Genomic DNA, 57246 nt, shown 5'->3' on the forward strand with positions numbered 1-57246 from the left:
CGCTGTGTCGTCGCTCGCTGTGTCGTCGCTCGCTGTGTCGTCGCTCGCTGTGTCGTCGCTCGCTGTGTCGTCGCTCGCTGTGTCGTCGCTCGAAGGCTCGCGCGGGTCCACGATTCTCAGCTGGTCGAGCGTTTCAGGCTGTTCGAGCATTTCAGGCTGCGGTGTCACGCTCAGAACCGGCTCCCCCGGCCAGAGGCCGACGGGAGCCGCACGATTGCGGCCACGAGACATTTCTGAGGACGAGTCGTCGCGGTTCTCGCGAGCCGATGTTCCGTCGACGGACTCTGCGCCGGTGCTCTCCGCGTCCTCGGTGTCCTGGTCGCGTTCCTGAGAATCCTCGGGCCGGGGCGCTTCGGGAGAGGGCGCATCAGACGGCGGAGCCTCGAGTCGATCGGTGTCCGGCTGACCCGGCTCCGACTCATCAGCCTCGGAACTCTCGCCCTCCGACGCTTCGCCAGCGTTCGGTTGCCCGGCCGGAGTGGTCGAACGAGGTGCGTCGAAGATGCTCTTGAGTCGTCCGCCGCTGAGCTGTTGCAGCAGCCACTCGCTGCCTCCGACTGGACGCTCCGGCTCCGGACGCTCCCCATCGTGGGAGCGGTCGCGCTCGTCATCCATCAGCTGAGGCCGAGATCGGCCAGACCGATCGCGGAGTAGTAGGGGTATCCGGCGTCCTCGATGATTTCCCGCGCGCCCGTCGCCCGGTCGACCACGACCGCGACTCCGGCGATCTCGGCGCCCACCTTCCGCAGCGCCTCAATGGCTTTCAGCGGGGAGCCTCCGGTGGTGGAGGTGTCCTCGACGACGACCACGCGCTTGCCCCCGAGGTCCGGGCCTTCGACCTGTCGGCCGCGACCGTGGTCTTTCGGCTCCTTGCGAACGACGAAAGCGTCGTAGGCGACCCCGCGCACGGCTCCTCGGTGCAGGATTGCCGCGGCGATCGGGTCGGCGCCCATCGTCAGCCCGCCGACGGCGGAGACCCCCTCGATCGGCGCGATGAGATCGAGCATGACCTCTCCAATCAGCGGAGCGACGCGATGGTCGAGGCTCAGTCGGCGCAGGTCGACGTAGTAGGAGGCCTTCTTGCCGCTCGTGAGGGTGAAGTCTCCGTGGAAGACGGCGTCGGAGCCGATGTACTCGATGAGCTGCTGGCGTGCGTCGGTCACGCGCCTACTCTACGGGGCGGTCTCTCCCCCGCCGGGTAGCGAGGCCGCCGCGACGCGCTCGCCCGCGTCCTCGCCGCCTCCGCGGAACTGGGTCATGTAGAGGTCGTAGTAGGCACCGCGCCGAGTCAGCAGCGCGTCGTGCGCGCCCTGCTCGACGATCCGACCTGATTCCATCACCAGGATGGTGTCGGCGTCGCGGATGGTCGAAAGGCGGTGAGCAATGACGAACGACGTGCGATCGGTCCGCAAAGCGTTCATCGCGTGCTGGACCAGCAGCTCGGTGCGGGTGTCGACCGAGGAGGTGGCCTCGTCGAGGATAAGCAGCGACGGGTTGGCGAGGAACGCCCGAGCGATCGTGATGAGCTGACGCTCGCCGGCCGACACGCTCCCGCCGTCGGCGTCGAGCACCGTGTCGTAACCGTCGGGCAACTGGTGCACGAATCGGTCGACCATCGTGGCCCTCGCCGCCGCGATGATGTCGTCGTCGGAGGCGTCGAGTCGGCCGTAGCGGATGTTCTCGCGGATGGTGCCCTGGAAGAGCCAGGCGTCTTGCAGGACCATTCCGACTCGAGAGCGCAGGTCGCCGCGGGCGAGGCTCGTGATGTCGACGCCGTCGAGGAGGATGCGCCCGCCGGTCAGCTCGTAGAAGCGCATCACGAGGTTCACGAGCGTGGTCTTGCCGGCTCCTGTGGGCCCGACGATGGCGACCGTCTGCCCCGGCTGGGCCGAGAAGGTGAGGCCGTCGATCAGTGGCTGCTCCGGGTCGTACGAGAACGAGACGTTGTCGAACTCGACGCGGCCGTCGGTGCGGTCAGGGAGGGATTCGCTCGCGGTCTCCGGCTCCTGCTCATCGGCATCGAGCAGCTCGAACGTGCGCTCGGCCGAGGCTACCCCCGACTGCAGCATGTTAGCCATGCTGGCCAGTTGCGTCACGGGCTGAGTGAACTCGCGCGAGTACTGGATGAACGCCGTCGCGTCACCCAGGGTCAGCTGGCCGGAGGCGACCCGGAGGCCGCCGACCACCGCGATCAGCACGTAGGAGAGGTAGGACACGAAGGTCATTGCCGGCATGATCATGCCCGACACGAACTGCGCGCCGAACGAGGCGGAGTAGAGGCTGTCGTTGCGGCGGTCGAACTCCTCGAGCATCTCGCGGTCGCGGCCGAACGCGCGCACGATCTCGAGTCCAGAGAAGGTCTCTTCGATGTGGCCGTTCAGCGCTCCCGTGTTTTTCCACTGAGCGGCGAAGAGCTTCTGCGAGCGGGCACCGATGACTCCGGCGATCACACCCGAGAGCGGGATCGAGATCAGCGCGATCAGCGCGAGTTGCCACGAGACGATGAACATCATCGCCGCGATGCCAATGATCGTGAGGACCGACTGCACGAGCTGCGAGAACGCCTGCTGAAGCGCCGTCTGGATGTTGTCGACATCGTTCGTGACTCGCGACATCACGTCTCCGCGCTGGCGGGTGTCGAAGAAGCGCAGCGGGAGACGGTTGAGCTTGGTCTCGATGTCCTGGCGGAGGCCGAAGACCACGCGCATCACCAGCCCGTTGAGGATGTAGCCCTGGGCCCACATCAGCACCGATGCAACCACGTACATCAGCAGCACGACAATGATGAGACGGCCGAGCACCATGAAATCGATGCCGGCGCCGGGCACGATGGTCGTCTTCGAGAGCATGTCTGCGAAGGTGCCGTTGCCGGAGGCTCGCTCCTGCTCGATGATCTGCTCGAGCGGGACCCCCGGGGTCAGCTGCGAGCCGATCACTCCGTTGAAGATCGTGTCCATCGCCTGCCCGAGAATCTTGGGAGCGATGACGGTGAGGACGACCGAGAGCGAGACCAGGACGACCACGAGGATCATCCGTGCGCGCTCGGGACCTAGCAGCGCGAAGAGGCGCTTGGCCGAGGGCCAGAAGTTCTGCGCCTTGCGAGCGGGTGGTCCGTCGCCGAACATTCCGCCGTCGGCCTCTCCGGGCTCGAACTCGGGCTCGACGGATTCAGGCTCCGTGGCCGCAGGCGTGGCTGTGCCGGTGCCGGCGGTATCGCGCGTGCGCGCCATCTCAGGACACTCCTTCGACGCTGAGTTGGGATTCGACGATCTCGCGGTAGGTCGCGTTCGACTCGAGGAGTTCGTCGTGCGTGCCGCGCCCGACGACCTGGCCCGCATCGAGGACGATGATCTGATCAGCGTGCCGGATGGTCGACACGCGCTGGGCGACGATGATCACCGTCGCATCGGTCGTGGCGTCGGCGAGCGACTCCCTCAGCCGAGCATCCGTCGCGACGTCAAGAGCCGAGAACGAGTCGTCGAAGAGGTAGACCCGCGGCCGGGCGACGAGGGCACGGGCAATGCAGAGCCGCTGGCGCTGGCCGCCCGAGACGTTGGTGCCACCCTGCGAGACGGGCTCGTCGAGGCCGCGCTCCTTACCGCGTACGAAGTCTTCGCCCTGAGCAATCCGCAGCGCCTCCCACAGCTCGGCGTCGGTCGCATCGGGACGCCCGAAGCGGAGGTTGGAGGCGATCGTGCCCGAGAACAGGTACGGCCGCTGCGGCACGAACCCGATGATCTGCGCGAGCTGCGCCCGGTCGAGAGAGGAGACGGGGACGCCGTCGATGGCCACCGACCCCTCCTGCGGGTCGAACAGGCGAGGCACGAGGCCGAGCAGGGTGGTCTTGCCGGCTCCGGTCGAGCCAACGACGGCGGTCGTGCGTCCGGGCTCGGCGACGAGATCGATGCCCGAGAGCACGGGACGCTCGGCACCCGGGTAGCCAAAGACGACACCGGTGAACTCGACCCGGCCGCGGGTCGGTGCGGCAACTCCTCCCGGCGGAGTGGTGAGACTGGTCCGCGCGTCGAGTACCTGCTGGATCCGCTCGGCGCAGACAACCGCGCGCGGGATCATCATCACCATGAACACGCCCATCATGACGGCGGTGAGGATCTGCAGAAGGTACTGCAGGAACGCGGTGAGCGAGCCGACCTGCATCTGAGCCGCCTCGACCCGCTGCCCGCCAAACCAGAGGACGGCGGCCGTGGCGAGGTGCAGGATCATCATGATCGCCGGGAACATCAGCACGAAGATGTTGCCGACCTTGATCGAGACCTCGGTGATCGCGGCGTTGGCCTGGCGATACCGCTCGGACTCGAACGGCTCGCGCACGAAGGCGCGCACCACGCGGATGCCCGTGATCTGCTCGCGGAGCACACTGTTGATCCCGTCGATCCGGTCCTGCATCAGGCGAAACAGCGGCAGTAGCAGGAAGACGAGGAAGCCGACCACGAGGAACAGCAGCGGCACCGACACCCACACGAGCCACGACAGGCCCGCGTCTTCTCGCAGGGCGAAGACGATGCCGCCGACGCACATGATCGGCGCGGACACCATGAAGTTGAGGGTCATCAGCACGAGCATTTGCACCTGCTGCACGTCATTGGTGCCTCGGGTAATCAGGGTGGCCGTGCCGAAGCCGCCGACCTCGAGCCCGCTCAGCGAGTCGACCCGGCGGTAGACGTCGCGGCGCAGGTCGCGGCCGACCGACATCGCGGTGCGAGCACCGAAGTAGACGCCGCCGATTGCGGCGGCGACCTGCACGAGACAGACGCCGAGCATCGTCATGCCGGTGCCCCAGATGAAATCGGTGTCGCCCCGGCCGATCCCCTGGTCGATGATCTCGGCGTTCAGGCTCGGCAGGTAGAGGGCAGCGAGCGTCGCGACGAGCTGTAGCACGACGACGGCGCTCACCCAGCGCAGGTAGGGCTTCGCATAGGTCGACGCGAGACGCATCAGGATCATGGGTCCTCCGGGAGGAAAGCGGAGCAGGAGCAAGGAAGGAGACGAAGGGCTCGGTCGGCGGCGGCCGTGCGGTGAACCACCGCTTGGGGACGAGGCAAGACAACCATCGACCACCGACAGCGGATCCGCAATCGCGGGCAGAGGCGCAGCACGCAGGAGGGGTTGTCTGCCGACCCACCACGTCCCACGCCGAGCCACTGTGGCGCACGCGGCGTCTCGATGCGGAAGGGACGTCTCGAGGCGCGCCAACAGCGCGCCACGCCCGGCGCAGGCGCGACTCCTACACTTTCAGGATGCGTATTGCCACCTGGAACGTGAACTCCATCCGGGCCCGCACCGGCCGCGTTGTCGACTGGCTTGTGCGCGAGGACGTCGACGTGTTGGCCATGCAGGAGCTGAAATGCAAGCCCGAGCAGTTCCCGCACGAGGCTTTCGCCGCCGCCGGCTATCACGTCGAGATGGTTGGCCTGAGCCAGTGGAACGGCGTGGGCATCGCCTCCCGCTTGCCGCTGGAGGACGTCGAGGTCGGCTTCCCCGGCATGCCCGGTTTCGCGAAGGAGGCGTCGGTCGACGGCACGTTCCCGCTCGAGGCGCGCGCGATCGGCGCCACGGTCGACGGCGTCCGCGTCTGGAGCCTGTACGTGCCGAACGGCCGCGCCATCGGCGATCCGCACTACGACTACAAGCTCGAGTGGCTCGCTGCCCTCGAGGCGAGCACGCGGACGTGGCTGGCCGCCGAGCCCAACCTGCCGCTCGCGCTGGTGGGCGACTGGAACGTCGCGCCGCTGGATAGTGACGTGGGCGACCCGAGCCTGGGCCCCGGATCCACGCACGTCTCTCTCCCGGAGCGCGCTGCCTTCTCAGCGTTCGAGGCGGCGGGCCTTAAGGACGTCGTTCGGCCACTGGTGCCGGAGGGCTACACCTACTGGGACTACAAGCAACTGCGGTTCCCGCGCAATGAGGGACTCCGGATCGACTTCATCCTCGGCTCCCGCGCATTCGGCGAGCTGGTCACGGGCGCTGCCATCCACCGGAATGAACGCAAGGGCGACGCCCCGAGCGACCACGTCCCGGTGCTGGTCGATCTCGACCTCGAGACGACGCTCGACGACGACCGCCCGATGATCTTCTGACGATGGTGACCTCGAAGAAGAAGCGCGCGCGGACACCGGCCGCCCCTGCCCGGCTCACGACGCCCGCCCGTCCCGCCGCCATGCGCTCCACCTCTGCCCACGACGAGTTGCGGACGCAGGCCTACCGCTCGGTCCACGAGACCATCGCGGCCGGCAGGTCCCTCCGCCGGCGGTGGGACCTCGTCCTCTCGATCCTCGGCTGCCTGGCCCTCGGCCTGCTCTCGATCGCGTTCGGCTACCTCGCCGCGGTCCTGGCCGTCTTCCCGGCGCAGTGCGAGGGCCAGAACTTCGCCTGCGATTTCGACCGGATCGACTGGGGGGTGTCGATCGCGCTTCTCGGGCCACCGATCCTGGCGTTGATCGCCGTGGGCGTGACGATCGTGCGCTACCTCGTCGGCCGTCGCGCGTTCTGGATCCCGATCGTCGGCGCCGCGATGTGCACCGGCGCGGCGTTCCTCGCCTCCTGGCTCGTCACGAGTTCGATCCCCGGCTCGGCAGTGGCTTAGCAGCCGTGCGCCGAGCCGGGCACGCGGCGTCAGCCGCAGCTGGGCTCATCGCTCAGAGTCACCGTCGTCGGGTTGATCATCGGAGTGACGCGCACAGCCTGGTCGCCGAAGCCCGAGCCCTCGGCGGTGAACTGCACGTCGAACGTCTCGGACTGCCCAGGCGAGAGCTGCACCGCAACCTTCGAGACGGGGCGCCCGAGGTCGTCGAGAGTCTGCGAGTCGTAGCCTGTGCCGTCCGCCCAGGAGGATCCCGCCACGGTCGTTCCAGGAGGGCCGTAGACGTAGATGTTAGTGACGAAGTCACCCCGTGGATACAGGCCGCTCCCACCATTCGCTGCGACATACGACGGCAGGGTCTGCGCAACGGCCCTGCTGATCTTGTTGGTAACCGTCACCGAAGTGGTGAAGACGGCTCCGGACGCGGCGCACCGACCGGTACTCGACTGCTTCACGGCGGAGTCGAGGTAGTAGTCCATCTTCGAGCCTCTCGACGCGTCCTGGAAGAACACGCCCGTCGTCGTGTGGTCCGTGGTGGTGGCCGGCAGGACCCCCGCGATAGGGGTCGGTGAGAGAAGCCCCTGCTCGTCGGAGTCGGAGCTGTACGCCAGGATCCGGCTCTCGTTGACCGCCTTCACGACGGCGGGGAGCATTTTGGTCGGCTCCATCTCGCCGCCGAGGATCTTCCCGAGGATGGTGGCGCTCGCCTCGGAGAAAAACTCGTCGGTCGCCGCGCCGACGGTGGAGTCGGTGTAGCGGAAGTAAACCTGGTTGAGCAGCGTCGACACCGCGTTGTCGCTCGTGAGCACGGTGCCATCGGTCAGGCTCACCGGGCCGGTCGAGCCGAGCAGGTAGGACAGCGCCACTGGATCGATAGCCAGGACCCCGTCGATCTTCTGCTCGGGGAACTTTTGCGCCCAGAACTGCGACGTGATCGACGCAGCGGTGGGGAAGTCGGGGCGGCTGGTCGAGACGTTGAACGTGGTCGCGAGGTTGGGGCCGATCGCTTTCAACGCGCTCTTATCGACGGTGACCGGATCGAGCCCGCTGAAGTCGCTGCTCGCCTGCTGCTTGCCGATTGAGATCGCGCCGCCGTCGACGTCGAGCTGCATCACCGAGGAGGCACCGCCGCCGAGGGCCTGCGCCTCGGCCAGGTTCTGGAATAGCACGAGGTAGTGGCGCGGGCCACTCGCGCCGAGCGAGTCGGGGAGGATCCTCGTGAGCGGTTCAACCTGATCCATTGCGGTGGTGGCGGTGACGAGCTGCGGGCTGAAGGAGTCGAGCGCCGAGGAGACCTGCGGCACGAGAGCCTCGCGGTCGATCCCGGCGACGCGGGTCTGCGCCTCATCGACGACGCCCTTGGCGACCGTGATCTTGTGCGAGAGCTCGGTGATGGCGGCGAGGTCGACGCGACCGGCAACCGGCTTGAGGATGTCGAGCGATGTCGTCGAGAGCGGAGTGACGATCTTGCCGGAGATGTCATCGGCGATCTCGGTCGCGGCGCGGACGGCTGAGAGGTTCGGGCCCAGCGTCGGCACGATCTCCATCACGCGCCACACCGGGTCGTCCGTCTCGTCGCGGGCCTCGCCGGTGAGGGTCGCGATCTGGGCGGCTGTCTGCTCCGCTCCGTCGGTGTCGAACGAGGTCAACTTGCCCGATACCTGCGACACCAGCGGGATCGCCTCGGTGAGCTTGTCGCGGACAGACATCGCCTTCTCGTAGGTGCGCACGCCGAGCAGCACGGCCACCACGGCCAGGATCACCAGGATCAGGAGGACGATCAGAGTGATCCACAGGCCGCGTCGGCGGCGCGGTCTTCCCGAGGCGCGGCGGGAGGCGGACGTCGTGGTGCTCATTGGACAGAGCCTAAGCGACGGCTGCCAGCGCGCGACGGCGCGCGCGCCACCCGCGCCAACGAGAGCCGGCAGTCATGCACCCTCCGCTCAGCCCAGGAGCAGCGAGACGGTGATGAGGACGGGCACCGCCGCGACCGTCGTGATCAGAGCGGTATCCCTGGCCACCGCGGTGCCTCGGTCGTAGCGGGACGCGAACGTGAAGATGTTCTGCGCGGTGGGGAGAGCGGCGGTCACGGTCACGACGAAGAGGTGCTCGGAGTCGAGGTGGAAGACGAACCGACCGAACAGCAGTGCGACCGCCGGCATCACCAGCGACTTGAGCACGGAGGCGACGATGATCTCGATCCGCGCCGGCCCCGCCTCCAGTGGCCGCTGCCCGCGCAGGGACATGCCGAAGGCCATCAGCACCAGCGGGACGGAGGCGTTGCCGATGATCGAGAACGGCTCGAGGACCGGGCGGGGCACATCCACGCCGGTGATGGCGACCGCGAGTCCGAGGGCGGAGGCGATGATCATCGGGTTGCGCAGCGGCTGCGTCAGGATCGCGCTGACCGAGGCGCGCCCGCTCGTCGAGACATCGAGCAGCGTGAGGATCGTCGGCGCGAGCAGGACCAGCTGTAGGAGGAGAGTCGGCGCCACCCACTGCGGATCGCCGAGGACGTAGATGGCAACCGGCAGCCCGATGTTGTTGGAATTGACGTAGGAGGACGCTGCGGCCCCGATCACCGTCTCCGGCAGCGGCCGACGGAAGAACAGGCGCGAGGCCAGCACGTAGAGCGCAGCGGCGACCACGACGGTGAGCAGAGACACCAGTAGAAAAGAGGAGAACAGCACCGAGACGTCTGCCCGCGAGAGCACGGTAAACAGCAGTGCCGGAGTGGTGACGAAGAAGGCGATCCGCGAGAGGACCAGCCGACTCTCCAGCGGCACGATCCCCGACCGCGCCATCAGGTAGCCGACAGCGATCACCACGCCGATGATCGAGAAGCCGGTGAGCACTCCCTCCACTGCGTCCTCCTCGGCTCGACGCCCCGAGCCGGTCGCCGACTCCACCCTAGGCAGTCACCGCACGGTGCAGCACCGCGTGGTGGCGGCGGCGCTCAGCCGAGTTCTGCGAGGTCGAACGCCCAGTCGGCGAACAGGCCAGGTGGGTCCCCCTGCTCGACAACATCGATGCGGTCAAAGCCCACCTCGACGCAGACGGCACTGCGGTCGAGGTCGCCCTCGGGCACGGAGACGTGCAGGAAGCGCGGCACCGGGAACGCCGCCGCCTCCTGAAGCAGCAGCCGAACAGACTGCGCCGTGATCCCCCGCGCGTGCGGAGCGATGCTCCAGGTCGCTTCGTAGGCGACGAGGCCGCGCGAGCAGCCGTACCAATAGCCGATGGAGCCGACGGAGACACCGTTCAGCTCGATCACGTAGAAGAACGCGTCACCCTCCGACCAACCGCTGAGGTAGCGGTTGTGACGGACGAGGAGGTCACCCTCGAGGCCGCCGTCGGCGTCCGTGGACGTCTCGCGGAGGACGGAGGAATCCGCGTGCGGCCAGGGGAGCAGGCGGAGGTTCTCGGTGTCGTGATCGATGCTGGCTGTTCTCTGGTCGCTTCCGGGTTCGGGTCCCGTCACGCGCTCCGATCCTCTCTCTCGGGGATGGCTCGTGTGAAGCCGGCGCACCATCGTTGGTCGCTCCGGTTCACTCACTGTGTCGGCACTCGGGATGCGGACGCACTGTCGCCCCATCATCGGCCCTGATTGCAGGACGACGGCGGGGCAAGCCTAAAACTAGCCCCGAATGGGGGGGGTAACCAGCAAGCGTTCTGCCCAGCGCCTGGTCACCCGCTCCCGCGGTGTGGGGAAGACGTGCGCGGCGGCAGCCGTCGGCGCCGTGTCGGACCGTCCGAACGCAAGAAAAGCGCGCGACGAAGCCCATACGCTCGGAGTCGGGCCGTCTCGGACCTGTTTCACCCAGGATCATCAGCGTGAGGAGGATCACCATGTCGCACATCGTGCAGAGCACCGTCGTCGGAGAACCCGAGGTCGTCGAGGACCGCGTGGAGGCCTCCGCGGCGTGGCTCGAGATCAAGGCCGCAGCCTCGGCGCTCCAGCCGCTGCAGGAGCAGGACGGCTCGCTCGCCGATCCGGAGCACCTCGAGCAGGCCCGTGCCGAGATCACCCGGCTGGTGGCCGGCATCCGCGCCCTCGCTCCCTCCTTCTCCTACGACGCCGCCTACCTCGACGCACTCGTGCATGACCTGGAGCGCTGGAGCGACGAGGGGCTCGGGGTCCCGGACTTCCTCGACTCGCTCAGCGCGTTCCAGCCGCAACTCGACCGCGTCGACGGCCGGCGCCACCTCGTGGTGTTCCCGATGTACACGCAGAACGGCAGCCGTGACCGGCACGTCGAGGCCGTGCTGATCGAGGTGGTCTGGCCCCGCTTCATCGCCGAGCTAGAGGCGGGCGACTACTCGAACGCGCTCTTCGTCCCCGTGCGCTTCATCGACTTCACGGCCGGCTACGACTCCGACAGCGCGGTGCTGTTCCCCGAGACGGTCGCGATGCGCTCCATCCCCTCCTTCACCTGGGGCGCGATCTTCGCCGACCGGGAGGCAGCGCGCTTCCGCCGCGTCGTCACCGCGGCCGCGGAGATCACGCGGCTTGAGCTCCCCGAGGACGCCCAGCGGCTGCTGACCGACCAGCACCTCGCGGAAGAGTCCTTCGTGATGTGGGACCTCATCCACGACCGCACCCACATGCGCGGTGACCTGCCATTCGACCCGTTCATGATCAAGCAGCGGATGCCGTTCTTCCTCTACTCCCTGGAGGAGCTGCGCTGCGACCTCACTGCGTTCCGGGAAGCGGTAGCGATCGAGCGCAGGCTCGCCTCCCTTGAGCAGCGCGACGCAGACGAGGAGGCGCTTCTCGAGCGCTCCCGCTTCGTCCAGTACGCGATCGTCTTCGATCGGCTCTTCCGCTTCCCGCTGACCGGGTCGCGGGTGCGCAACTACGACGGCCTCGGCGGACAGCTGCTCTTCGCCTGGCTGCACCAGCACGGGGTGCTGCACTGGACGGATACCCGTCTGGCGTTCGAGTGGGAGGGGGTCGCCGACGTGGTGGTCGCGCTCTCGGACGCCATCGACGAGCTCTACTGGCGCTCGATCGACCGGCCCAAGACGGCGCACTGGCTGGCCGCGCACGCCCTGATCGCGGCGACGCTCACTCCCCACCCTGCGTCTGCCTGGGCCCGCGGTCTGCCGGACGACGTGCTTCTCGGCGCTCCGCGCGGTCTGACGGATGCGGTGCTGGACGACGAGTTCCCGCTCTCGATGTTCTATGAAGCCCTCGGACGGAAGATGGGCGATGTCATCGCGTCCACGCGGGGCATCACCGGGGGCTCCTGAGCGGAGGCGCCCACGGCGTCGATTACCGTGGACTACATGTCCCAAGGTTCCGACGCCACAGATCCGTTCGATGCGGGCTGGGCGCGGAGACCACCGACCCGGGCCAGTTACGTGCACGACACGATTAGTGCTGGGGTCCTCCTCGTGGCGACTTTCACATCCGTGGTGCTGAACACGTCGGCGGGGTTCCCGGACGCGCCGCACCCGATCCTCAGCGCGCACTGGGCCGTTGCGCTGACCCTGCCACTCGCTCTGCGCCGCCGCTTCCCCGCGACTGTCGCCGTAATCCTCTCCATCGTCTACGTCCTGGGGTACGTGCTTCACGTGCCGGAGACGATGTTCAGCCAGATCTGCCTCTTCCTGGCCCTCTACACGGTCGGAGCGTGGGAACGCGACCGGCGGGTGGCGCTCGCCGCGCGGGTCGTCATCGTCGTCGGCATGCTCGGCTGGCTGACCGTCTCCTTGATCACCGATCACTGGGTCAGCAGCGAGGTACCCCGCAACGACTCCTCCGGAATGCTCTCGCCCGACATCGCCGCGTCGGCGCTCGCGGTGATGTCCAACCTCCTCTTCTTTGGCGGCGCGTATGTCTTTGGCGAGGCGTCCTGGCAGTCAGCGCGGCGGCTGGGGGCGCTGGAGGCGCGCACCGCCGAACTTTACGACGAGCGCGAGCGCTCCGCGAAGCGAGCGGTGTCGTCCGAGCGGCTGCGCATCGCGCGAGAGCTGCACGACGTGGTCGCGCATCACGTCAGCGTGATGGGGGTGCAGGCGGGGGCCGCCAGACGGGTGCTGGCGCGCGAACCCGAGAAAGCCGCCGCCTCGCTCAGTGCGATCGAGAGCGACGCCCGCTCCGCGATCGAGGAACTGCACCGGATCCTGGTCGCGCTGCGAGCCGATGACGCTGCGCCGAACGCACTCTCGGACTCCGCCTCCACGCGCGGAGCCGCACAGCTGGAGGAGCTCGTGGCCGCCTCGAACGGCTCTGGACTGCCCACCACGTTCCGGGCACTCGGCACGCCCCGTGACATCCCCGCCACCGTGGGACTCAGCCTGTACCGCATCGCTCAGGAGTCCTTGACGAACGTCCGCAAACACGCGGGACCGGGTGCGCAGGCGGAGGTACTTCTGCGCTACGCACCCGACTCCGTGGAGCTCGAGATCACCGACGACGGCGGCACCGGTCCGCATCTGGGCGCGCCCGCCTCCTGCGGCCTTGGGCACACCGGCATGAGCGAGCGCGCGGCTGCCGTCGGCGGCCGGATCGAGATAGGTCCGCACGGTGCGGGCTACCTCGTCCACGTGCAGGTGCCCCTGTCCCCTGTTCACATGGGTGGTGGGGCGCCGAACGCCGAGCCGGTAGCGTCATCGGGGGCGTCGCGGGGGCGTCAGGAGCGAGCGACCTGGGGGCGCAGATGACCGAGCATGTGCGCGTGCTGCTCGTCGATGATCAGGAGCTCGTCCGCGTCGGCTTCCGCATCATCCTCGAGTCGGAGCCCGGCATCGATGTCGTCGGTGAGGCCCGGACTGGCCTCGAGGCGATTCAGCGCGCCGCGGAACTGTGCCCGGACGTGGTCTGCATGGACGTGCAGATGCCCGGTCTTGACGGCCTCGCCGCCACCCGCGAGATCGTTGCGGATGCCGGGCTCTGCTCGCGCGTCCTCATCCTGACCACCTTCGACCGCGACGACTACCTCTTCGACGCGCTCTCGGCCGGCGCGAGCGGCTTCCTGCTCAAGAACGCGTCGCCGGAGGAGCTCGTCGATGCTGTGCAGGTGGTCGCCCGTGGCGACGCGATGCTGTCGCCGGACGTGACCCGCCGCGTGATCGAGCGCTTTGCTTCCGGCCCCGCGCGGCCACAGCCTGCGGATCACCCGGGCGTCGGCGACCTCACCGATCGTGAGCGCGAGGTGCTCGTGCTCCTGGCCCGCGGATGGTCGAACGCCGAGATCGCGGCCGAGCTGTTCGTGGGGGAGGCCACCGTGAAGACCCACGTGTCGAAGATCCTGATGAAGCTCGGGGTCCGCGACCGGATCCAGGCGGTCGTCTTCGCCTACGAGCACGGGATCGCGATCCCCGGGCGCCTGTGAAGCTGGCGGCGTGGCGGGTTCAGCGCCGGAGAGCCTGAACGGAGCGCGGCGGTGAGCGACGGACGAACTCCATTCGGATCTCCGGGGCGATTGTGCGATCGAGCACGACGGTCATGTAGCGGCCGTCGACCCGCGCGCCGATCGCGATCACGTCGGGATCGGTATCGACGCGATAGCCGCGCAGCGCCTCGCCGTCCACGATCACCGGCACGCCGCGCACCACGTCCTCATCGCGCAGTGCGGCGGCGACCACCGGCATGCCGCCGCGGCGGGTGCGCACGCGGCCGGGGAAGGTGTTGCGCAGCACATCCCCCATGTGCGCGGCGAGGCGGGACTCCAGAGGGCGGCTGCGCTCAGCGGGGATCGGCACGGAGGTGCGCACCGCCTCCCAGAGGACGGGGTAGCGCATGCGCGTCACCTGATCCACCATCCACGGCGGGAGGTGGTCGTTCTCGGCGCGCTCGATCGCGCGCTTCTGTTCGGGAGTCAGGGGAACGGCGTTGACGGGATCGGCCCGATTGCGCGGGTTCTTGAAGAACGAGTAGGAGAGCGAGATCTCGACGAAGCGGCCGAGGGCCATCGTCTGCGCGGCGGTGAACTCCTCGAGACGAGGCTGCGGGGCGAACGCGAGCACAGGCTCGCCAAAGCGGGCCGCGATCTCGTCAACCCCTGGAGGGGCGGGCATGTCGCGAACATCTCCCGTCGTGTCCATGCGCATAGGTACAAGAGTGGCCTGCCGCACAGCCGATACCAACTTCTTGACGGCAATCAGTCACCTAGGCGTCGCTCCGATCACCTTCACGAAACACGACGACAGCATTGCGGGTGCCTCGGGGGCGCCGCAGCGACCGCTCCAAGCGGGGGGCTGCGAAGATGGGGGGATGAGCGCTCTGCACGACCCTGATGTCCGCGGCTTCGCCTCCGACAACTACTCCGGAGTGCACGACGAAGTGCTCGCAGCGATCGCCGCAGCCAACGGAGCGCACCAGACCGCCTACGGCGAGGACGTCTACACCCGGCAGGTGCAGCAGGCGTTCCGACGCGAGTTCGGCGAGCAGGCGCAGACTTTCCCGGTCTTCAACGGCACGGGAGCCAACGTGACCGGGCTGCAGTCGATGCTCCCGCGCTGGGGGGCGGTCGTGGCTGCCGGCACCGCGCACATCAACGCGGACGAGGGCGGGGCACCCGAGAAGGTCGGCGGCATCAAGATCCTCACCGTCACCTCGCCCGACGGCAAACTCACCCCCGCCCTGGTCGACGAGGAGGCGTGGGGCTTCGGCGACGAGCACCGCGCGCAGCCGCTGGTGGTCTCGATCACTCAGTCGTCCGAACTCGGAACCGTCTACACGCCCGAGGAGGTGCGGGCGTTGGCCGATCACGCGCACGCCCGGGGCATGCGGCTGCACATGGACGGCGCCCGGATCGCCAATGCCGCTGCCTCCCTCGGCCTGCCCCTGCGATCGTTCACCACCGACGCGGGGGTCGACGTGCTCTCGTTCGGCGGCACCAAGAACGGCATCCTGCTCGGCGAGGCGATCGTGGTGCTCGACCCGGAGGCCTCCAGCGGGCTGACCTTCCTGCGCAAGACGAACATGCAGCTCTCGTCGAAGATGCGCTTCGTCTCGGCGCAGCTGCTCGCGCTGCTCGGCGACGGCGGCGCGGAGGACCCGCTGTGGCTGCGCTCGGCGCGCCACGCGAACGCGATGGCCTCACGCCTCCGCTCGCGCCTCGACGAGTCGATCGGGGCGGGCCGGATCAGCGGGCTCGCCTTCACGCAGCTGACACAGGCCAACGCGGTCTTCGCCACCCTGCCCGCCGGCGTGGCGGACCGGCTCCGCGAGGCCTACCGTTTCTACGACTGGAACCCCACCACCGGGGAGGTGCGCTGGGTCTGCTCCTTCGACACCACGGAGGACGATGTGGACGCCTTCGCCGCCGCCATTGAGCGCGAGCTGGGCGCGTGAGGGCCCGTATCCTCGCCGCGGGAGTCGCGGTGCTTGTCGCCCTGAGCGGATGCACTGCGGCGGAGCCGGACGGGGACGACGCCCCGGGTACGGAATCCCCCACGGCCTCGGCACAGGCCCTACCGGCCCCCTCTCCCACTGCATCCACGAGACTCGGGTGCGACTCCCTCCTCCCCGCTTCCCGTGCTGCGACTGCCCTGGGAGTGGACACGACCGCCCTCGAGGGCAGCCGCACGGTGTCCGTGCGCTCCTCCGGCGAACTGATCCGGGAGGCCGCGGAGGAGAACGGCGGCCTGCTGCGCTGCTCCTGGTACGACGGCGATGCGTCGATCACAGCGGCCGCCGCCGAGGACGCCGGAGCGGCCTTCGCGGGCAGACCGGGCGCGCGACTCGCGACCGAGGTCGAGGCGTACGGCTCGTGCACGAACGGCAACTGCGACGTCGATCTGCTGGCCGGAACCACCTGGGTGACTCTGCAACTGCGCGAGGCACCCGTCGATGTCGACCTCGCGGCGCTCGCCACGGGAACCGCCTCCGGATCTCTCGGCACCCTCGACGAGCCCGTCGCGGCGACGGCTCCGATCTGCGCCGACCTGCTCACCGCCGAGCAGCTGACCGCGACCGCCGGACTCGCGCAACCCACGCCGGGCGCGGGCAGTGAGGCAGGAGCGCCCTCGACGGCGAACGCAGCCGCCGCGACGCGCGCGGGCTACGCCTCCTGCAGCTGGAGCGACGCGGCGAGCGGCGCCTACTCAGGAGTGACTGTGGACGCCCTGCCCAACGGCGACGAGGGCTGGCGCAACCTCTCGCTGACCTTGGGGTTGGCGATCGCGCTCGAGCCGCTCGACGGCTTCGGCGAGAAGGCGCTGACGGGCTGCGCCGCGGGCGTGTGCGAGATCGATGCCCTCGCCAACGACGTGTGGTGGCGCGTGACGGTCACGGGTGACGCGACGAAGGCCGAGGCGGTCGCCCGCGCGCTCCTCGCGAACGTTTAGCAGGCATCTCGCGGGAGGGGTGAGGGGCGCCAGTACTCGTACCAGGAAGACTCGCGGCAGCCGAGGGCGGCGTAGAGGCGGCGGGCTCCGGCGTTCTCGGCGAGCACCTGCAGCCAGAAGCGTTCAATGCCTCGCCGCGACGCCTCCTCCAGGAGTTCACGGATCACTGCGGAGGCGTGGCCGCGGCGACGGGAGTCGGGGCGGGTAGCCAGGCCGAAGAGCCCGCACCACGGCTCACCGTCCAGCGCCCGGACGAAGGCGAGACGGCCGGTCGCGGCGGGACCGGCCTCCACGGCGAGAGCGTAGACCGCTGGGCAGCCGGTGAGGATGCGCTCGGCGACTGCGCGCTCGGCAGCGCCTCCGCGACCATCCACCGACCACCAGAGGGCAAGCCAGTCCTCGTCGGGAGTCGGCGCGAGGCGGACGGGCGCCGCCTCGGGGAGTGCGGCGAGCGCCTCCGACACCGATCCGGTGAGCACGAGGGTGCGGTCCGTCGGCGCGTAGCCGCGGGCGGATAGCAGCTCGGGCAGCCCCGCCGGGCTCGGCGGGCCGACCTGCAGCAGCGGCGGGATGCGGTGCTCGCGGGCGAAGGCCTCCGCCTCGTCAACGGCGGCGGCCTGGTCGGCGACGTCACCGGAGGCGAGCACCGAGTTCGCACGCTTCGTCACACCCGCGGAGGCGCGCAACTCCCACTCGCCGAGGGTGCGATGCACGAGCGGGGGCCAGGCGTCAGCGGCGAGACGGTCGAGGAGGCGCGGGTCCATCGGGTCACCGTAGCGGAGCCGGGGGTAAGCCCTACATGTTGATCATGTGCCCCTTAAGGCCGTGGAAGCCCTCCTGCAGCGCCTCCGACAGCGTCGGGTGCGTGTGCACGTTGCGGGCCAGCTCGGTCGCGGTGAGGTCCCACTTCTGCGCGAGTGTGAGCTCGGGGAGCAGCTCGGAGACGTCCGGTCCGATCATGTGCGCGCCGAGGAGCTCGCCGTACTTCTTGCTCGCGATCAGCTTGACGAAACCGGTGGGCTCGCCGAGACCGTGTGCCTTGCCGTTGGCCATGAAGGGGAAGGTCGAGACGGTGATCTCGTGGCCCTCGTCGGTCGCCTGCTTCTCGGTGAGGCCGAAGGAGGCGATCTGCGGCTGGCAGAAGGTCGCGCGAGGCATCATCCGGTAGTCGCCCAGGGTCTGTGTCTCGGCGCCGGCGAGGGTCTCGGCGGCAACGACACCCTGCGCCTCCGCAACGTGCGCAAGCTGAAGCTTCGCGGTGACGTCGCCGATGGCGTAGATGTGCGGGACATTGGTGCGCATGTGATCGTCGATCGCGATCGCTCCGCGCTCGGTGAGTTCGACGCCCGTGTTCTCGAGGCCGAAGCCCTCGGTGCGCGGGACCCAGCCGATCGACATGAGCACCTTGTCGACCTCGAGGGTCGACTGCGTGCCGTCCTTCGCGGTGTAGGTGACCGTGACGTAGCCGTCTTTGTCGACAACCGACTCGACTTTGGTCGAGGTCAGGATCTCGACCCCGAGCTTCTTGTACTGCTTCTGAATCTCCTTTGAGACGTCCGGGTCCTCGTTGGGGAGGGCGCGATCCATGAACTCGATGATCGTCACGTCGACGCCGTAGTTCTTGAGGACATAGGCGAACTCCATGCCGATCGCTCCGGCGCCCACGATGGCCATCGTGTCGGGGAGGTCGCGGGTCATGATCTGGGTCTCGTAGGTGACAACGTTCTCAGAGAGCTCGACGCCGGGGAGGAGGCGGACACTCGCGCCGGTCGCGATGATGGCATCGTCGAAGGTCAGCGACTCCGTACCGCCCTTGGTGAGCTGGACGTCGAGACCCTGGGGGCCGGTGAAGGAGCCGACGCCGTCGAACTCGGCGATCTTGTTCTTCTTCATCAGGAAATGGACACCCTTGGTGCGGCCGTCCGCGACCGTGCGGCTGCGGTCGAACGCCGCGCCGAAGTCGAAGGAGACGTCGCCCGAGATGCCGAACTGCTTGGCCTGCGTGTGGAAGAGGTGGGCGAGTTCCGCATTGCGCAGCAGCGCCTTCGACGGGATGCAGCCGACGTTGAGGCAGACACCGCCCCAGTACTGCTTCTCGACGACGGCCACGGACTTGCCAAGCTGGGCGGCGCGGATCGCGGCCACGTATCCGCCGGGGCCTGCCCCCAGGACGACGACGTCGAAGTGCTGGGCCATGGATGATCCTCCATCAGAGTCATGATCGGTGTGCGCGGGGTGACCACGCCGTCTCCCACCGTACCGTTCCGGGGCTCGGAGGCGGCCCGGTCCTCCGTGGGCGAACGTGTGCGATCTGGGGCGGTGTGGGGTGCGGGACGCGCCGACTGGACAGCGCGGCGCGCTCCATCAGTAGGGTTCCAAACCTGGCCGGGAACGATCTGTCCGCGGTCAGGGCTGCATGAAATTGATCGCCACTAGTCGGATCGGCTGCGGCGAGCGCGGCCAGTAATGTAAACCGCCCAGCTCGTCGTCGAGACGCAGCCCGGCCTACGATCTCCGCGCTAAGCCCCACGCCTGGCGCCGGACCTTCCAAAAGATCCTGACAAGCAACCCGCGCTGCGACTGCCTCAGTTCACACGCGCCACCACTGCCTGCGATTCGCGCAAAGCCTCCTACTCGCGCCCTACACTCGGACCGTCGAGCAAACCGAGGTTTCCGCACCACCGCCAATTGTGAAACGTCGACGGCCTCGAAGATCGACCATTCAGGCTTATGTAAAATCCGATTAGTTAAGTAAATTTTGTGCGTGTCGATCACGAATAACACCGACTGATCCGCTGTGATTGAAGAGCAGTTTTTGACAGACACTCTTCGCAAAAGAACCAGCCGGTGCGCGCACAGACTACTACAGGAATGACGGCCGAGCACTACGCGATCCTCGCCGAACGGATCGAGAACGAATTCACATGGCGTCGGCGTCGAGGACGGCCACGCAAGCTCTCGCTCGCTAGAGCGTTGCATGTCACCCTTCTCCATTATCGCCACAATGAGGCTCATGCAGAACTCGCCCGAGCGTCACAAAACCCCAGGTCAGGATCACCTTCATTGAGCGCGTGAAGCACGAGGCTTATGCAAAATTGGTTCCTTCTGGATGAAGAAGATGAGTCCGCGGACGGCGTTGAAGACGTCTCGGAAGGTGCGCAGTGGCCGCCTGTAGTCGGTGTGGAATATCCGCCAGGTCTTGATGTTAGCGATTGTTCTCTCGATCACGTATCGGTGAGTGTTCACGAAGCGATTGTGTTGTTTCGCGTGATCTGGCAAATGTTCTTCGCCTAGTTACATTTTTATCGGTGTGACCATTCCGGTGCCTTGGTAGCCTTTGTCGGCCAGCGTGTTCGAGAGGTTGAGGATGTCGGCTAACCCGGTTTCTCGAAAGGCGTGGGCACCGTGGTGCTTGCCCGCGATGGGATCCGAGATGTGGATCAACCTTCGGCCGTCATTGCCGTAGTAGTCTGTGTGCGCACCGGCTGGTTCCTTTGCGAAGAGTTTATGTAAGATGTTGCCCGTCAATCAAAGCAGATCAGCCGGTGTTATCCGTGATCGACACGCACAAATTTTACTTAACTAATCGGATTTTGCATAAGCCTCTATGTCCTCCACGCAGGTGATCATTCTGGTCGGCCTCATCGTCCTCATCGTCGCCGGGCTGGCCTTCGCGGGATGGGTACTCTCGCGACGACGCCGGTAGACGACGTGGACGGCTCCTGAGATAAAATTCGGCAGGACAGGTTTGTGAGACGGATCAGCGCCCACGTTTGCGGCCGTGCGCAGCGTTGGGCGAGCCCGCGGCCGTGTGTCTCGGAACGCTAAAGGTTTCCAAGACGCCTACTAGTCGCTTCGACGAGGTCGCCCGTACGAGCATGATGGTAGTTCAAGGATCAGGGGGCACCGATGGTGTGGAAACGACGTCAGCACGAAGAGACACACGCAGTGCTCCCGCCGAATGTTTGGGTCGTGCAGCACGACGAATCGCCGAACAACACGATCCTTGGCGTCTTCGCATCGGAAGCTGAAGCGGCCACCTTCGCTGAGGAGGTTCAGCACCGCTTCCCTGACGGGGTCATCTACGCGAAATTCCCGCTCGGCTACCGATACGACAGCGGGCCTGGTTACGTCACATTCGGACCCGACGACACGGGAAAATAAGCGGCGCGGGGGCTGGAACAGTCCCCGCGCCGCTTGGGTGCTAATTAGTACCGCACGCGAGGTTCGCTTCCTCGTACGCCGATGCAGTCCCCGTCGCGCCCGTAGGGAACGTGCCGGTGCTCCTGACGATCATCCGGAAAGTCGTCTGACGAAGATCATCGCACTTACGAATCGGGGATGTCTGCTCGAGACGCCCCTGGCCCACATTCACCGAGGTGAAAGGGCCCGCCACCTTTTGCAGCCCCCACCACACCATCTTGTACAGATCCGTGGTCTGAGAGATCCGCGCCATGATCACAGTGCACTGCGTGGCAGGATGCCCACCAACGGCACCGTATGGGAACTCCCCGCCTGAAGCACGCTTGTAGACGTTGCCGGTGTTGATGGTGCAGGCCTGCCCGCTTGCAGCTGCGACCGGCTCACTGGCTCGTGCCACGTTCGCAGTACTCGCCGATGAATCTGTGAAGGTGACCGACGAATCGGTGCTGACTTCGGCGGCTTCTTCCCACGTGAGGTCATCCGGTCCGGGGGCCGCAACGGCCGCGTCGTACGCGGGTGCATCTTCGGGTGGGCCGTCCGCGAGAGGCGATGAAGCAACAGCATCACTGGTCGGAGTCGCCGCTATGGCCGGCGTCACCGTCAGCAACGAGGCAGTGATGAGAGCGCACGTGGCGGCGGACGTTGCAACGATACGAGCAGAGCGATTGGTCATGGTTCTCTTCTTCCCATTACGCCGCGGCCACCCCTCGTAGCCGACACATACGCACGGCCTGTTTACTTCCATCCTCGGTGCCATCGAATCCTCCCGAGGGCTGACCCGAGAACAACTGTCTTTCCCGGCGCCCGCGCCGAGCCCGCGACCTCACCGCCGGCCCGAAACTCCCCATGCAGTGGACTTCGAGCACAAGCGCAGTCGACTACGGAAACCGACACGCGGTGTCATTCCCCACGCTCGTGTGCACCACCGACGCTACCGCGGCGAGCCTGTCCGTTTGGGGGTCGATCAGCGGGACGCCGAGCGTTCGGCTACGCCGCAACGTGCAGCCCGAATCGGCATCAGCCCCAGACCTGACATATGGTCAGTTATCGGACACTCGGCGCGCGCCATTGATGGTCGCACTTGGAGGGCGCGCCGGAAGAAAGCTCGTTCGTGGCCCCGCGGACGACCAAACTAAACACGTGCAGACCTCGCCTTCTGACCAGCCCGACCCGCCGGTTGCCTTCGTTTCGTACTCCTGGGCAACCGAAGAGCACGTCGCGTGGGTCACGAATTTGGCCCGGCGATTGCGCGCCAATGGAGTGGATGTTCACCTCGATCGGTGGGATGTCCGCCTAGGGCACGACCTGAACTTGTTCATGGAGCAGTACCGCGACCTATCAGCCCGGGTTCTGGTCGTGCTCTCCGATGACTACGGCCCGAAGGCCGACGGCCGCGGCGTACAGTCCTCTGGTGTCGGCACCGAGACGACCACCGTATCCCCTACCGTCTACCGCGATTTGGGTGGTAATCGGGTCATTCCCGTCGTCCCGGACTCCGGGACCGTGGCGGAAGACCCTATCCCACCTGCATACCTCGACGGCAGAGCGTGGATCGACTTCCGCGGCGATTACGAGTACGCCTACGAGCGGCTGCTACGCGAGCTGCATGGAGTCCCGATTGAGGCCGCTCCGTCCCTGGGACGCAACCCGTTCGTCGGCACGACCGAAGCACAGGCCAGGGCTGCGATCCGAAATGACCCCGCTCGTTGGCACGACGGTCGGATGAGTGGGCTAATCGAAGTGAACATGACCGAGAACTCCGGCCATTTCTCTCTCGGGAGTGATGAGGCCCGCTTCGAGTTGCAGTTGGACTATCTGTCTGGCGGCGGTCCCCGACTAGACGGAGAAAAGCGCGTCCGTCACTACAGCGATCAGATCGGCAACATTGGTCTGGTCGCTGCGGCCGCAGAACAGCCGCAGGCGTTCACGGACCTCGCTGCCCTACCGATATCCAATCGAGTCGAAACAACTATTCCCGGCGACGTGGTGGTCATGGTCAACCGCGAGGGCTACTGGGCCCTCCTCCTGCTGGATGATGTGGACTTCCGTCCTGGCGCAAACGGCTATGAAGCGGTGGCGCAATTGCGTTACGTCATTGCTGCCGATCGCACCGCCACTCTGACACCCGACGATTTGCCGCCGAGGGCCGCGCGAGACACATGACGTCCCATACCAACGGGAGCGGCCGGCGCGCTGGCCGAGAGAGCTGACCGCGCATCCCGTACTGGGATCGTGACGCGGCACAGCCGCGGGCGCGAGAGAATGAGGCCTATTCAAAACGCATGAGTGATGTAACACTGGTCGGTGGGGCATAACTAAAAATGACGGTTCTTTTGAGAGGATTGATTGAGCACAATCAGCCACTCGAAAGAACCGTCACGGATGTATCATACAACAGGATTCACCTCAAGCGAAATAGCCGACCTGAGTGCTCTCATCAGTCGGGAGTATCCGAGGGTTCGCGCGACCACTGGTCGCAAGAAATCTCTCGGTCTCTTTCGAGCTGTCGCCGTCACCCTGACGTACCTGCGGCGACACCACGTCCAAGATGAAATTGCTGAGTACTACGGAATCTCCCAGCCCACCGTCTCTCGAACGATCGCTGAATTCGTGCCGATTCTCGGTACCCTGCTCGCCGACTGGATCCCGACCGCTGACAGCCTCGATCCGAACAGCCAACTCATCATCGACGGCAGCCTGTTCCCCTGCTGGTCCTGGCAGAACCACCCCGAACTGTACTCCGGCAAGCACCACCGCACCGGCGTCGACGTCCAACTCGCCTGCACCCTCAGCGGCGACCTCGTCTGGGTCTCGGACCCACAACCCGGGAACATGCACGACTCCACAGCAATCCGGCACACGTGACTCCTCGATAATCGCGCGCCGGACGACCCACCCCACCACTTCGGCGACAAAGGATATGTAGGCCTCAACATGATCACACCAAAAAAGAAGCCAATAAGCCGCACCCTGTCAGACGAGGAGAAAGACTACAATCGACAAGTGAATCAGATTCGATACCAAATCGAACGCGCGATCGCAAACTTCAAGACCTGGCGAATACTCCACACCGACTACCGCCGCCCCTACGAAACGTTCGCTCAAACAATCACCACAATCATCGCCCTCGAATTCTACCGGGAGACGTTTTGAATAGGCCTCAACGAGGTTCGCGGGATCTCATGAGCGCCATTCCCGCGCTTGGGCAGACCTATACTTTCTCGGCCAACCCTGTCGCTTGTGCCGCTGGCATCGCGGTGCTCGATCGAATCGACGCAGCGCTGCTCGAATCCGTGATTCATCGCGGTGCGGAGATGAACGCCGCGATCTCAACCCTCGACACGCCGGGGCTTACTGTGCGCACGGTCGGGCGTGGACTGATGATGGGTATCATCGTCGATGACGGCACGTCCGCTCCTGGGAACGTGACGGCAAGGGTGGTCCGCCGTATGAGAAATGCCGGAGTGCTGGCATTGCGCGGGGGAACGCGAGGGAATGTTATCAAGGTAACTCAGCCGTTGACCCTTTCGGGCGCGGAGGCGGCTTACGCTGTCGACGTCGTGGGCTCCTCGCTCTCGGCGGAGGCTCGGCCATGAGAACCGGACCTGCCGCGACGCCACTCTGGTGGGGCCGTGTCTTCGTCGACGGGGTCAAAGGAGGCAACCATACGGCGATCCTGGCTCCGGGTTCCGTGCCTGATCCGGCGGTGTCCGCGAGGCGGCTCGGGGTCCCCGATACCGGGATCATCGACGCATCCGACGAGGAAGGTGTGAGCTTGCGCACCTATTCGCCGGTTGAAGAGTTGGCGCAGTGCATTCAGACTTCGCTCGCCGCAATCGTCGCCCTCGATCTTCCCTCCGGACGTTCCTACAACGTCCGACACCCGACGAGTGAGTCACTCTGCGTGGAACGGGAGGGCTCTATGGTCTGGGCTCGATACAGGTCACTTGAAGCTGATGGCACGGCGGAGGCGAGCAAGGCGCCGCGGTGGGTCACGGAGCAGATTGGCCAGGCCGACGCAGTCCGGGCGGGAAGAGTTCGGACGCGTCTACTCGTGCGGTGCGACGACATCGTTGCCCTTTCCCGCGCCGTAATTCCCGCTGAGAGCGTCCGGATGCTGTGCGCTGCAACCAATCTCCACGGGCTCGTACTCTACGGCGTCGACGGCGAGGGAGTAAGGGTGCGCGTCTTCACGACCTCCCTCGCCGGCGCCGAGGATGTCGCAACCGGCGGAGCTGTGCTCGCCGTCGCCGGTCGCCTCCGCGAGGAGGGCGCCCGTGGCGAGATAGCCATTCGGCAGGGCGGGGCGGATAAGACCCAACACGGGTACTTCCGAGTCCGCATCGACGATGGGATTGCCCTCGGAGGAGAAGTTCTAACTCTTGCCCGTGGCTGGGCGGTGAATTCGTGAGCACGGACGTAAATTGGCCAGACTTCGCCGCGGTCGATGTGGTGGATACGCTGCAGACAGTCGTAGTACACAGTATTGCCGATATTCCGGCAGAGAGGCTGTCCGCGCTCTGCGCCGCAGGCCTCTACGAAAGCGCGCGATGGCTCGCCTACTGCGAGCGCGCTCCGGGATCTCAGATGATGTACGTCACGTTGGAGGACGCAGAGGGGCGACTGCGCGCGCTCTCCGCACTTCGTCAAGTCGAGGATCCTCGCACGATGCACCTTTAGTGACTTCCATGCCCGGAACACCCGCGGAAGCTAGCGTGCCAGCTGCTCGATACCTCCGGTCAAGCGGCTGGGCGAGCAAAGACCGCCCCCTGTCAACCGAGGCTCGGAGGCGGCCCGGTCCTCCGAGGGTGAACGCAAGGGGACGGGGCGGGCGGGGGTAGGACGCGCGCCCGTGGCGGCGTCCGCAGCGGGAATGCCCGAGCACCGGGCGCGGTTTAGCTGCTTCGGGTAACGGCGCCCTTCCCCCGTCCTCGCTAGGAAGAAGTCCCCGATGTCCCTCACCCCTCCCCGCACCGCGACCACCAGCGCCCCGATCCTCGACGTGCTCGCTGAGCGCTGGAGTCCCCGCTCCTACGACACCGCCGCGACCGTCTCGGACGAGACCCTCGCCTCGCTCCTCGAGGCCGCGCGCTGGTCCCCTTCCGCCGCCAACTCGCAGCCGTGGCGCTTCATCGTCGCCCGCCGCGGCTCCGATGAGTTCGGCCGCATCGTCGCGACCCTCGCCGGCTTCAACGGCGCCTGGGCCGGTTCCGCTGCGGTTCTGGTCGTCGCGCTCGCCGAGACCGTCGACACCGAGGGAAAGGCGCGCCCGTGGGCGGTCTACGACCTGGGGCAGTCCGTCGCGCACCTCAGCATTCAGGCGCACCACGAGGGCCTGCACGTGCACCAGATGGCGGGCTTCGACAAGGACGCAGTGCGCGCCGCGTTTGGCGTCGACGAGCGGTTTGAGCCGATGACCGTCGCCGCGATTGGTGTCGCCGCTGGTGCAGAGGCGCTGGAGAACGAGGTGCTGCGCGACCGTGAGACCGCTCCGCGCACCCGCCTCCCTCTCAACGATCTCGTGCTCGTCCAGGCGTAGCCGCCGCTACTGAAAAGGCCTCCCGACCGTCCTGCGGTCCGGGAGGCCTGTGTGTTACTCCCCGTGTCGCCGCTCGCCGCGCCCGCCGGGACCCGTCCGTACGATCGGATCACCCGCCCGACCGCCCCGCCGACCGGAGCATCATGCCCGCCGCCCCCGCCCCCCGCACGAGCCTGGCGTTCGACGCCGAGATCGGCCAATCGGCGTTCCCGGTGCGCTTTGACGAGGTCGGCCGCACGTTCGTTCCGGGCGCCGCCGTGCTGACGGACGTGTCGCTCGACGTCGCCGCGGGCGAGGTCATCGCGATCCTCGGGCCGAGTGGCTGCGGCAAGTCGACCCTCCTGCGCATCGCGGCGGGCCTGGATCGGGCCTCCGAGGGCTCGGTGCTGATCGACGGTGCGCCCGTCTCGGGCATTGACCCGCGCTGCGCGGTCGCGTTCCAGGAGCCGCGGCTGCTGCCGTGGCGAAGCATTGCCGACAACGTTGCGCTCGGCCTCCCGCGCGGCACCGCCCGTCCGGCTGCTCGGGCGGCCGTCAGCGAGTTGCTCTCGCTGGTCGGGCTCAGTGCGCACGCCCGCTCCCGCCCGCGGGAGGTGTCGGGAGGCATGGCCCAGCGCGCCTCGCTGGCCCGCGCGCTCGCGCGAAACCCCGGCGTGCTCCTTCTGGATGAGCCGTTCGGCGCGCTCGACGCGCTGACGCGGCTGCGGATGCAGGACCTCCTGCTCGACGTGCACGCGGCGGCGCCCGCCACGATTCTGCTCGTGACGCACGACGTCGACGAGGCCCTGCAACTGGCAGACCGCATCGTGCTGCTCGGACGCGACGAGCCGGGAGGCGTCTCGCGCATCCAGCGCGTCGTGGCAGTCCCCGGTAGCCGCCCTCGAGACCGCGGCTCGGCTGAGCGTGCCGAGCACCGCGCCGAACTGCTCGCTGGTCTGGGAATCGAGCGGCACTAGCTCCTCCCCAGGGGCGTTTTTTCTGATTTCTCCACAGATTCGCCGCTCCCCGCCCTATCCCTTCCCCGCGTCCCTCACACTCAGACCCGTCACCGCATTCCGAAGCCGAGGCCCCCATGTCGTTCTCCCGCTCCCCCCTCACCCGCCGCACTGCTCTCGCTGGCCTGCTCACGGCCGCCGCCGTCCCGCTGCTCGCGGGCTGCGTCCAGGGGGAAGGCAGCACAGGCGCGGCGGCCGCCGCCGCGGGCGGCACAAAGGGCGGCACCAAGGGCGGCACTCTGACGCTCGACTTCGCCACCTATAACCCGCTGAGCCTCATCGTCAAGGAGAAGGGCTGGCTCGAGGCCGCCCTCGCCGACCAGCAGGTCACCGTCGCCTGGGTGCAGTCCGCCGGCTCCAACAAGGCCAACGAGGCGCTGCGGGCCGGAGCGATCGACGTCGGCTCGACCGCCGGGTCCGCTGCCCTGCTCGCCCGCTCCAACGGCTCCCCGATGAAGACGATCGACATCTTTTCCCAGCCGGAATGGGCGGCCCTCGTCGTGCCGGCCGGCTCGCCGATCACGTCGGTCGAGCAGCTCAAGGGCAAGCAGATTGCGGCCACCACGGGCACCGACCCCTACTTCTTCCTGGTGCAGGCGATTGAGGCGGCCGGGCTCGGGATCAACGATGTCACTGTGCAGAACCTCCAGCACGCCGACGGTTGGGCGGCACTGCAGAACGGCTCCGTCGACGCCTGGGCCGGGCTCGACCCGATCATGGCGGGCGCCGAGGCGGCGGGGGCGACCCTGCTCTACCGCAACGTGGCCTTCAACTCCTACGGCCTGCTCAACGCCACCGAGAGCTTTCTCGCGGAGAAGCCCGACCTCGCGCAGACCGTCGTGAACGCCTACGAGCACGCCCGGGCCTGGGCTCTCGAGAATCAGAACGAGACGGCGAGCATCCTCGCATCGGTCGCGGGTCTCGACGTGGCGGTGGCGACCACGGTCATCACGCAGCGGAGCAATCTCGACGTCGACCACGTGCCCGGATCCGCGCAGACCGACGTGCTCGCGGCGATCGGGCCGATCTTCGTCGAGAATGGCGACGTCGCCTCCCAGCAGCAGGTCGATGAAGCGCTTGACGCGCTGATCGACGACACCTACGCGACGGCGGCCGACCCCAGCGCCATCGGCGCCTGAGCCGCTCCCCCTTCCTGTGACCCGAGGAGATGACCATGTCGATCCGTGACACCGAGACGGTGACCGACGCCGATGCGCTGCGGGGCGGCACGGGGCTCCTTCCCGACGCGGTGGGGATCTCTGTGATCGGTCCCTCGGCGGTCGAGCCGCAACGCCCGCCCCGCGACGACCGGGCGACCGGACCCCGGCCGCTGACCTCGCGGCGCTGGTTTATGGTCGCGGGCGGAGCGATCCTCCCGGTGCTGCTGCTCGCGGCCTGGCAGTTCGCGACGACGACGGGACTCGTGTCGGTCTCTGTGTTCCCCTCGCCCGCGATGGTAGGAGCGGCCAGCGTCGACCTCGCGCAGCGCGGCGACCTGGGGCAGGACGTCGCCATCTCGACCCAGCGGGTTCTGATCGGTTTCGCCCTCGGCTCCGCCCTCGGGCTCATCGTGGGAGCGCTCTTCGGGCTCTCGCGTGTGTGGGAGGTCGTCCTTGGGCCGACGCTCGGCGCGATCCGCGCGGTGCCCTCGCTCGCCTGGGTGCCACTCCTGCTGCTCTGGATGGGCATCGGCGAGGAGTCAAAGGTCACGCTGATCACTATCGGCGCGTTCTTCCCCGTCTTCACCACGGTGGCGACCGCTCTCGGCCATGTCGACCGGCACCTCGTGGAGGCGGGACGTGCCTTCGGCCTCTCGGGGGTGCGGCTGTTCGCCTCCGTGCAACTGCCTGCCGTGATCCCCTCGGTGATCTCAGGTCTTCGCCTGGCGCTCGCGCAGTCGTGGCTGTTCCTCGTCGCCTCCGAACTGATCGCCTCGTCGATGGGGCTCGGCTTCCGCCTCACCGACAGTCAAAGCAACGGCCGGATCGACCGGGTGTTCCTCGCGATCATCCTGCTGGCCGTCCTCGGCAAGCTCACGGACGCCGTGGTCGGCGTGTTTCAGCGCTACGCCGTGAGGAAGTGGGCATGAACGCCCGGGTGGGAGTGCCGCCCGTGGACGACACGATCGCCAGCCTCCTCGACGAGCACCGGCGCTTCCCGCCTCCCGAGTCCTTCGCCGCCACGGCGAACGTCGACCAGGAAGAGTACGCGCGAGCCGCTGCCGATCCGGTCGCGTTCTGGGAAGAGGCGGCGCGGCGCCTCGACTGGGCTGAACCGTGGCACACCGCGCACACCTGGGAGCCGGCGATCCCGCTCCCCGACGGCTCCCTCTCGGTGCCACGCGCGACCTGGTTCGAGGGCGGGCGCCTCAACGTCGCCGAGAACTGCGTCGACCGCCACGTCTCTGCCGGACGGGGCGATAAGGTCGCGCTGCACTTCGAGGGCGAGCGCGGCGACCGGCGCTCGATCACCTACGCGCAGCTGCAACGCGATGTTGCGCGGGCCGCGCATGCGCTGACCGAGCTCGGAGTGGGATTCGGCGACCGCGTCGTCGTCTACCTCCCGGTGATCCCCGAGACCGTCGTCATCACCCTGGCGATTGCGCGCATCGGAGCCGTCCACTCACTCGTGTTCGGCGGGTTTTCCGCGGAGGCGGTGCGGTTCCGCGTCGCGGACACGGGCGCCAAGCTGCTGGTCACCACGGACGGGCAGTTCCGCCGTGGTACGGCCGTGCCGGTCAAGGCGAACGCCGACCACGCGGTCGAGGGCATCGAGTCGATCGAGCACGTCCTCGTCGTCCGCCGCACGGGTGACTCCGACGTCCCCTGGACCCCGGGCCGCGACGTCTGGTGGCACGAACTCGTCGAGAGGCAGAGCGACGTCCACGAGGCCGAGCCCTTCGACTCCGAGACGCCACTGTTCATCATTTACACCTCCGGCACGACCGGGAAGCCCAAGGGCCTGGTGCACACCAGCGGCGGCTACCTCACCCAGGCCTCCTGGACCCACTGGGCGGTATTCGACGCGAAGCCGGACGACGTGCACTGGTGCACGGCCGACCTAGCGTGGGTAACGGCACACACCTACGAGATCTACGGTCCGCTCTCGAACGGGCTGACCCAGGTGCTGTACGAGGGGACCCCCAGCACTCCGCATACGGCGCGGCACTTCGAGATTATCGAGCGCTACGGCGTCACCGTCTACTACACGGCACCCACGCTGATCCGCACGCTGATGACCTGGTTCCCCGAGGGGGTGCCCGAGCAATACGACCTGTCGAGCCTGCGTCTGCTGGGCACGGTCGGCGAATCGATCAATCCGGAGGCGTGGGTCTGGTTCCACCGGGCGATCGGCCGTGGGCGCTGCCCGATCGTGGACACCTGGTGGCAGTCTGAGACGGGCGCCGCGGTGATGTGCCCCCTGCCCGGCGTCTCGACGCTCAAGCCCGGCTCCTCCCTCGGCGCGCTGCCCGGACTCGGTGTTCTCGTCGTCGACGAACACGGGGAGCGGGTCCCGAACGGCTCCGGCGGCTACCTCGTCGTCGACCGCACTGGGCCGGCGCTCGCGCGCACAGTCTGGGGGAACCCGGAACGGTACCGCGACTCCTACTGGGCGCGCTTCGCCTCCCGGGGCTACTTCTTCTCGGGCGACGGAGCCAAGTACGACCCCGACGGCGACATCTGGGTCCTCGGCCGCGTGGACGACGTCATCAATGTATCCGGACACCGGCTCTCGACAATCGAGATCGAGTCCGCGCTCGTCGCGCACCCCGCCGTCGGCGAGGCGGGAGTCGTGGGGGTCGCCGACGCGACAACAGGGCAGGCGATCGCGGCGTTCGTCATTCCGTCCGATGAGGCTATCGACCGGGCCCGGGAGGATGCGGCCTACTGGATCGAACTCGGCACCTCGCTCTCGGCGCGGTTGCGCGAGCACGTGGCCACGGCGATCGGCCCGATCGCGAAACCGCGCGACGTCGTGGTCGTCCCCGACCTGCCCAAGACGCGCTCGGGCAAGATCATGCGGCGCCTGCTCGGCGACATCCGCGACGGCCGTGCGCTCGGCGACGTGACCAGCCTGCAGGACGACACCGTGCCGGCGCGCATCGCGCGAATCGTCGGGGCGCGCGGCTGAGGCGAGCAATCAGACGCATTGTCCGTGGTGACCAGTAGTCTGACGCTGGGGCGCAGCGAATTGCAGACTTAGCGCAGAGGAACGGAGCGACAACATGCAAGATAACCTGACCAGTTCGAATGGCGCGGAATTCTCTATTCAGAACTTAGTAGATTTTGGACTGTCGGGACGCATTAGGGTGCCAGAATTCCAAAGAAGCTTCCGATGGACTAGCGGCGATGTTCTCGCTTTGTTCGACAGTATCCTCAAAGGATATCCGGTAGGTAGCGTCCTCCTCTGGCAAAAAACGGCGCCAGCACACCGGGTGACATTGGGCGCACTTACCTTCAACTCAGCCGAGCATCACAACGCACTTTGGGTCGTAGATGGTCAGCAACGGATCACAAGCTTAGTCAATGCAGTACTCAAAGAGTCTTACGATGTGGACGAAAGATTTAGAGTGCTCTATTCCGTGAAGCGCAAGAAGTTTGTTCACCCTGCCGACGCGCGGGGAACTCTTGCTATCCCATTGCCCGATCTTTTTGACATTGCTAAGCTACTACAATGGTTTCAGCACAATCCAGAGGCGCTTGATGATGCAACACATATTCAAACAGTCACGGCTCGCCTCCGGGATTTCAAAGTCCCCGCATCTGTCGTTGAACAAGCAGACGAAGGAGTCCTGCGGGACATCTTCGATCGTATGAATACGGCAGGTCGCCGACTGCATAGCGCGGAGATCTTCGATGCAATCCACCGCGCGGACGGGGACACACAAGCTGGGGACCTATCAATCCCCGCTATTGCCGATCGAATCGCAGCTACAACAACCTTCGGTCGTATTGAGGACGCGGCCGTCTATCAAGCGATTCTCGTTAGACGACACCCAGACATTACTCGAGACCCACATGGCGAGTTTGACAGTGAGCGAAAACTCGAGACACCCTTTTCTAGAGAAGGCCGCGACGAAGGTTACCGCCGCGCAGAAGAAGCGCTTCAGCTTGCTGTTCACTTCTTATCTGGGGTAGCAGGAGTTCCGCACGTCTCATTTCTGCCATATCGGTTCTTGATACTTGTCCTGGTTCGCTTCTTCGCCTTGTATCCAAAGCCGCGCCCTCGAAATAAGGAACTCTTAGCTTACTGGTTTTGGCGAGCAGCGACGCGAGCACCCGAGCTCTCTTTTAACGGATCCACTGCAAACGTCCGCGCCCTCGCGGGGAACATTGTGCCGGGGGATGAAGAGCGATCAATCAAGAATCTCTTGAGTTCAGTTCGCATGACTGGAGTGCCTTACCGCAAAGCAGCCATAACGAGGGACATACGTAGATTTTCTACCAATCGCGCATCAGGAAAGATTATTTTGTGCGCACTCTGGGCCAGTGGTCCTAAGAGTATAAAGACGGGGAAGCCGATTGGCGCGGAGGAAATTGCCGAGATTCTCGATCAGAGCGAGACCCCCGCAGATGTGGCGATCGAGCTTATTCCCCGTCGCAAACTGCCGCCCGAATATCGCCGCTCCGCCGGAAATCGAGCTATCTCGGCGTATCCCAGCTCTATGAATGACGTTCTCGCGAGTTTGAACAGCTTGGACGATGCATCGACCGTTGCGGAGTCCAATCTGTTGACACCGCATCTGCTCGCAGCCCTGGCGGACGCGGACGGGGTCGAATTCGTTTTGCAACGTGAGGATTTAGTTGAGACCGCTCTAACGCGCTTTGTCGAGACAATGACAGGAGAGCGATTTGAGGATACACCTGCACTCGATGCGCTCGATCTCGACGACATTGATGACGACGACGCGCAAGAAGACGACGACACGCAAGAAATTGAATCGGAACCAGATCCTGATGAAGATTGGGACTCTCCCTTCGATAGAGAGGCTTGAAAGGTGAGAACCCGCCATCACTCAGTTCTTCTGCACGGTGAACAGATTGGCAGCCTCCATCATCACGATGATGAAGTCGCATTTCGCTTCACGGACCAGTACTGGCAGGACGGGGATCGCAATGTTCTGGGTCTATGGTTTGAGGACAAGCGATTGAGCGTCTCGCGATCGAACTCCGTGCTACCGGTCTGGTTCAGCAACTTGCTACCGGAGGGGATTCTGCGGACTTGGATCGCCCAGGATCGAGGAGTTTCTGTGGCGCGCGAGATGGAGCTTCTTCTGGAAGTTGGCCATGATCTTCCAGGAGCCGTTCAGGTTGTGCAAGACGAGGGTAATCCGTACTCACTCGATGCCAACAGTGCGATCTCACCTCGCCGCAACTCGGATTCTCCGGCCTCTAGATGGAAATTCTCTCTAGCCGGCGTGGGCCTGAAATTTTCTATGTTGAAGGTCGGGGAGCGACTGACAATCCCGTCTGGAGGTGAACTTGGTGACTGGATTATTAAGCTTCCAGATGCCAATCACCCTCGAGTTCCAGGAAATGAGTTTTTCTGCATGAGCCTGGCCAAAAAAGTAGGTATTTCTGTGCCCGAATTGATGCTTGTCATGCGGGACGAGCTCCCCCACCTGCCGGACAACGCGTGGCCGAGTGGGGAAACCGAAGCCTTCGCAATCCAGCGTTTTGATCGCACGGTCGACCGCAAGTCGATTCATATAGAGGACTTTGCTCAAGTCCGCGGTTTTTACCCGAGCGACAAGTACCTCGGGTCTTTCGAGACTGTTGCCGCTTTGTCCTACAGGGGATCAGATCTCTCGTCATTGCTTCAGTTTGTTCGCAGACTTGTATTTAATGTCCTAATTGGTAATGGCGATGCACATTTGAAAAATTGGTCGCTAATATATAGAGACGGACGGCGCCCGGCATTGTCGCCTGCTTATGACCTTGTTAGTACTGCAGGATATCGGGATGCCGGTGATCCAGAGGATCTGGGGCTAAAATTTGCAGGCAGCCGACGGTTCGAGGCGCTGACACGGCAAGGCCTCGAGCGTCTTGAACGGCTGCTCGAAGTTGACAAAGGCTTGCTAGTTAACGAAGCTCGGGCGACTGCCGACATCTTCCGTCGAGAATGGGCACTTTGCTATCCGGACCTGAGAGATCTCCCCTTCATCGAAACTTGGATTGGCCCTCGGCTTGATGACACGATTCGTCGCCTCGGCGATTAATTTCTGTCGAAGCAGTTCAGCTGCGTCAAAGGGAGTAGCGTGAACGCGTGCGCGACGTCCAACAGCAGATCATCTCCGAGCTCCACGTCTCCCCCACCGTCGATCCGGCCGCAGAGGTCGATCGGCGCAGCGGCTTCCTCGCCGACTACCTCCGCAGCACCGGCGCGAAGGGCCTCGTCCTCGGTATCAGCGGCGGACAAGACTCGAGCCTCGCCGGCCGACTCTGCCAGCTCGCAGTTGAGCAGGTGCGCGCGAGCGGAGGTGACGCCTCCTTCATCGCGGTGCGCCTCCCCTATCGGGTGCAGGCCGACGAGGAGGACGCCCAGATGGCCCTCTCGTTCATCCGGCCGGACCGCCAGGTCGTCTTCGACATCCATCAGGGCGTCGATGGGATTGCCGCAGCGTTCGGTGATGCAGTCGGCGAGCCGATCTCGGACTTCGTCAAGGGCAACGTCAAGGCCCGCGCCCGGATGATTGCGCAGTACGCCATCGCTGGCCAGACCGGCATGCTGGTCGTCGGAACCGACCACGCGGCAGAGGCGGTAACCGGCTTCTTCACGAAGTTCGGCGACGGCGGCGCCGACGTCCTCCCGTTGACCGGCCTGACGAAGCGCCAGGGGCGCTCGCTCCTCGAACACCTGGGCGCTCCAGCCCGGCTGTACGAGAAGGCGCCGACCGCCGATCTACTCGACGAGAACCCGGGGCAAACTGACGAGTCGAACCTCGGCCTGGTCTACGCCGATCTCGACACATACCTCGAGGGCGGTGACGTCGATCCGGCCATCGCAGCCGCGATCGAGGCGCGGTATGCCGCGACCGAGCACAAGCGCCAGGTACCGCTGTCGATGTTCGACGACTGGTGGCGCTGACAGACATCAGACGAGCCTCGAGATCGGCGGAGACGGACGAGATCGCCTGCCGCGGCGGGGGATCTCGTCCGTCCGTCGGCATCTCGCGACATTTCGCGGGGGCCCACGCCCGGACGGGCGTCGGGTTACGGACGCACGAGCGTCTTGATCGCGCGGCGCTCGTCCATCGCGGCGTACGCCTCCGCGATCTGTTCGAGCGGCAGTTCGAGGTCGAAGACCAGGCCGGGCTCGATCGCTCCGCTGAGCACGTCGGGAAGCAGTTCCGCCATGTAGCCGCGCACCGGAGCCACTCCGCCGTTCACGCCCACGTTTGATCCGAACATCTGCCGCACGGGCAGCTCGGGGCCTCCGTTCGGGACACCGACATAACCGACCATCCCGCCGGGGCGCGCGGAGTCGAGCGCCTGCTGCATCGACTCCTTGGTGCCAACGCACTCGAGCACGCAGTCGGCTCCGATTCCGTCGGTCAGTTCGCGGACGCGTGCAACGCCCTCGTCGCCGCGGGTCTCAACGATGTGTGTCGCTCCGAACCGTCGGGCGAGATTCTGACGCGACTCATGCCGTGACATCGCGATGATGGTGCTCGCTCCGAGGCGCTTGGCCGCGAGAACGGCACAGAGGCCGACCGCGCCGTCGCCGACCACCGCGACCGTCGAGCCGGCGGTCACTCCCGCGGACACGGCCGCGTGGTGACCGGTGCCCATCACGTCGGCCAGCGTCAGGAGGCTCGGGATGAGCGCCGGGTCGGGGTCGGTGCCGACACGGAAGAGCGTGCCGTCGGCGAGCGGAACGCGCACCTTCTCGCCCTGGGCGCCGTCCGCGAAGCCCTCCTCGCGCACCTCCGCACCCCACCAGCCACCCGAGAGGCAGGAAGTCGAGACACCGTTGACGCAGTTCACGCACGTGCCGTCGCAGATGTAGAAGGGAGCGATCACGAAGTCGCCGACAGCGGCATCGTGCACGTCCTCACCCACGGCCTCGACGACGCCGACGAATTCATGGCCGATGCGATGCTCCTCTTTCGTGGGAGTGACACCGCGGTAGGGCCAGAGGTCGGAGCCGCAGACGCAGGCGGCCGTGACGCGAACGATCGCGTCACGGCCGGTCGACAGCTGAGGGTCAGGGACCTCCTGGAGCCGGATGTCGCGCTCACCGTGGATGAGTGTTGCTCGCATGAATACTCCTGGTTTGGGGGAGGGGTAGGACGCGTTCCACGCTACGCCCGCGTCGTGCAGCGGACGCCGGACCGAAGGGGGCTTGCATGAAGGGCAGCATCCGCTCCAGCGGCACAGCCCGGCACGCTGTGCCGCGCGACGTGCGGGACCCCCCGAACACGGGTGTCCGGGCGACCCGTCGAGGATCGCGCGATCACGGCGGCGCCTCCGCCCAGCCGTCTCGTCCGACGACCACGTGGGCGACGAATCGCAGCCCGCACGCCTCCGCCCCCTCGGCGAGCGCTCGCGTCGCTGCCCGGTCGGAGGGCAGAACAGCTGCTTCGCCCGGATGACTGTGCGCGAGTCCGACTCCCGTGGCGCCGCGGGCGAGCACCTCGGCCAGCACGGTGGGCACCGGCAGCTCGGCATGGGCGGGAGCACCGTCGGCCAGCGTCAGGACGTCGCGGACAACGCCCGACTCACCGAGTGCGACCGCCAGCACGGTCTCGAGCGGGCGGGCGGCGAGGAGCGGAATGACCAGCTCGGCCAGCCCCTCCGCATCCGTCACCCGAGCGGCACGCGACGCGCGGTTCATCCGTCGCCGCAGCTCGAAAGAGGCGACCAGCCGGCACGCGGCGACCTCGCCGACTCCGCGATGCCGCATCAGATCGACCACGCCGGCGCGCGCGACGGCGTCGATGCCGCCGAAGCGCGCCAGAAGGCGTTGCGCCACGACGGTCGCGTTAGCGCCGCGCACTCCCGCTCCAATCAGCACGGCGAGAGTCTCTGCATCGGTCAGCGCCCCGGGACCCCGCGCACGCAAGCGCTCGCGCGGTCGCTGCTCGGGAGCGAGGTCGGCCATGCGCGGCGATTCGAAGGACATACCCGCGACGCTACGCACGCCTCCGTCGCCACGGGCGCTCGCGATCACATCTGTGGACGATCTCGCCCTCTTCACCCCCTGTGGAGGAGCCTCCGCCGCCGCTCGCCGCCACGAGTGTCCAAAAGTTGTCGCACTCGACGCCCAGTGCGACAACTTTTGGACACTCGCGTGGCGGCCCCAGGCACCGCGGCGCCCGAGGCGCCTACGCCGACGCCGTCAGGCCCGGCGTCACCACCAGGCTCTCGCCATCCGGCGCCACGTCCACCAGCACCACGTCGCCGTCACGAATCGTCCCGCCGAGCAGCGCCGTCGCGAGCTGGTCGTCAATCGCCCGCTGCATCAGCCGACGCAACGGCCGCGCACCGTATTGCGGGTCGTACCCGCGCTCGGCCAGCCAGCTGCGGGCGGCGGGCGTGACCGCGAGATCGAGCCGCCGCTCCGCCAACCGCCGCGAGAGTCGGTCGACGTACAGCGACACGATCTCCCCCAGCTCGGTACGGTCGAGCGCGTCGAAGATCACGATGTCGTCGAGCCGATTCACGAATTCGGGCTTGAAGGCTTGGCGCACCATCTGCTGCACCGCCTCCTCTTTCTGCGCCCGCGAGAGCGTGGGATCGACGAGGAACTGCGAACCCAGGTTCGAGGTGAGGATGAGGATCGTGTTGCGGAAGTCGACAGTCCGCCCCTGCCCGTCGGTCAGCCGCCCGTCGTCCAGCACCTGAAGCAGCACGTCGAACACTTCGGGGTGCGCCTTCTCGATCTCGTCAAGCAGCACAACGGAATAGGGGCGACGCCGCACCGCCTCCGTCAGCTGACCGCCCTGCTCGTAGCCGACGTAGCCGGGAGGAGCCCCCACCAACCGCGAGACGGCAAACTTCTCGCCGTACTCCGACATATCGATGCGCACCATCGCCTTCTCGTCATCGAAGAGGTGGTCGGCGAGCGCCTTCGCCAGCTCGGTCTTGCCGACGCCGGTAGGCCCGAGGAAGAGAAAGGAGCCGGTGGGCCGGTCGGGGTCGGAGATGCCCGCACGAGTGCGGCGCACGGCATCGGACACGGCCGAGACGGCCTCGTCCTGCCCGATCAGCCGCCGGTGCAGCTCGGTCTCAAGGTGCAGCAGCTTCTCGGTCTCGCCCTGAAGCAGCCGACCCACGGGGATGCCGGTCCACGCCGCGATGACCGCCGCGATGTCGTCCGCCGTCACCTGCTCGTTGACCATGCGCCCCTCGACAGGCTCCTCCTCGACCTCCGCGGCAGCGAGCTCGCGCTCGATCACCGGAATGTCGCCGTACAGCAGCTTCGACGCGCGCTCGAGCTTCCCTTCGCGCTGCGCCCGCTCGGCCGCGATGCGCAGGGCGTCGAGCCGGTTCTTCAATTCGCCGACGCGGTTGAGGGAGGCGCGCTCACGCTCCCAGCGCTCCTGCAGCTCCTCGAGCTCGGCGGCGCGCCGCGCGAGGTCCTCCCGCAGCTTCTCGAGCCGCGCCTTCGAAGCCTCGTCCTTCTCCTTCTTCAGCGCCAGCTCCTCCAGCTTTAGCCGGTCGACGGAGCGGCGCAGCTCGTCGATCTCTACCGGAGCGGAGTCGATCTCCATCCGCAGGCGCGACGCGGCCTCGTCGATCAGATCAATCGCCTTATCCGGCAGCTGGCGCGCCGTGATGTAGCGATTCGAGAGCGAAGCGGCGGCCACCAGGGCGGAGTCGGCGATGGCGACCTTGTGGTGCGCCTCGTAGCGCTCCTTCAACCCGCGGAGGATCGCGACCGTGTCCTCCACGCTCGGCTCGCCGACGAACACCTGCTGGAACCGACGCTCCAGCGCCGCGTCCTTCTCGATGTACTGGCGGTACTCGTCCAGGGTGGTCGCGCCGATCATCCGCAGCTCGCCACGGGCAAGCATGGGCTTGAGCATGTTCGCCGCCGCGACCGAGCCCTCGCCGCCGCCCGCGCCCATCAGCGTGTGCAGCTCATCAATGAAGGTGATGATCCGGCCGTCGGACTCCTCGATCTCCTGGAGCACCGCCTTCAACCGCTCCTCGAACTCACCGCGGTACTTCGCTCCCGCGATCAGCGCCGAAAGGTCGAGGCTCACGAGTTGCTTGCCCTTGAGGCTTTCGGCGACGTCGCCCGCGACGATCCGCTGGGCGAGCCCCTCGACGACGGCGGTCTTGCCGACGCCGGGCTCGCCGATGAGGACCGGGTTGTTCTTGGTGCGGCGCGTGAGCACCTGGCTGACGCGCCGGATTTCGGCGTCGCGCCCGATCACCGGGTCGAGTCTGCCGCTGGCCGCGATCGCGGTCAGGTTGACGCCGTACTGCTCGAGGGCGGACTTTTCGTCCTGCTGGGGCATTCGACCGGCCTGCATGATGGTCTCCTCCGTGGATCGAAAGTTGAGTGCGTACGACTCAACTTAGCTCGCGGCGAGCCTATTCCCCAGTGGTCAGGCGATCCGGAGACCACCGCGCAGTGACTGGAGAGCGTCGCGGAGGATCGAGCGCAGGCGAGGTTCGCCGATTCCGGTGAGCGCGGCGATCTCGGGCTGCGAAAAGCGACCGGCCGAGGCCAACAGAAGCAATTCCCGATCGGGCACCCGAGTGCGAGCACCTCGCGGGCAATCGGTCGCCGCGCGGAATCGACCGTCGAGCCCAGCGTTTCGCAGAGCACTTCGAGCAGCCACAGCACCGGTTCCGGCACCCGGGAACCCTCCCGTGCGCGCCGCCACACAGCGGTGAACACCTCCGTGCAAAGCCGATCGCGCGCACCGGGATCAGCCTGCACGGTGGAGATGCACGCCGAGAACAGCCCGCCGAAGCGGTCGAAGAGATCGGCGAGCGCGGAGGTGTCGCCGGTAGAGGCGCGTGAGAGCAGCCCCGCCGCGTCCGTCGTCAGCGCGGGGCGTGCCCCGGCCGCCTCCTCAATTCCCCCACTCACAATCCTCAGCGTGTCACCGCCTCCACGGTGGTGGCACCAGTTGCGCAAAAGGGGGGTGCCGGGTAAGACGGAGTCGCTCTCCGCCGAGCTCGAGATCCCTGAGGAACGCGGAAGCCGGAAGGGAGCCTGCTCACGGCGGGTGTCGTGCCGGGCAGTCGTCCGCGCGGATGCTGCTCGCGAATGCTCACAGGGGGACGCTTCGAGTTTCCACACCCGGGCTCCGGGTCCTCAGCGGATCGGGAGAGGCGTCGGGGCAGTTCTCCACACCTCTCCACAGGTTTGTCCACACCTGTGGAATGGCGGGTCGTCGAGCGGATCAGACGTCAACGGCGCGGACGAGACCGTCCTGGACGCCCCCCAGCCAGTCGTAGACGCTGCGGATAGCGGCAGCATTGTCGCCCTGCGGCTGGGCGCCCTCAGTGTCCGCGATCCCGAGGCGCACAGCCAGCGCAAGCCGCATATCGGTCAGGGCCCGGAGCCACGCGATCGCCTGCGGCTCCTCCAGCCGCACACTCACCTCGCCCAGCCCCGCGAACACCCGGTTGTGGCTCGAGCCGTCGCCGGCATCCAGCCCCGTCACGACCGCCCGCGCATCATCCATCTTGCGGCCGGCGAGATCCGGAGCAGTGAAGCGCCGAAACTCCTCAGCCGCCTCGGCGTCGTCGCGGTACGCATCGGGCAGGAGTCGCGCCAGCGCCGGGTCGGATCGGGCCTCGGGGGAGGACGCACCCCGGTCGAGCAGCTCCAGCATCTCACCAGCGAGGTGGCGGAGGATCCCGGCCTCCTCACGGTCGAAGCGAGCGACGGCTGCACCGGAGGAATCGCGGCGGAACGCGCGCATCAGCCCGCCCCGCTCATGCGTCGGCCTTCTGCAGCGTCGCCCACAAGCCGTAGCCGTGCATCGCCTCCACGTGCCGCTCCATCTCCTCGCGGTTCCCGGTCGCCACGACGGCGCGTCCCTCGGTGTGCACCTGGAGCATGAGGCGCTCGGCCTCCGCCCTCCCGAAGCCGAAGTAGCTGCGGAACACGTACGAGACGTACGACATCAGGTTCACTGGGTCGTCCCAGACCAGGACGATCCACGGCACCTCCGCCGCAGAGCGGGTTGCCAGCCGCTCGTCCGCGCGCTCGATCGTGTCCGCCATCCCTCCAGCGTAGGTCGCCCGGGTCTCCTCCCCCACCGAGCATTCAGAAGCGGATCCGCGTTGCTGCGCCGACGACCGCCTCAGGACGAGAGTTGCGGCAGCACCTCGCGGGCGAAGAAGTCGAGGTGCTCAAGGTCCTGCAGATCCATGAACTGCAGGTAGACCCGCTCGACGCCCGCCTCGCGGAGCGATTCGAGGCGGTCGACCGCCTCCTGCACGCCACCCGCCACACCGTGCTCGCGCAACTCGGTCGGCTCGCGACCGATCGCGGCGGCTCGGCGCGTGAACTCCGCCTCATCGCCTCCGCCGACCGCGATCAGCGCGACCGAGTGCACGATGGACGACGGCTCACGCCCGATCGCCCGGCACGCCTCATCGACCCGCGCGAAAGCGCCCGGGATCGCGTCGAACTCGGGGAACGGCAGGTTGAACTCGCTTGCGAAGCGCGCCGCGAGCGCCGGAGTCCGCCGGGGCCCGCCTCCGCCCACAATCACCGGCAGCGGCAACCGCGCGGGCTTCGGCAGTGCCGGCGAGTCGGTCAGCGTGTAGTGCTCGCCCGCGAACGAGTACAGCTCCCCGACCGGCGTCGACCACAGGCCGGTAACGATCTCGAGCTGCTCCTCGAGCAGGTCGAAGCGACGGGGCGGAAAAGGAATGCCGTACGCGGCGTGCTCCTGTTCGAACCAGCCGGTGCCGAGGCCGAGCTCGACGCGACCGCCCGACATCGCGTCCACCTGCGCCACCTGGATCGCCAGGATGCCCGGTGGTCGGTAGGTGACGGACGAGACGAGGGTACCGAGCGCGACCCGCTCGGTCTCGCGAGCCAGGCCGGCGAGAGTCGTCCACGCATCCGAAGGGCCGACGCCGGGGTCGCCGTCTCCCATCCGGAGGTAGTGGTCGGAGCGGAAGAAGCCGTCGTAGCCGAGGGCTTCGGTGGCCTGCGCGACGGCAAGGAGATCCTCGTAGCTCGCGCCCTGCTGGGGTTCGGTAAACACTCTGAACTGCACGCGTCCAGCCTCGCGCACGGGGAGTGGATCGCGCGAGCCCACAGCCGGACCCCTGCGTTCCACGGCAGGCCGCCGGCGACGAGAAGACCCCATCTCCGAGCACCCGTCCTCACCGGACGCCCACGCCACCCTGCCGTTCAGCGTCGTGGTGATCCTGATGTGCGTGGCCACCGTGATCGCGTTCTGGAGGGAGATTCGCGCGTACGACCGCGCCCGGCGCTCAGGCTGCGGTCATCGCGGAAGTGAGCGTCACTGCGTGTTGGTGAAGATGGCTTTCGGGCGGTCGTAATCGGTTCTGACCTCGACGACCAACGACTTGGGGTCCGCCACAGAGAAGGCCTGGCGCCAGGTCACCGAGCCGCCGGGCAGGATCGAGGTCCGAGGCTGTTCGAACTTCTCGGTGGAGGAGAAGTCGTAGATGCGGCTCGCCTCGACGCCACCGGAGGAGACATCGACTGTGAGCTGCGGGTCGAAGGCCTTGTCGGAGTCATTCTTGATCGCGAAGGTCAGCACCACCTGGTGTGCCTGGTCGGCACCCGTGGCTCTCGCGCCGGGCTGGTAGGTGGCCGGCTCCGCGACTCCAATCGCAACCTTGTCGTCGTAGATGACGCCGTCGTTGAACTTCGCGATGAGCTGCTGGTCGGCAGGGCGAGGGGCCGAGGACGAGTCGGACGAGCGGGAAAGCCCCTCGAGCTGTCGCTCCCGCACGGTGTTCACCAGCCCGACGGCCGTGATCACGAGGATGACGATCGTGAGCACGAGACCGACCGCACCGAGGACGAGACCGGTCACCCCAAAGCTCTTCGGCGGCTTCTTCTTTGCCAGGGCCACGATTCCGAGGACGATCGCGGCGAGGGCGGCGAGACCGCCGAGGAGCGGGACGAGAGCGAGCGGCACGGCCGCAATCCCGACGATCAGCGCGGCGAGGGCGAGACCGCTGCGGGCGGGCGACGCGGGAGGCGCACCGTGGGAGCCGGAGAACGGCGGAACGGGCGGGGTTGATGTCTGAGATTCCGTCATCGCTCTAGCCTGCCCGAAATGACCTCCTCCGCGCGCGTTGGCGCGGGATGCGTGTCGCTGGATGTCAGTGGGGCGAGCGGCCGATCAGCTGGGCGAGGGGACGACAGGGTGCTCCGGCGGGTCCTGGTCGTCGTCGAGTCGCGCATCGGCGCCCTCGTCCAGCGCCTCGTCTGGCGCCTCCGGATCGTCACTGTCGGCCGGGTCCTCCGGCGGCACCGGCAGGGAGTCGACGTCGGGGCGGGTGGTGTGGGTAACGTCCTCGGGGGCGTTGAAGCCGAAGCTGCTCATGGTTCCCTCTCCGCGGCACAGACGGAAGGCAGCGCCGCTCTCGGCAGCCTAAGTCGCCCTCTCTGACGCGGTCACGGCCTTGACGCACCGCGTCCGGTCACTATCCCGCCCGCTATTCCCCTCGCGATCTGATCGAGCAAGGCACCTCGTCGGCCGAGGTCCCTGGTCCAGAGATCGTCTCGCCCGAACGTGAAACTCCTCACGAGCAGACCTGCATCCACCCCGGCCCACCGGTGCAGCAGATCCACCCGATTCTCGGCGCTCAACACGGAGCCGATGTCGACGCCGAGGAGGAAGGCTTTGCCGAGATCCCCATCCCACTCCAGCCGGTCCATCAGATCTTCATTGTCTAATGACCATACCTGGCCATCAATCATCGGGTCCTCCTGATACCAGTAGGCGACGAGCGCGAGATCCTGAGCGTCCTTCTCCTGACCATAAACGGATTGATCGATGAATGCTCGCATCTTAAGAGCGCCGTATCCCGCGGCGCTCGGCAACCGGATTGTGATGCCAGACGGGAGCGTAAGTAGCTCACTCCGAGCAAAGACATCGTTGAATCCGAAGACGATGAGCGCCTCTCCCCGACGAGGCGGCAACGTGATCCCTTGGGGATCCTCCACCTCACCGAAAGGCATGACATCAACGATGACGCCCTCAATCCGATACCGGATGCCGGTGCTCCCCGTCCTCGCATAGGTCCTCGCCAGCTCGTCGTAGGAGTGCCAGTCCGGCACCGCCAGCCCGAGATCGAGATCCGTCGTCGAGCGAAGCCTGAATGTGTGGCCACGGGCAGCGTGAAGGAGGTTTCGCGCCTCCGCTCCCATGAGCAGTAGTGAATCGGTGTCCACGCTCGTGCGTTCAGCGATCGACGACACCACCCCATCGACGACATCGAAACATCGAGGATCACGATGCTCGTAGATCGGGATTCACCTCCCGCGTGGATCGAGCAGCGTCGCGCTGCCGGCCTTCCCCTGCTGCGAGCAGGTCCGCGTAGACCAGCAACGGAGGGGCCTTCTGAATTGCTTGTCGCCCGGGCTGCTGACCCGGGTCCGACCAGAAAACCTGCCGAACGAGGATGTTCGGATCGCGGTCACTCCGCCATCCGTTGAGGCGCGCGAAGGGGGGGGACCACTCATCGACGTAGACAGTCATCGTCGTGCCGTGCAGATCATTCACCGCGGCCTCTCCGCTGAGGTAGGCAACAACTCCGTCGGCTATCTGCAGGGGGCAGTCGAGATCACCAAGGAAGGACTTAGCCCGCGTAGGCGAGCCGAGCCCGAGAGGGAACGCGGATGTCCACCGGTCGATGAGGTCGGGAAGTCGGCGGAGAGAGGACGGGCTCGGCCAGCGATCAAGATAGCCCGCGTACCGAAGAAGCTCAATCGTTCCTTGCGCCATGCCGACGGAGACGCGTGCGTGTTGAGCGATGACACGAATTGGAGCGTCAAGGAGTTCGGGCCAGGAGATCAAGCAGAAAATCACCTGAGCTCTCTTTGTACTGAAGAGATTTGCCGGCCTCACGGTACTTCGTGTACCGGGTTGCTGCGTGTCCCGCCTCCCGCGGACGTCAATGAGAATGCCAGGGAGCCGGACGAAGGCGTTCCCCGCGGCATCGAAGAAATTGACCCCCGCGGATCGGAACGCGGCGGAACTGCGAGCACTGACATGCGGTCCGAGGACGAGGAGAGGCACCCTGTCGTCAGCGCCGTCGCTCACATCCGGGATGCTCGTGAGGGTCATGGCGGAGTTGTAGCTCACGAGCACTCGATCGAGGCCACCGCCGTCGAGGTAGTGGAGGTGACCTTCTCGACGACCGCCGTCCTCCAGGCTGCCCAGGGAACCTGGCACGACGATGTCAACACCGTACTCAGCCGTCCTGCGGCCGAGCTCTGCAGCGAATGTGGCGTCCATCACCATCCGTTCATTTTTTCGTCGCGTTCAGCCTAATTGAACATGCGCAAAAAGTGAACACCCGGTCGGCTGCCCGACCTCAGTGCACGTACTCGAGCAGGTCCGCGCCGAGGGTGCGCATCCCCTCGAGCACGGCGAGGCGATAGTGCAGCGTCGTGTCGTCGAATTGCGTCGCCACCGCGTAGGCGACGCCCGCTCGCGGGCCGCGGAGGACCCCGGCCTCGGCGCGCACTCCGACGTCGATACCGGTGGCGTTGACGAGGAGCACCCCGTGCTCGGGCCGGCGGTGCGCGAGTGGGTCGAGGCCGAACGCGGACGCGACCAGCGAAAGGTCGCTGCCGAGAGACAGCCAGCCGATCACACGGGAACTCACGGCGGCATCGACGATCTCGCCGTTCGCGAGCGTCGCCAGCAGCCAGGTCAACTCCCGGGCGGAGCCGATGGAGAGCTGCGGAGCGTCGTCCGGGCCGCGTTCATCGCGAACCACATCGAGCAGGGCCGTGCGGGAAAGCCCGAGGGCCTCAGCGCGCTCACGCACCGCGTCGAGCCCCACCCGGCGCAGCAGGACGTTGGTCGCGAGATTGTCACTCGATGCCCCGACGAGAGCGGCGAGGTCGGCGATCGGCATCGAGGGGACTTGCAAGTGCTGCCAGAGGCCCGAGCCTGAGACCGCGTCACCAGCGGTGCGGTCGAGAAGACGCAGGTTCTCCTGGGGCTCGTTCGCCAGGCGCGCGGCGACCTCGATCAGCAGCACGACCGTGCCGAGGGAGGCGGTGGGCATCGAGACGGAGTCATCGACAGCGAACAGAGTGCGCCCGGTCGCCAGGTCGACGGCGCGGGCCGAGACCACCACTCCGTCGAGCGCGAGGCGCCCGAGAGCATCGAACCCGCGCTGGAAGTTGTCGCGCTCGCCGTCGCCCTTGTGACGCCCTCTGCGGTTGCGTCTATTCGTGCGGCGAGAATCGCGGGTGGGGATCACCACGGCTAGGGCCCCTCTACGTGTCGGGAGTGCTGTGGGTGCGGCGGGCGGCTACCAGATGCTGACGCGCTCGCCTGGGGCGAGCCAGAGAGCGTCGCCATCGGAGACGTCGAACGCCTCGTAGAACTCATGGATGTTGCGGACGATCTGGTTGCAGCGGAACTCGGCGGGAGCGTGCGGGTCGATGGCGAGGAGGCGGATCGTCTCCTCATTCCGCGACTTCTGCTGCCAGGCCTGCGCCCACGAGAGGAAGAAGCGCTGGGCCCCGGTCAAGCCGTCGATCACGGGCGGCTCCTGGCCCTCGAGCGAGAGGAGGTACGCCTTCCACGCGATACTCAGGCCGCCGAGGTCGCCGATGTTCTCGCCGATCGTGAGCGCCCCGTTGACGTGGTGATCGGGAGTCGTTGCGGGAACGAGCGCGTCGTACTGCGCGATCAGCGCGCTGGTGCGCTCCTCGAACGCGGCGCGGTCATCCTCGGTCCACCAGTCGGTGAGCCGGCCGTCGCCGTCGAACCGGGAGCCCTGGTCGTCGAAGCCGTGGCCGATCTCGTGGCCGATGACCGCGCCGATCGCGCCGTAGTTCGCGGCGGCGTCGCGGTTTTCGTCGAAGAACGGGAACTGCAGGATGGCGGCAGGGAAGACGATCTCGTTGAAGCCGGGGTTGTAGTAGGCGTTGATCGTCTGCGGAGTCATGAACCACTCGTCGCGGTCGAGCGGGCGGCCGATCTTGCCGAGTTCGCGGTCAAATTCGGCCTCGGCGACGCGGCGGACGTTCCCCATCAGGTCGGCGGCGTCGATCGAGAGGGCCGAGTAGTCGCGCCAGCGCACGGGGTAGCCGATCTTCGGGGTGAACTTCGCGAGCTTCTCGAGCGCGCGCTCCCGGGTCTCGGGGCCCATCCACTCGAGCTCGGCGATCGAACGGCGGTAGGCCTCGATCAGGTTCGCGACGAGCACGTCCATCACGGTCTTCGCGCTCTCGGGGAAGTGGCGCGCGACGTAGGTCCGGCCGACCGCCTCCCCCAGCGACGCCTCGACGAGCGAAACGCCGCGCTTCCAGCGCTCGCGCTTCTGCGGCGTGCCGGTGAGGACACGCCCGTAGAAGTCAAAGTTGGCATCGACGAAATCGGACGACAGGTAAGCAGCGGCGCCGCGGATGACCTGCCACAACAGCCAGTCCCGCCAGGCCGGCAGGTGCTCCTCGATGAGGAGGCCGGCGAGACCCTGGAGGAAGCTCGGCTGGCGCACGACGACCTCGGCGAGCGCCCCCTCCGGCGCACCCATCGCGGTCAGCCAGACGCCGAGATCGATGCCCGCGGCGAGTTCTTCGACCTCTGCCCAGGAGCGGAGGTTGTAGGTGGCCTGGCTGTCCCGGCTGCGCACCTTGTCCCAGTGCACGGCTGCCAGCTCGGTCTCAAGCGCGAAGATCCGCTCGGCCCGCGCCTCGACGGCGTCGATGCCCGCCAGCGCGAGCATGCGCGCGATGAACGGCGTGTAGGCGTCGCGGACGGACGCGAACTCGTCGTCGCGGTAGTAGCTCTCGTCCAGCAGGCCGAGGCCGCCCTGGTTGACGGAGACCAGGTAGCGCTCGGGGTTGCCCGGGTCGTTGTCCACGAAGAGTCCGACGAACCCGGGGACGCCGGAGCGCTCGAACTCGCCGACGGTGCGCAGCAGAGCGGGGATCGAGTCAACGCGCTGGACCGAGGCGAGGTCGGCGATGATCGGAGCCGCGCCCAGCGCCTCGGCGCGGGCCTCGTCCATGAAGGAGGCGTAGAGGTCGCCGATCAGGCGCTCCTCGGTGCCGTGCTTCGCGGTCTGCGCCTCCACGATGATCTCGCGCACCGCCTTCTCCGCCTCCTCCTGGAGGATGTGGAAGGAGCCGTAGCGCGCCTTGTCGGAGGGGATCTCGGTGCGGTCGATCCACAGCCCGTTCACATGGCGGTAGAGATCGTCCTGCGGGCGCGTCGCGGGGTCGAGTTCGGGCAGGTCGATACCGGAGCGGGACGTCGTCGAGGTCATGAGCGACAGCCTACGGCGGGGCGCCGACACGGGGGCAGCTGACGCCGAGTAGCCGGTCGACGTCAGAGGGCGCGGGGAGGGGACACCGATCCATTCGTGGATCCGCCCACCCCTCCCCGCGCCGGGACCTCACGCGCAGGTGGGCTCAATCATGAAGGAGTACACGTTCTGGCTCGCGGTGTCGCTGTTCGCCTGGTTGAAGTACCAGTGGGCCGACTTCGTGCCCTCGAGCACCCTGGTATCACCGTGGTAGACGTCTCCGTTCGGAGACCGGAAGATCTCGTCGCCAATCGGAGTCGAATCCGAGACAACCGTGAAGGTCGACACAGTCCCGTTGTTGTCGCGGCGGTAGCCCTTCGTACCCTTCACATAGGTGAGGATGTGGTAGCCGGCCTTATCGCCGAAGCGGTTGTAGGTCCACGATGCCTTATCGACGCCGCTCGCGACGACCGTGTTGCCGCTGTACAGGTCACCGTTCGGCGCGAGATACGCGCTGTCACCGATCGCCGTCGAGCCCTCCGGGACCTTGTCGTTGGTGGTCACGTTCCCGTCCCCGTCTCGGCGGTAGGCAACTCCGTCCTTCACATAAGTGAAGACGTTCTGGCTTGCGGTATCGCTATTCGCCTGGTTGAAGTACCAGTGCACCGAGCTTGTGCCGGCAACGACGACACTGCCGCCGCGGTAGATATCACCGTTCGGTGCCAGATAGACACCGTCGCCGATCGGAGTGGAATTCGACGGAACCGTGGACTCCGACACATTCCCGTCGTTGTCGCGGCGGTACCCCTTCGTTCCCTTCACGTAGGTGAGGATGTGGTAGCCGGCCTGGCCGCCGAAGCGATTGAAGGTCCAGTGCGCCTTCTCGACGCCGCTCGCGACAACCGTGTCGCCGCTGTACAGATCGCCGTTCTGGGCGAGATACGCACCGTCACCGATCGCCGTCGAGCCCGCCGGGACGCTGCCGTGCGTCGACACGGTCCCGTCCCCGTCCCGCCGGAAAGCAGCGGGCTTGCTGGTCCCGGACACGGGAGCCGAGGCGGAGAGTGTCGTCGAACTGGCGCCGAATGCCGACTTCCCGCCCTTCGCGGGAACCTTGATCCCGGGCAGTGTGATCGTGCCGTCGCTGCCTGTCGTGCCCGAGTACCGTGTCGCGCCGTCCGCGAAGATGTAGCCGTCGGCGAGAGTCACCGAGACGGTCTGGCCGGAATCGGCGGTCGAGCCGTCGGTTGTGCGGCGCACCTGGACACCGCTGATGGTCTCGCATGCCTTGCCTGAATAGGAACCCTGCGTAAATGCGAGCGTCGGTGTTCCGGAGGCCGCCGCGGCTGGCGTCGCGACCGTGACCGCGACGACCGGAATAGTCCAGCCGGCTCCCTGGACGATGGTCCTGCGGGAGAGACGCGGAGTGGGCTCTGCCCCGTTATCGGAGTGGGCGTCGGAGCGAGGAGTTGTGCTTCTCATGCTGTCCTTCTTGTCGAGTGCGGGTTGTCGCAGCGACTCTCGCGAACCCGACTCCCGACCCTCCACTCCAGTAGCGCTATCAGTCACGACCCAGGAGCGCTCAGACGAGGATCACGCCTTCGCGAACACGTCATCGAGGGTCACCGTGGTGAGGGATCGCTCGCGAAGAAGCTTGAGGAGCTGCGGGAAGACGTCGCACACGCTCTGGTGATTGGCATGTCCGATGACCACGTGTCCGGGGATGAACCACTGGTTGGCAAACTCGAGCACCTGCTCCTTCGTGATCAGCCCCGAGTCCGAGAGCGATCCATACCACATGATCGGAGTCGTGAATCCGATGGCCGCTGCGACCGCATCGGTGTGGTCGTTGCGGAAGCCGAAAGGAGGACGGTAATAGGGCTTAGTGCTGACCCCGAAGAGCGCCGTCAGCGCCTCATCGTTGCGCATCAATTCGTCAATGATGCCCTGGTCGGACAGAGAAGTCAGGTCGGCGTGCGAATACGTATGATTGCCGATCTGCACCTGCCCCGACCGCACCATAGGCCGCAGGATGTCGGCAGCCTCGGCCCAGCCTGAATACTGCGCGTTCGGGAAAAAGACGAGTCGGCTCCCGGTCTCGCGTGCCATCTCGGCGTAGCGACGGACAGTGGCAGCGTCACCACCGTCGTCCACCGTCCACATCACGTAGTTCCCGTCGACCGGGACCGAGTAGACGCCCTTTCCGGCCGGCGGACGAGGGACGCGCGCAATCCCCGGCGCGACCGATGTCGACGAGGCCGGGGCCATCGAAGGCGGAGCGGGGTTGGGGTCGAGACCCGGCACAGGCGTCCCGGACGGGACGGCGATCGGCGGGGCAGTGCACCCCTCCAGGGCGAGCGTCGGAATCAGGCTGCCGAGAGCAAGCATCCGACGTCGTGTGAATGTTCGAAGTGAGGTCATGACGTGAGGGTTCTTACCGCCCCACTTCGGGCGACGCTGCCGTTCACCTGACAACGCGCCACGAGAACCCGTTCTCGGTCAGCAATCCGGCCAGATCGGCGCGAGAGGGGACGGTCAGCGGCGCAATCCGACCTCAGTGCGCCGGCCCGGGCGCCTCCGTCGAATCCTGAGTGCTTCCGGCCGAGGAGGAGCGGCGCTCGGCACGCTCGGCTCGGGACAGTGCGCGCCGGTTCGCGAAGCCGGCGATCGCCACGACGTCCGCGCCTCGTCCGAGCCCGTTGGTACCGACGGAGTGCGCGTGCTCGCGGGCCGCACGCAGCCGTGCCGAACGGATCTGCGCCGACGCGGTCGTGTCGTGGGCGGCGCAGGCGCGACGGAGATAGCTCGGCGACACTCCGAGGCGCTGGGCGAGCGCGGCGGCGGTGAAGCCCGGATCGGACGATGCCTCCTCGATCCGCTCGCAAGCGCGCAGGAAGAGCAGCCGGAGCGAGTCGGGAACCGCCGAGCGGTCGTCGCGGACCACCTCCGCAAGGAGCGCGGCGACCAGGCCCCTGACGGAGCTGCGGAAGGCCGGGAAACCCGGGTCCGCGACGGTGACGCCTCCGTTGAGAGCGGCGTTCACGACCGCCAGGAGGACACCACGGTAGGCGGCGACGGGATCGATGACCCTCCCGTCTGCGGCAAACAGGGCGGCCACGAGCGGGGCGAGGGTCGACTTCGGCATCTCGATCTCGTAGCGGGCACTGTTCTCCCGGGCGACCAGGTCGAGTCCGCAGGACACAAGGACCGCCTCTCCGGGCTGCACCGGACGGAAAGGGCCATCGGAGTCGCCGAGGTCGACGGCGCCCTCGATCTGAACGATCAGCAGCGCCGTCTCCGGCTCTCGCTCGAAGCGGAGGCGACCGGCGGAATGCCAGACGCGCGCCAAGCGGAATCCGTCCTGCCGGATCTCGTCGGCGACCAGGCGGAACAGCGGGTCGTCGGAGGATCGGACGCCGCGGTCGAGCAACCAGGCCCGGGCCGGCTCGCCCTGCAGCGAGAACTCGCGGTCGCGGGACGCGCTCGAGGGGGGCATCGGCATGTCCCGCCTCCGTTCCTGGTGAGGTCCGCACCGGCGCCCTGATCTCGGCCGCCGGAGTATACGCGGGCCAGAATTCCAGTCCGCCACGACATGGTCGACTCGCGACGCGAAACGGGAGGGGCGATGGCGCCGCACTGCGCCCTTCTCAGCCTCACCTGGCGCGAAGCCTGGCGCGGTCCAGGCGCGCGCTCTATCGTGAATCGGTCTCGTGACTGGTTGTCCATCCGGTTTTCCACGCGACCATCGACTGCGCAGCCGTGGCAGTGAGACCGTCGATACCGAGGAGACCCATGTCCGACCGTCTGTCCATCGCCGACCAGCGGGATGTGAGCATCCTATCCGCCCCGCCGCGGGCGCGGAGCCTGTCGATGGTGAGCTTCGTACTCGGCGTGTGCTCGGTCGTCGTCGGCTTCATCCTCGTCATCCCGACCATCGGCATCATCCTCGGCATCAAAGGCTTCCGGCGCGAGCCGTACCACCGTCTCGCACGATGGGGAATAGCCCTGAACGGCGTGATGCTCGCGGTGTGCTGCACCCTCGTCGTCCTCGTCGCCGTCTACTTCCAGGCGGCGTGACCGGGAGTTCTCGTGATCCCCTTCACCGTCCTCGGCGCCCTCGTCCTGGCGGGCGCCTGCCTCCTCGCGATCCCGGGCGTCCGCCTCGCCGCCCGCGGCGCCGCCTTCGGACGCTCGCGTGCTGGAGCAGATGCTTCGGCACGGCGAGCCACCGCAGCACCCGTCGCCCCCGAGACCACCACCACAGAACCGATCCTCGCCACCGACAGCACGGAGACCACCGGATGACCCTGCGCGCAACCCTGCACGACCAGCGCCCGAGCCTCGTTGTCGCGACGCTCGGCGCCGCCTTCGGCACCGCCCTGATCACGGTCCTCGCCGGCGTCGACGCGATCCTGGAGAACGCGCCGAGCACGGCGAGCAGCCACATCGTCCCTGAGCTCCTCGCGGTCCTTGGACCCGTCTTCTTCTGCATCGCCGCGTTCATCGGCGGCGTCGTGACCGCCAACACGTTCGCGGCCTCCGTCGCGATGCGCACGCGGACGATCGCGCTCCTGCGGCTCCTCGGCTCCTCCGCCCGGTCCCAGCGGCGCGTCTTCCTCCGCGAGGGCGCCACGATCGGCCTCATCGGGTCGGCGCTCGGCTCAGTACTCGGGATCGGCCTGGCCTTCGCCGTCCTCGCGGTGGTCGCCGTCAGCGCCGCCGCCCCCTTCCTCCCGCCTGCTATCCCCGTCACGATCGCGTTTCCCTTCGTCGCCGTCATCGCCGTCACGGTCGTGGCCGCGTGGAACGGCTCCCGCGAAGTGCTGACGGTCGCGCCCATCCAGGCGCTGGGAGCTGCTGAGGAGGCTCCACTCGGCACCCGCCGCCGCCCCGTCCGCACGGTCCTCGCCGCCCTGCTGTTCGTCGTCGGGAACGCCGTCATCGTGCTCGGGGTCCTCCAGGGATTGCAGGACTTCAGAGGCGTTCTGATCACTCTGCTGGGCGGGCTCGCCTCGTTCTCCGGTGTCATCCTCGGCGCTCACGCGTTCCTGCCGCGCGCCCTCCACCTCGTCGGTCGGCTCTTCGGCTCCACGCCCGAGGCGTCCCTCGCGCAGGCAAATGCACTGCGCAATCCCGAACGGAGCACGCGGGCCACCTCGGGGGTGCTGATCGGAGTCACCGTGGTCGCCGCGTTCTCCGTCGCGCTCGCCACGTTCCGCGGGCTCCTCGATCCCGCTATCGCCACCCGGCCGGACTACTACATCGGTCTCGACGAGGTCCTCGCGCAGACGAGCGCAATCGGACTCGGCCTGGTCGCGTTCAGCGCGGCAATCGCCTGCGTCGGCGTCATCAGCGACCTGTCCATCAGCGTCGTGCAGCGCACGCACGAGATCGGACTCCTGCGCGCCCTGGGCTTCACGCGTCGGCAGGTCCGCCGCACGATCGTGCTAGAGGCGGCCGCCATGTCGATCACGGCAACGCTCCTCGGGCTGGCACTCGGCGCCGCCTACGGCTGGGTCGGCGCCCTGTCGTTCATCGGCTCACTGCCCGGAGTGACGGTGGTCGGGCCGGCCGTCCCGCTTGCACTCGTCGTCGGGCTCGCGCTCGTCACCGCTGCCCTCACGGTGACAGCGGCGATCATCCCCGCGAAGCGGGCCGTCTCGGTGACTCCGGTCGAAGCCCTCAAGCACTGAGGCCGCAGACGGCACTGAGGCGCCTGGCGCCACGAAGGCACCTGGAGCGAACCACCTCGCTCACTCCTCGGCGGCGTCGACTGCCTTCTGGCCGTCCTCCTCCGACGCGAAGCCGGACGCCTTCGCCAATCTCTCGAAGGAGTCCGCGTCGTCGGCGACCCGCACGCGCTCCTGGAGCACCTCGGTCCGCTGCCGGTCGAGCTCTCCCCCAGCGCTGCCGCCGAGGGCCGAGAACACCGCATCGAGCATGCGCTCGGGGACGTCGAGCTCGAGCGCCAAAATTGCGGCGGTGAAGTCCGGATCGTACTTTCGCTCGGCGATCAGAATTACAGCCTCGGCATAGAGGTCGCTCGCTCGAGAAGGGCCGGCGGTCCCTGTCCGAGTCACAGCCGAGAGAACAGCGACCAGAAGACCCTCGCTCGCCCGAGCCGCGTATCTGGACTCCGCGATAGCCGAATCAGCCGCGAGCAAACTGTTCGCCAGAGCCGACAGCGGAGTTCGGTACGACTCCTCGAGCACCACGGGTCTCCCCTTATGCGCACGCATGCTCGTTCCCCGCAGGAGTGGCGCGTACGTGAAGCGCCACAGGAAATGTGCCGTCGGAGCAGTGACGTGGAGTTCGAGCGGCGCAGTGCCGTCGAGGATGATGAGGTGGCCCGCGACATAGGCGATCCGTTCGTCGCCGTGCTGCAGCAGACCGCTGCCCTCCATCACCAGAAGAGCAGTCATCCAGGCCGGTGAGCCGCGTGTCCGGAATGTGCCGCCCGGTGACCAGACCCGATCCAGGCGGTACATCGGCGCAGACACGCTCTCGATGATGACGCCGGGTGTCGGGGGAACGTCGTCCCATCCCGGCAGTCCGTCAGCGTCCGTCGAGGACTGACCTGAGGAAACATTGCTCATTGCCCGACCTCCCCCTCCGCGTCACAAGGCACGTAGGCGCGATCATCCTCTCCCCTGGAGGGCATGTACACCCCTGGAGGGCATGTTGGGGGGCGGCCGTCGCGCACGAGCCCCTACGTCGTCAGCGCGATCGCCGGCGGTGTGCGAGCGGCCGTAATGGCCGGGTAGGAGCCGGCAATCATCCCGATCAGCACCGTCGCACCCACTCCCGCGGCGACAATCCCGACCGGCACCACGAGCGGAGCCTCGTTCGCCGCCGCGAAGACCGCAACGGCCCCTGTACCGAGAGCTGCACCGCCGATCCCGCCTAGCAGAGAGAGGAGGAACGCTTCGACGAGGAACTGCGCCCGGATATGCCCGCGCGTCGCACCGAGTGCGCGGCGCAGGCCGATCTCGCGGCGGCGCTCGAGGACCGAGATCACCATCGTGTTGGCGATGCCGATGCCGCCGACGAGCAGGGCCACCGACCCGACTCCGAGGAGCAGACCGCTCAGCGAGTCATCGACCGCGTTCTTCGCCTTCAGCGCATCGGAGGGACGGGCCACAGCAACGTTGCGGGGCTTGACCGGGTCGATGGTCGCCGAGAGCACCTGCTGCACCGCGGGAACCGCGTCGTCCGCCGAGCGCTCGTAGATGGTCGTCGGGTTTCCCTTCCAGTTCAGGAGGGAACGCGCCGCAGTGCCCGGGATGAGCACAGCGGGGTCGAGTTCCGGCGCCAACGGGCTGTGGCCGAGGATGCCGATGACCATGAAATTCTGCGTGCCGACGTAGATCATCGAGCCGGCGTCCTGGATCCCGAGCGCCGTCGCGGCAGCCGGTCCGAGGACGGTCGTCGGCAGCTCGGCGGACGCCTCGTCGAACCACCGGCCTCGTGTGACCGGCGCCTCCGTCACCGTCAGCAGACGCCGATCGGCGACGGCGACCGTGAGCCCGTTGCTGTGGCCCGGGTCGATGTACTGGTTGCGATAGGCATTGATCGACAGGGCGGCGACCGAGGCCGCGGACTGGACGCCGTCGATTCGCAGAACCCGATCGACCGCGTTGGGCGCCATCGGCACGGGAGCGGTCATCATGCTCGAGGCCGGCCCGGCGGTGAGCAGATTCGTGCCGAGTTCCTGGAGCTGCTTCTCGAGCTTCGCCTGAGAGGTCGCGGACACTCCGACCACCGCGATCATCGCGGCGATGCCGATGGCGATTCCCAGGGCGGAGAGGATCACGCGCAGAGGGCGCAGCCGTAGGCCCCCTCCGCCGATGCGGAAGAGGTCGCCGGCGAGGAGTCGGGAGCGGGTCATGCGGCGCCTTCCGAGGAGCGGATATCCGATTCGATGCGACCGTCGCGGATGGCGACGACCCGGGGGAGGCTCTGGGCCAGAGCGCGGTCGTGGGTGATCACCACGATGCTCGTCCCGCGCTCGTTCAACTCGCGCAGGAGGGCCACCACGGCGGCTCCCGAGACGGAGTCGAGAGCGCCGGTGGGCTCGTCGGCGAGCAGGAGGGGCGCCTCCGACACGATCGCGCGGGCGATAGCGACGCGCTGCTTCTCGCCTCCGGAGAGCTGGTGCGGGCGATGGTGCACGCGGTGCGCTAGGCCGACCTTCTCCAGTGCCTCGCC

Annotated in this window: 52 protein-coding genes and 2 pseudogenes (1 of these 54 cut by a window edge); 24 read left to right on the forward strand and 30 right to left on the reverse strand. The window is 67.0% G+C overall.

Annotated elements, in window-relative coordinates; translation table 11 throughout:
• The 4 genes and pseudogenes from HRF29_RS14675 to HRF29_RS09010 form a co-directional block, all read right to left on the reverse strand.
• Positions 1-615, reverse strand: a pseudogene (locus HRF29_RS14675) (hypothetical protein); the annotation flags it as partial.
• Positions 615-1163: an orotate phosphoribosyltransferase gene (gene pyrE / locus HRF29_RS09000; protein WP_173247991.1), complete on the reverse strand. Its 549-nt coding sequence runs from the start codon at positions 1161-1163 to the stop codon at positions 615-617. The gene pyrE and the pseudogene HRF29_RS14675, both read right to left, overlap by 1 nt.
• A 9-nt stretch (positions 1164-1172) precedes the next feature.
• Positions 1173-3230, reverse strand: coding sequence for an ABC transporter ATP-binding protein (locus HRF29_RS09005; RefSeq protein ID WP_173247992.1), 2058 nt, complete (start codon positions 3228-3230; stop codon positions 1173-1175).
• 1 nt (position 3231) lies between these two features.
• Positions 3232-4965: an ABC transporter ATP-binding protein gene (locus HRF29_RS09010; RefSeq protein WP_173247994.1), complete on the reverse strand. Its 1734-nt coding sequence runs from the start codon at positions 4963-4965 to the stop codon at positions 3232-3234.
• 293 nt (positions 4966-5258) lie between these two features.
• On the opposite strand from HRF29_RS09010, the gene HRF29_RS09015 reads away from it, so the two are divergent.
• Together HRF29_RS09015 and HRF29_RS09020 are read left to right on the forward strand one after the other, a co-directional pair.
• Positions 5259-6098 (forward strand): exodeoxyribonuclease III, encoded by an 840-nt coding sequence (locus HRF29_RS09015; protein WP_173247995.1) that lies wholly within the window; start codon positions 5259-5261, stop codon positions 6096-6098.
• 2 nt (positions 6099-6100) lie between these two features.
• Positions 6101-6604: a hypothetical protein gene (locus HRF29_RS09020; protein ID WP_173247997.1), complete on the forward strand. Its 504-nt coding sequence runs from the start codon at positions 6101-6103 to the stop codon at positions 6602-6604.
• 29 nt (positions 6605-6633) lie between these two features.
• Here HRF29_RS09020 and HRF29_RS09025 read toward each other — a convergent pair whose 3' ends face one another.
• The 3 genes from HRF29_RS09025 to HRF29_RS09035 form a co-directional block, all read right to left on the reverse strand.
• A complete protein-coding gene (locus HRF29_RS09025; protein WP_173247999.1) occupies positions 6634-8457 on the reverse strand; it encodes a DUF4012 domain-containing protein in 1824 nt (607 codons plus the stop codon).
• A gap of 87 nt (positions 8458-8544) precedes the next feature.
• On the reverse strand, positions 8545-9465 hold the full coding sequence (locus HRF29_RS09030; RefSeq protein WP_173248001.1) for an AEC family transporter: 921 nt from the start codon (positions 9463-9465) through the stop codon (positions 8545-8547).
• A gap of 92 nt (positions 9466-9557) precedes the next feature.
• A complete protein-coding gene (locus HRF29_RS09035) occupies positions 9558-10082 on the reverse strand; it encodes a hypothetical protein (protein ID WP_173248003.1) in 525 nt (174 codons plus the stop codon).
• Between the two features lie 368 nt (positions 10083-10450).
• Between HRF29_RS09035 and HRF29_RS09040 the strand changes: the two genes are divergently transcribed.
• The 3 genes from HRF29_RS09040 to HRF29_RS09050 are packed head-to-tail and all read left to right on the forward strand — an operon-like array spanning position 10451 to position 13941.
• Positions 10451-11854 carry a DUF6421 family protein gene (locus tag HRF29_RS09040; protein ID WP_173248006.1) on the forward strand — a complete coding sequence of 468 codons (1404 nt, stop codon included), beginning with the start codon at positions 10451-10453 and terminating at the stop codon, positions 11852-11854.
• A gap of 36 nt (positions 11855-11890) precedes the next feature.
• On the forward strand, positions 11891-13270 hold the full coding sequence (locus tag HRF29_RS09045) for a sensor histidine kinase (protein ID WP_173248008.1): 1380 nt from the start codon (positions 11891-11893) through the stop codon (positions 13268-13270).
• Positions 13267-13941, forward strand: coding sequence for a response regulator (locus HRF29_RS09050; RefSeq protein ID WP_173248010.1), 675 nt, complete (start codon positions 13267-13269; stop codon positions 13939-13941). The genes HRF29_RS09045 and HRF29_RS09050 overlap by 4 nt, the downstream gene beginning before the upstream one ends.
• Before the next feature lie 19 nt (positions 13942-13960).
• Here the strand turns inward: HRF29_RS09050 and HRF29_RS09055 are convergent, their stop codons facing one another.
• Complete coding sequence (locus HRF29_RS09055) at positions 13961-14626, reverse strand: hypothetical protein (protein WP_173248012.1); 666 nt, start codon at positions 14624-14626, stop codon at positions 13961-13963.
• Between the two features lie 196 nt (positions 14627-14822).
• Between HRF29_RS09055 and HRF29_RS09060 the strand changes: the two genes are divergently transcribed.
• Both HRF29_RS09060 and HRF29_RS09065 read left to right on the forward strand, forming a co-directional pair.
• Positions 14823-15905 carry a threonine aldolase family protein gene (locus tag HRF29_RS09060; protein WP_173248014.1) on the forward strand — a complete coding sequence of 361 codons (1083 nt, stop codon included), beginning with the start codon at positions 14823-14825 and terminating at the stop codon, positions 15903-15905.
• Between the two features lie 203 nt (positions 15906-16108).
• The gene (locus tag HRF29_RS09065; protein WP_173248016.1) at positions 16109-16900 is read left to right on the forward strand and encodes a hypothetical protein; all 792 of its coding nucleotides are present in this window, start codon (positions 16109-16111) and stop codon (positions 16898-16900) included.
• Here HRF29_RS09065 and HRF29_RS09070 read toward each other — a convergent pair.
• On the reverse strand, positions 16897-17664 hold the full coding sequence (locus HRF29_RS09070) for a GNAT family N-acetyltransferase (RefSeq protein WP_173248018.1): 768 nt from the start codon (positions 17662-17664) through the stop codon (positions 16897-16899). The genes HRF29_RS09065 and HRF29_RS09070 overlap by 4 nt on opposite strands.
• A 31-nt stretch (positions 17665-17695) precedes the next feature.
• A complete protein-coding gene (gene lpdA, locus HRF29_RS09075; RefSeq protein ID WP_173248020.1) occupies positions 17696-19096 on the reverse strand; it encodes a dihydrolipoyl dehydrogenase in 1401 nt (466 codons plus the stop codon).
• 891 nt (positions 19097-19987) lie between these two features.
• On the opposite strand from lpdA, the gene HRF29_RS09080 reads away from it, so the two are divergent.
• Entirely contained in the window at positions 19988-20194 is a 207-nt protein-coding gene (locus HRF29_RS09080) for a hypothetical protein (RefSeq protein WP_173248022.1), read from the forward strand.
• Between the two features lie 678 nt (positions 20195-20872).
• Complete coding sequence (locus tag HRF29_RS09085; RefSeq protein WP_173248024.1) at positions 20873-21064, forward strand: hypothetical protein; 192 nt, start codon at positions 20873-20875, stop codon at positions 21062-21064.
• Positions 21065-21104: 40 nt separating this feature from the next.
• Here HRF29_RS09085 and HRF29_RS09090 read toward each other — a convergent pair whose 3' ends face one another.
• On the reverse strand, positions 21105-21776 hold the full coding sequence (locus tag HRF29_RS09090) for a hypothetical protein (protein WP_173248026.1): 672 nt from the start codon (positions 21774-21776) through the stop codon (positions 21105-21107).
• Between the two features lie 467 nt (positions 21777-22243).
• Between HRF29_RS09090 and HRF29_RS09095 the strand changes: the two genes are divergently transcribed.
• The 12 genes and pseudogenes from HRF29_RS09095 to nadE all read left to right on the forward strand — a co-directional run bounded on the left by HRF29_RS09095 (position 22244) and on the right by nadE (position 35725).
• Complete coding sequence (locus tag HRF29_RS09095) at positions 22244-23266, forward strand: TIR domain-containing protein (protein WP_173248028.1); 1023 nt, start codon at positions 22244-22246, stop codon at positions 23264-23266.
• Between the two features lie 219 nt (positions 23267-23485).
• A pseudogene (locus HRF29_RS14945) lies at positions 23486-24256 on the forward strand (transposase family protein).
• 29 nt (positions 24257-24285) lie between these two features.
• Positions 24286-24699, forward strand: a complete 414-nt coding sequence (locus HRF29_RS09105) for an aminotransferase class III-fold pyridoxal phosphate-dependent enzyme (RefSeq protein ID WP_173248030.1) — start codon at positions 24286-24288, stop codon at positions 24697-24699.
• The gene (locus tag HRF29_RS09110; RefSeq protein WP_173248032.1) at positions 24696-25514 is read left to right on the forward strand and encodes a PhzF family phenazine biosynthesis protein; all 819 of its coding nucleotides are present in this window, start codon (positions 24696-24698) and stop codon (positions 25512-25514) included. The genes HRF29_RS09105 and HRF29_RS09110 overlap by 4 nt, the downstream gene beginning before the upstream one ends.
• A gap of 540 nt (positions 25515-26054) precedes the next feature.
• Positions 26055-26642, forward strand: a complete 588-nt coding sequence (locus tag HRF29_RS09115; protein ID WP_173248034.1) for a nitroreductase family protein — start codon at positions 26055-26057, stop codon at positions 26640-26642.
• Between the two features lie 143 nt (positions 26643-26785).
• Positions 26786-27598, forward strand: coding sequence for an ABC transporter ATP-binding protein (locus tag HRF29_RS09120; RefSeq protein ID WP_173248036.1), 813 nt, complete (start codon positions 26786-26788; stop codon positions 27596-27598).
• Positions 27599-27714: 116 nt separating this feature from the next.
• Complete coding sequence (locus HRF29_RS09125) at positions 27715-28776, forward strand: aliphatic sulfonate ABC transporter substrate-binding protein (RefSeq protein ID WP_173248038.1); 1062 nt, start codon at positions 27715-27717, stop codon at positions 28774-28776.
• A 35-nt stretch (positions 28777-28811) separates the two neighbouring features.
• Positions 28812-29726: an ABC transporter permease gene (locus tag HRF29_RS09130; protein WP_173248040.1), complete on the forward strand. Its 915-nt coding sequence runs from the start codon at positions 28812-28814 to the stop codon at positions 29724-29726.
• Positions 29723-31768: an acetate--CoA ligase gene (gene acs, locus HRF29_RS09135; RefSeq protein ID WP_173248042.1), complete on the forward strand. Its 2046-nt coding sequence runs from the start codon at positions 29723-29725 to the stop codon at positions 31766-31768. The genes HRF29_RS09130 and acs overlap by 4 nt, the downstream gene beginning before the upstream one ends.
• A gap of 94 nt (positions 31769-31862) precedes the next feature.
• Positions 31863-33632, forward strand: coding sequence for a DUF262 domain-containing protein (locus tag HRF29_RS09140; protein ID WP_173248044.1), 1770 nt, complete (start codon positions 31863-31865; stop codon positions 33630-33632).
• A gap of 3 nt (positions 33633-33635) precedes the next feature.
• Positions 33636-34856: a HipA domain-containing protein gene (locus HRF29_RS09145; RefSeq protein ID WP_173248046.1), complete on the forward strand. Its 1221-nt coding sequence runs from the start codon at positions 33636-33638 to the stop codon at positions 34854-34856.
• Positions 34857-34903: 47 nt separating this feature from the next.
• Entirely contained in the window at positions 34904-35725 is an 822-nt protein-coding gene (gene nadE, locus HRF29_RS09150) for an ammonia-dependent NAD(+) synthetase (RefSeq protein WP_173248048.1), read from the forward strand.
• 125 nt (positions 35726-35850) lie between these two features.
• On the opposite strand, the gene HRF29_RS09155 is transcribed toward nadE, so the two are convergent.
• The 16 genes from HRF29_RS09155 to HRF29_RS09230 form a co-directional block, all read right to left on the reverse strand.
• Entirely contained in the window at positions 35851-36900 is a 1050-nt protein-coding gene (locus HRF29_RS09155) for a zinc-dependent alcohol dehydrogenase family protein (RefSeq protein WP_173248050.1), read from the reverse strand.
• A gap of 193 nt (positions 36901-37093) precedes the next feature.
• A complete protein-coding gene (locus tag HRF29_RS09160; protein WP_173248053.1) occupies positions 37094-37762 on the reverse strand; it encodes a JAB domain-containing protein in 669 nt (222 codons plus the stop codon).
• 202 nt (positions 37763-37964) lie between these two features.
• Positions 37965-40121, reverse strand: coding sequence for an ATP-dependent Clp protease ATP-binding subunit (locus HRF29_RS09165; protein WP_173248054.1), 2157 nt, complete (start codon positions 40119-40121; stop codon positions 37965-37967).
• 75 nt (positions 40122-40196) lie between these two features.
• Entirely contained in the window at positions 40197-40346 is a 150-nt protein-coding gene (locus HRF29_RS09170) for a hypothetical protein (RefSeq protein ID WP_173248057.1), read from the reverse strand.
• Positions 40347-41003: 657 nt separating this feature from the next.
• Positions 41004-41528 carry a DUF2017 domain-containing protein gene (locus tag HRF29_RS09175; protein WP_173248058.1) on the reverse strand — a complete coding sequence of 175 codons (525 nt, stop codon included), beginning with the start codon at positions 41526-41528 and terminating at the stop codon, positions 41004-41006.
• 13 nt (positions 41529-41541) lie between these two features.
• The gene (gene clpS, locus HRF29_RS09180; RefSeq protein WP_104222829.1) at positions 41542-41832 is read right to left on the reverse strand and encodes an ATP-dependent Clp protease adapter ClpS; all 291 of its coding nucleotides are present in this window, start codon (positions 41830-41832) and stop codon (positions 41542-41544) included.
• A gap of 80 nt (positions 41833-41912) precedes the next feature.
• The gene (locus tag HRF29_RS09185) at positions 41913-42839 is read right to left on the reverse strand and encodes a TIGR03560 family F420-dependent LLM class oxidoreductase (RefSeq protein ID WP_173248060.1); all 927 of its coding nucleotides are present in this window, start codon (positions 42837-42839) and stop codon (positions 41913-41915) included.
• 249 nt (positions 42840-43088) lie between these two features.
• Positions 43089-43859 carry a DUF4190 domain-containing protein gene (locus HRF29_RS09190; protein WP_173248061.1) on the reverse strand — a complete coding sequence of 257 codons (771 nt, stop codon included), beginning with the start codon at positions 43857-43859 and terminating at the stop codon, positions 43089-43091.
• A gap of 84 nt (positions 43860-43943) precedes the next feature.
• On the reverse strand, positions 43944-44147 hold the full coding sequence (locus tag HRF29_RS09195) for a hypothetical protein (protein ID WP_173248063.1): 204 nt from the start codon (positions 44145-44147) through the stop codon (positions 43944-43946).
• Positions 44148-44218: 71 nt separating this feature from the next.
• The gene (locus HRF29_RS09200) at positions 44219-44998 is read right to left on the reverse strand and encodes a hypothetical protein (RefSeq protein WP_173248065.1); all 780 of its coding nucleotides are present in this window, start codon (positions 44996-44998) and stop codon (positions 44219-44221) included.
• Positions 44999-45056: 58 nt separating this feature from the next.
• On the reverse strand, positions 45057-46070 hold the full coding sequence (locus HRF29_RS09205) for a type IV toxin-antitoxin system AbiEi family antitoxin (RefSeq protein WP_173248067.1): 1014 nt from the start codon (positions 46068-46070) through the stop codon (positions 45057-45059).
• Between the two features lie 73 nt (positions 46071-46143).
• Entirely contained in the window at positions 46144-47046 is a 903-nt protein-coding gene (locus HRF29_RS09210) for a serine hydrolase (protein ID WP_173248069.1), read from the reverse strand.
• A 48-nt stretch (positions 47047-47094) separates the two neighbouring features.
• Positions 47095-49059: a M13 family metallopeptidase gene (locus HRF29_RS09215; protein ID WP_173248071.1), complete on the reverse strand. Its 1965-nt coding sequence runs from the start codon at positions 49057-49059 to the stop codon at positions 47095-47097.
• 129 nt (positions 49060-49188) lie between these two features.
• Positions 49189-50520, reverse strand: a complete 1332-nt coding sequence (locus HRF29_RS09220; RefSeq protein ID WP_173248073.1) for a hypothetical protein — start codon at positions 50518-50520, stop codon at positions 49189-49191.
• A gap of 111 nt (positions 50521-50631) precedes the next feature.
• On the reverse strand, positions 50632-51459 hold the full coding sequence (locus HRF29_RS09225) for a polysaccharide deacetylase family protein (RefSeq protein ID WP_173248075.1): 828 nt from the start codon (positions 51457-51459) through the stop codon (positions 50632-50634).
• A 133-nt stretch (positions 51460-51592) separates the two neighbouring features.
• Entirely contained in the window at positions 51593-52540 is a 948-nt protein-coding gene (locus HRF29_RS09230) for a helix-turn-helix transcriptional regulator (protein WP_173248077.1), read from the reverse strand.
• Positions 52541-52830: 290 nt separating this feature from the next.
• Between HRF29_RS09230 and HRF29_RS09235 the strand changes: the two genes are divergently transcribed.
• The 3 genes from HRF29_RS09235 to HRF29_RS09245 are packed head-to-tail and all read left to right on the forward strand — an operon-like array spanning position 52831 to position 54731.
• Positions 52831-53115: a hypothetical protein gene (locus HRF29_RS09235; RefSeq protein ID WP_173248079.1), complete on the forward strand. Its 285-nt coding sequence runs from the start codon at positions 52831-52833 to the stop codon at positions 53113-53115.
• A 12-nt stretch (positions 53116-53127) separates the two neighbouring features.
• The gene (locus HRF29_RS09240; protein WP_173248081.1) at positions 53128-53343 is read left to right on the forward strand and encodes a hypothetical protein; all 216 of its coding nucleotides are present in this window, start codon (positions 53128-53130) and stop codon (positions 53341-53343) included.
• Positions 53340-54731 (forward strand): ABC transporter permease, encoded by a 1392-nt coding sequence (locus HRF29_RS09245; RefSeq protein WP_173248083.1) that lies wholly within the window; start codon positions 53340-53342, stop codon positions 54729-54731. Before HRF29_RS09240 ends, HRF29_RS09245 begins: the two co-directional genes overlap by 4 nt.
• A 60-nt stretch (positions 54732-54791) precedes the next feature.
• Here HRF29_RS09245 and HRF29_RS09250 read toward each other — a convergent pair whose 3' ends face one another.
• The 3 genes from HRF29_RS09250 to HRF29_RS09260 form a co-directional block, all read right to left on the reverse strand.
• Positions 54792-55634: a cupin domain-containing protein gene (locus tag HRF29_RS09250; RefSeq protein WP_173248085.1), complete on the reverse strand. Its 843-nt coding sequence runs from the start codon at positions 55632-55634 to the stop codon at positions 54792-54794.
• A 113-nt stretch (positions 55635-55747) separates the two neighbouring features.
• Positions 55748-56926, reverse strand: a complete 1179-nt coding sequence (locus HRF29_RS09255; protein WP_173248087.1) for an ABC transporter permease — start codon at positions 56924-56926, stop codon at positions 55748-55750.
• Positions 56923-57246: the end of an ATP-binding cassette domain-containing protein gene (locus HRF29_RS09260; RefSeq protein WP_173248089.1), read on the reverse strand. Its footprint extends 366 nt past the window's final position; only the last 324 of its 690 coding nucleotides appear in the window; its start codon lies off the right edge, out of view — the gene reads right to left on this strand; its stop codon occupies positions 56923-56925. Before HRF29_RS09260 ends, HRF29_RS09255 begins: the two co-directional genes overlap by 4 nt.

Source organism: Rathayibacter agropyri, assembly GCF_013249015.1.
Taxonomy (GTDB): domain Bacteria; phylum Actinomycetota; class Actinomycetes; order Actinomycetales; family Microbacteriaceae; genus Rathayibacter; species Rathayibacter agropyri.

Bases quoted from the DNA above. Each gene is read 5' to 3' on its own strand.
- HRF29_RS09120 (WP_173248036.1), top strand. From the start codon at position 26,786: ATGCCCGCCGCCCCCGCCCCCCGCACGAGCCTGGCGTTCGACGCCGAG.
- clpS (WP_104222829.1), bottom strand. From the start codon at position 41,832: ATGGCGGACACGATCGAGCGCGCGGACGAGCGGCTGGCAACCCGCTCT.
- HRF29_RS09160 (WP_173248053.1), bottom strand. From the start codon at position 37,762: ATGTCCTTCGAATCGCCGCGCATGGCCGACCTCGCTCCCGAGCAGCGA.
- HRF29_RS09165 (WP_173248054.1), bottom strand. From the start codon at position 40,121: ATGCAGGCCGGTCGAATGCCCCAGCAGGACGAAAAGTCCGCCCTCGAG.
- HRF29_RS09080 (WP_173248022.1), top strand. From the start codon at position 19,988: ATGCAAAATTGGTTCCTTCTGGATGAAGAAGATGAGTCCGCGGACGGC.
- HRF29_RS09070 (WP_173248018.1), bottom strand. From the start codon at position 17,664: ATGGACCCGCGCCTCCTCGACCGTCTCGCCGCTGACGCCTGGCCCCCG.
- HRF29_RS09125 (WP_173248038.1), top strand. From the start codon at position 27,715: ATGTCGTTCTCCCGCTCCCCCCTCACCCGCCGCACTGCTCTCGCTGGC.
- HRF29_RS09255 (WP_173248087.1), bottom strand. From the start codon at position 56,926: ATGACCCGCTCCCGACTCCTCGCCGGCGACCTCTTCCGCATCGGCGGA.
- HRF29_RS09235 (WP_173248079.1), top strand. From the start codon at position 52,831: ATGTCCGACCGTCTGTCCATCGCCGACCAGCGGGATGTGAGCATCCTA.
- HRF29_RS09155 (WP_173248050.1), bottom strand. From the start codon at position 36,900: ATGCGAGCAACACTCATCCACGGTGAGCGCGACATCCGGCTCCAGGAG.
- HRF29_RS09025 (WP_173247999.1), bottom strand. From the start codon at position 8,457: ATGAGCACCACGACGTCCGCCTCCCGCCGCGCCTCGGGAAGACCGCGC.
- HRF29_RS09090 (WP_173248026.1), bottom strand. From the start codon at position 21,776: ATGACCAATCGCTCTGCTCGTATCGTTGCAACGTCCGCCGCCACGTGC.
- HRF29_RS09195 (WP_173248063.1), bottom strand. From the start codon at position 44,147: ATGAGCAGCTTCGGCTTCAACGCCCCCGAGGACGTTACCCACACCACC.
- HRF29_RS09055 (WP_173248012.1), bottom strand. From the start codon at position 14,626: ATGCCCGCCCCTCCAGGGGTTGACGAGATCGCGGCCCGCTTTGGCGAG.
- HRF29_RS09045 (WP_173248008.1), top strand. From the start codon at position 11,891: ATGTCCCAAGGTTCCGACGCCACAGATCCGTTCGATGCGGGCTGGGCG.
- HRF29_RS09010 (WP_173247994.1), bottom strand. From the start codon at position 4,965: ATGATCCTGATGCGTCTCGCGTCGACCTATGCGAAGCCCTACCTGCGC.
- HRF29_RS09215 (WP_173248071.1), bottom strand. From the start codon at position 49,059: ATGACCTCGACGACGTCCCGCTCCGGTATCGACCTGCCCGAACTCGAC.
- acs (WP_173248042.1), top strand. From the start codon at position 29,723: ATGAACGCCCGGGTGGGAGTGCCGCCCGTGGACGACACGATCGCCAGC.
- HRF29_RS09220 (WP_173248073.1), bottom strand. From the start codon at position 50,520: ATGAGAAGCACAACTCCTCGCTCCGACGCCCACTCCGATAACGGGGCA.
- lpdA (WP_173248020.1), bottom strand. From the start codon at position 19,096: ATGGCCCAGCACTTCGACGTCGTCGTCCTGGGGGCAGGCCCCGGCGGA.
- HRF29_RS09060 (WP_173248014.1), top strand. From the start codon at position 14,823: ATGAGCGCTCTGCACGACCCTGATGTCCGCGGCTTCGCCTCCGACAAC.
- HRF29_RS09050 (WP_173248010.1), top strand. From the start codon at position 13,267: ATGACCGAGCATGTGCGCGTGCTGCTCGTCGATGATCAGGAGCTCGTC.
- HRF29_RS09130 (WP_173248040.1), top strand. From the start codon at position 28,812: ATGTCGATCCGTGACACCGAGACGGTGACCGACGCCGATGCGCTGCGG.
- HRF29_RS09190 (WP_173248061.1), bottom strand. From the start codon at position 43,859: ATGACGGAATCTCAGACATCAACCCCGCCCGTTCCGCCGTTCTCCGGC.
- HRF29_RS09110 (WP_173248032.1), top strand. From the start codon at position 24,696: ATGAGAACCGGACCTGCCGCGACGCCACTCTGGTGGGGCCGTGTCTTC.
- HRF29_RS09205 (WP_173248067.1), bottom strand. From the start codon at position 46,070: ATGGTGATGGACGCCACATTCGCTGCAGAGCTCGGCCGCAGGACGGCT.
- HRF29_RS09020 (WP_173247997.1), top strand. From the start codon at position 6,101: ATGGTGACCTCGAAGAAGAAGCGCGCGCGGACACCGGCCGCCCCTGCC.
- HRF29_RS09005 (WP_173247992.1), bottom strand. From the start codon at position 3,230: ATGGCGCGCACGCGCGATACCGCCGGCACCGGCACAGCCACGCCTGCG.
- HRF29_RS09230 (WP_173248077.1), bottom strand. From the start codon at position 52,540: ATGCCGATGCCCCCCTCGAGCGCGTCCCGCGACCGCGAGTTCTCGCTG.
- HRF29_RS09175 (WP_173248058.1), bottom strand. From the start codon at position 41,528: ATGCGCGCGTTCCGCCGCGATTCCTCCGGTGCAGCCGTCGCTCGCTTC.
- HRF29_RS09140 (WP_173248044.1), top strand. From the start codon at position 31,863: ATGCAAGATAACCTGACCAGTTCGAATGGCGCGGAATTCTCTATTCAG.
- HRF29_RS09040 (WP_173248006.1), top strand. From the start codon at position 10,451: ATGTCGCACATCGTGCAGAGCACCGTCGTCGGAGAACCCGAGGTCGTC.
- HRF29_RS09225 (WP_173248075.1), bottom strand. From the start codon at position 51,459: ATGACCTCACTTCGAACATTCACACGACGTCGGATGCTTGCTCTCGGC.
- HRF29_RS09245 (WP_173248083.1), top strand. From the start codon at position 53,340: ATGACCCTGCGCGCAACCCTGCACGACCAGCGCCCGAGCCTCGTTGTC.
- HRF29_RS09015 (WP_173247995.1), top strand. From the start codon at position 5,259: ATGCGTATTGCCACCTGGAACGTGAACTCCATCCGGGCCCGCACCGGC.
- HRF29_RS09105 (WP_173248030.1), top strand. From the start codon at position 24,286: ATGAGCGCCATTCCCGCGCTTGGGCAGACCTATACTTTCTCGGCCAAC.
- HRF29_RS09250 (WP_173248085.1), bottom strand. From the start codon at position 55,634: ATGAGCAATGTTTCCTCAGGTCAGTCCTCGACGGACGCTGACGGACTG.
- HRF29_RS09115 (WP_173248034.1), top strand. From the start codon at position 26,055: ATGTCCCTCACCCCTCCCCGCACCGCGACCACCAGCGCCCCGATCCTC.